This window comes from Flavobacterium sp. CFBP9031 (genome assembly GCF_034044945.1).
GTDB lineage: Bacteria > Bacteroidota > Bacteroidia > Flavobacteriales > Flavobacteriaceae > Flavobacterium.
The window spans coordinates 1-57,671 of the sequence record NZ_JAXCWF010000012.1 but is presented as its reverse complement, the minus strand read 5'-3'; the positions used below and the strand labels follow the sequence as shown (position 1 = coordinate 57,671).

Annotated in this window: 30 protein-coding genes and 1 rRNA gene (1 of these 31 running past the window's edge); 15 read left to right on the top strand and 16 right to left on the bottom strand. The window is 34.8% G+C overall.

Annotation, left to right across the window (positions count from 1 at the left end; translation table 11 throughout):
• The 12 genes from SOM12_RS18870 to SOM12_RS18815 form a co-directional block, all read left to right on the top strand.
• Positions 1-2,555: the 3' portion of a baseplate J/gp47 family protein gene (locus tag SOM12_RS18870; RefSeq protein WP_320494877.1), read on the top strand. It extends 1,132 nt beyond the left edge of the window; only the last 2,555 of its 3,687 coding nucleotides appear in the window; its start codon lies beyond the left edge, outside the window; it ends in the stop codon at positions 2,553-2,555.
• A gap of 10 nt (positions 2,556-2,565) precedes the next feature.
• Entirely contained in the window at positions 2,566-5,286 is a 2,721-nt protein-coding gene (locus SOM12_RS18865) for a hypothetical protein (RefSeq protein WP_320494876.1), read from the top strand.
• Positions 5,270-8,965, top strand: coding sequence for a contractile injection system tape measure protein (locus SOM12_RS18860; protein ID WP_320494875.1), 3,696 nt, complete (start codon positions 5,270-5,272; stop codon positions 8,963-8,965). The genes SOM12_RS18865 and SOM12_RS18860 overlap by 17 nt, the downstream gene beginning before the upstream one ends.
• 83 nt (positions 8,966-9,048) lie before the next feature.
• The gene (locus SOM12_RS18855; RefSeq protein ID WP_320494874.1) at positions 9,049-10,983 is read left to right on the top strand and encodes a hypothetical protein; all 1,935 of its coding nucleotides are present in this window, start codon (positions 9,049-9,051) and stop codon (positions 10,981-10,983) included.
• A 16-nt stretch (positions 10,984-10,999) separates the two neighbouring features.
• Positions 11,000-11,845 carry a hypothetical protein gene (locus SOM12_RS18850; RefSeq protein ID WP_320494873.1) on the top strand — a complete coding sequence of 282 codons (846 nt, stop codon included), beginning with the start codon at positions 11,000-11,002 and terminating at the stop codon, positions 11,843-11,845.
• Between the two features lie 67 nt (positions 11,846-11,912).
• Complete coding sequence (locus tag SOM12_RS18845) at positions 11,913-12,836, top strand: hypothetical protein (RefSeq protein ID WP_320494872.1); 924 nt, start codon at positions 11,913-11,915, stop codon at positions 12,834-12,836.
• Entirely contained in the window at positions 12,826-14,193 is a 1,368-nt protein-coding gene (locus tag SOM12_RS18840; protein WP_320494871.1) for an ATP-binding protein, read from the top strand. Before SOM12_RS18845 ends, SOM12_RS18840 begins: the two co-directional genes overlap by 11 nt.
• Positions 14,194-14,197: 4 nt before the next feature.
• The gene (locus SOM12_RS18835) at positions 14,198-14,755 is read left to right on the top strand and encodes a hypothetical protein (RefSeq protein ID WP_320494870.1); all 558 of its coding nucleotides are present in this window, start codon (positions 14,198-14,200) and stop codon (positions 14,753-14,755) included.
• A 70-nt stretch (positions 14,756-14,825) separates the two neighbouring features.
• Entirely contained in the window at positions 14,826-15,377 is a 552-nt protein-coding gene (locus SOM12_RS18830; protein ID WP_320494869.1) for an HNH endonuclease, read from the top strand.
• A gap of 46 nt (positions 15,378-15,423) precedes the next feature.
• Complete coding sequence (locus SOM12_RS18825; RefSeq protein ID WP_320494868.1) at positions 15,424-16,860, top strand: eCIS core domain-containing protein; 1,437 nt, start codon at positions 15,424-15,426, stop codon at positions 16,858-16,860.
• 39 nt (positions 16,861-16,899) lie between these two features.
• Positions 16,900-18,018 carry a hypothetical protein gene (locus tag SOM12_RS18820; protein ID WP_320494866.1) on the top strand — a complete coding sequence of 373 codons (1,119 nt, stop codon included), beginning with the start codon at positions 16,900-16,902 and terminating at the stop codon, positions 18,016-18,018.
• Between the two features lie 204 nt (positions 18,019-18,222).
• On the top strand, positions 18,223-18,681 hold the full coding sequence (locus SOM12_RS18815; protein ID WP_320495003.1) for an RNA methyltransferase: 459 nt from the start codon (positions 18,223-18,225) through the stop codon (positions 18,679-18,681).
• Positions 18,682-18,739: 58 nt separating this feature from the next.
• On the opposite strand, the gene katG is transcribed toward SOM12_RS18815, so the two are convergent.
• The 3 genes from katG to SOM12_RS18800 form a co-directional block, all read right to left on the bottom strand.
• Complete coding sequence (gene katG, locus SOM12_RS18810) at positions 18,740-21,013, bottom strand: catalase/peroxidase HPI (protein ID WP_320494864.1); 2,274 nt, start codon at positions 21,011-21,013, stop codon at positions 18,740-18,742.
• A 401-nt stretch (positions 21,014-21,414) separates the two neighbouring features.
• The gene (locus tag SOM12_RS18805) at positions 21,415-23,346 is read right to left on the bottom strand and encodes a glycoside hydrolase family 97 protein (RefSeq protein ID WP_320494863.1); all 1,932 of its coding nucleotides are present in this window, start codon (positions 23,344-23,346) and stop codon (positions 21,415-21,417) included.
• 33 nt (positions 23,347-23,379) lie between these two features.
• Entirely contained in the window at positions 23,380-24,402 is a 1,023-nt protein-coding gene (locus SOM12_RS18800; RefSeq protein WP_320494862.1) for an aldose epimerase family protein, read from the bottom strand.
• A gap of 125 nt (positions 24,403-24,527) precedes the next feature.
• Here SOM12_RS18800 and SOM12_RS18795 point away from each other — a divergent pair, with 125 nt between their 5' ends.
• The 3 genes from SOM12_RS18795 to SOM12_RS18785 all read left to right on the top strand — a co-directional run bounded on the left by SOM12_RS18795 (position 24,528) and on the right by SOM12_RS18785 (position 30,307).
• Positions 24,528-25,436 carry an AraC family transcriptional regulator gene (locus tag SOM12_RS18795; protein WP_320494861.1) on the top strand — a complete coding sequence of 303 codons (909 nt, stop codon included), beginning with the start codon at positions 24,528-24,530 and terminating at the stop codon, positions 25,434-25,436.
• 128 nt (positions 25,437-25,564) lie between these two features.
• Positions 25,565-26,974: a sugar porter family MFS transporter gene (locus SOM12_RS18790; protein WP_320494860.1), complete on the top strand. Its 1,410-nt coding sequence runs from the start codon at positions 25,565-25,567 to the stop codon at positions 26,972-26,974.
• A gap of 18 nt (positions 26,975-26,992) precedes the next feature.
• Positions 26,993-30,307 (top strand): DUF5107 domain-containing protein, encoded by a 3,315-nt coding sequence (locus SOM12_RS18785; RefSeq protein ID WP_320494859.1) that lies wholly within the window; start codon positions 26,993-26,995, stop codon positions 30,305-30,307.
• A gap of 469 nt (positions 30,308-30,776) precedes the next feature.
• Here the strand turns inward: SOM12_RS18785 and SOM12_RS18780 are convergent, their stop codons facing one another.
• The 13 genes from SOM12_RS18780 to rrf form a co-directional block, all read right to left on the bottom strand.
• Positions 30,777-33,044 (bottom strand): GH92 family glycosyl hydrolase, encoded by a 2,268-nt coding sequence (locus tag SOM12_RS18780; RefSeq protein WP_320494858.1) that lies wholly within the window; start codon positions 33,042-33,044, stop codon positions 30,777-30,779.
• 288 nt (positions 33,045-33,332) lie between these two features.
• Entirely contained in the window at positions 33,333-35,672 is a 2,340-nt protein-coding gene (locus tag SOM12_RS18775; protein WP_320494857.1) for a glycoside hydrolase family 95 protein, read from the bottom strand.
• A 115-nt stretch (positions 35,673-35,787) separates the two neighbouring features.
• Positions 35,788-38,733, bottom strand: coding sequence for a discoidin domain-containing protein (locus SOM12_RS18770; RefSeq protein ID WP_320494855.1), 2,946 nt, complete (start codon positions 38,731-38,733; stop codon positions 35,788-35,790).
• A gap of 198 nt (positions 38,734-38,931) precedes the next feature.
• Entirely contained in the window at positions 38,932-40,464 is a 1,533-nt protein-coding gene (locus SOM12_RS18765) for a RagB/SusD family nutrient uptake outer membrane protein (protein WP_095930148.1), read from the bottom strand.
• Between the two features lie 26 nt (positions 40,465-40,490).
• Positions 40,491-43,517: a SusC/RagA family TonB-linked outer membrane protein gene (locus SOM12_RS18760; protein ID WP_320494854.1), complete on the bottom strand. Its 3,027-nt coding sequence runs from the start codon at positions 43,515-43,517 to the stop codon at positions 40,491-40,493.
• 456 nt (positions 43,518-43,973) lie between these two features.
• The gene (locus SOM12_RS18755; RefSeq protein WP_320494853.1) at positions 43,974-45,566 is read right to left on the bottom strand and encodes a solute:sodium symporter family transporter; all 1,593 of its coding nucleotides are present in this window, start codon (positions 45,564-45,566) and stop codon (positions 43,974-43,976) included.
• A 3-nt stretch (positions 45,567-45,569) separates the two neighbouring features.
• Positions 45,570-46,586 (bottom strand): GntR family transcriptional regulator, encoded by a 1,017-nt coding sequence (locus SOM12_RS18750; protein ID WP_095930151.1) that lies wholly within the window; start codon positions 46,584-46,586, stop codon positions 45,570-45,572.
• Between the two features lie 70 nt (positions 46,587-46,656).
• Positions 46,657-48,861, bottom strand: coding sequence for an alpha-galactosidase (locus SOM12_RS18745; protein WP_320494851.1), 2,205 nt, complete (start codon positions 48,859-48,861; stop codon positions 46,657-46,659).
• An 11-nt stretch (positions 48,862-48,872) separates the two neighbouring features.
• A complete protein-coding gene (locus SOM12_RS18740) occupies positions 48,873-50,852 on the bottom strand; it encodes a sialate O-acetylesterase (protein ID WP_320494846.1) in 1,980 nt (659 codons plus the stop codon).
• Positions 50,853-50,863: 11 nt separating this feature from the next.
• A complete protein-coding gene (locus tag SOM12_RS18735; RefSeq protein WP_320494845.1) occupies positions 50,864-52,819 on the bottom strand; it encodes an alpha-galactosidase in 1,956 nt (651 codons plus the stop codon).
• A 444-nt stretch (positions 52,820-53,263) separates the two neighbouring features.
• Complete coding sequence (locus SOM12_RS18730) at positions 53,264-55,945, bottom strand: T9SS type A sorting domain-containing protein (protein ID WP_320494844.1); 2,682 nt, start codon at positions 55,943-55,945, stop codon at positions 53,264-53,266.
• Between the two features lie 274 nt (positions 55,946-56,219).
• On the bottom strand, positions 56,220-57,269 hold the full coding sequence (locus SOM12_RS18725) for a proline iminopeptidase-family hydrolase (RefSeq protein WP_320494843.1): 1,050 nt from the start codon (positions 57,267-57,269) through the stop codon (positions 56,220-56,222).
• A 324-nt stretch (positions 57,270-57,593) separates the two neighbouring features.
• Positions 57,594-57,671, bottom strand: a 5S ribosomal RNA gene (rrf, locus tag SOM12_RS18720); the annotation flags it as partial.

Sequence of the window (57,671 nt, the reverse complement as noted above, 5' to 3'; positions counted from 1 at the left end):
AAATTCAATTAGATCCAGAAAATAAAGCCATCAGTTGGGAGACTTTTGGCTCAGACGACGATTCTCTAAATCCGTCATTAATTGGAGTTGCATTTGCTTCGCCAATGCTATTATTGCGCGAAGGGACAAGAATCATAACAGTAACATTAGAATTTGCTTCTCAGATCGATTTAAAAATCCTCCAAGAAGCCAATTATTTTTTGAGCACACAAAAGAATTGGCTACAACTGAATTTAGCTCCTTCCAATTTTACAATCGATGCTACGAAACAAAACGCAATTGCAATTGCTATAATCCTTGATCCAAGTGTAGTAGCAATCGAGCCGTTTCTGGTTAATCCAGACGGATTAAAAAGCGATTGGCCTATGATGAAAGTGTTGTTTCAAAATGTTCCTAATCCGCAGGATCCTCCTAAAGTGACATCGATCACTATTGCCTTAAAAGTAGAAGGAGTCAAAACTTTTCAATTGTATAATGATTATGGGGAATTAAGCACGAAAAGTCCCTTCCCTCCTTTTGGACCAATTCCGTTGGTTAATGCCAACTTTATCATCGGAAATAATGAAATCTTGAGCAAACCTTTGGACAGTTTCACAATACAGATCGATTGGGATAAAAGACCTGCCAATTTTGAAATTTATTACAAAGAATATAATGATTATTTACATCCTCCAAAAAAAGGAGACAATTCGGTTGTAAAAGCGTATCGAATCGCTTTTCCTCGTAAACATCAAAATATTGCATTCGTTAAAGAATTCTCCAATGCCAATTTTATGGTATGCTTCAACATTATGCAAGACAAATCATGGCAAGGCATAAAAATGACTAAAATTTTGAGAACCAAAAATGACCAAGTTTTCATTCCAACTGATGAAGTTTCGCAACCGGTTAATTTATTCGACACTTTGCCCGTAGTTCCTCCTAATAATGTTCTTAGCACCTCTAACAGTGATTATATATATTCTAAACCTGTTTCGACTAAACCTGATGTAAAATTATGGCATCCCAATCCAAACATTCAAAAAGAGCCTTTAAAATATTCTGAAGAAAGCACATCAGGATTTATAAAAATGACTTTAAAAAGTCCACAATATGGTTTTGGTTCCGAATTGTATGCCAATGTTGTCGCTAGCATCGCCTTGCAAAACGGGTATAAAGTTGCACACAAACAAGATGATTTTATTCCTGCAGCCAATCTTCCATTTGTTCCAAAAATACAGACTTTTTCTGCTCAATATGATGCAAGCGTAACCTACAATCTTGATGGTACAGCGGGAGATTATCCGTTTCAATATTTTATTTATGCTCCATTTTCAAACTATACCGTTTTTGATAGTGAAACGGCAGACAAAACTGAAACGAATGTATTCAACACCGAAATCATTGGAAGTTCTGAAAGCGATGCAGTAAAAGGTTTTCCGCTTTATCCGTCTTTTGACCATAACGGAGCCTTATTTATAGAACTCGATAATTTGATTTGCAACAGCACTTTAAACCTCTATTTTGAATTGGCTAGAAATTCAACCGCGCTTACCGATCAAAATAAGATTATGTATTACTATTTAAGCGATTTGGGCTGGAAAAATATAAAACCATTATCGGATCAAACCAGCCAATTTAGATGTTCTGGAATTGTAGAAATTCCGATTCCTGCAGATTGCAATAACAATAGCAGTATAATGCCAGGAAACAAAAACTGGATTTCTATTGCGGCTGTTGGCAACCTTAAATCATTTTCTAAAACTACCTTTATGCAGACCAATGGTTTTATCGTGCAAAGAACTGGAACGACGTTTCTAACCGATACGCAAAGTCCGAAAATTGATGCCAATGTAATTACTAAACCAGAAATTAAGATTCCAGAAATAGGTACTATCATACAGCCTTTTGCTTCTTTTGGAGGAAAAGCTGCCGAAGACAAAATAGATCGAAATAAAAGAGTAAGCAATAGCATAAAAACCAAAAATAGAGCCAGCACAGCATCCGATTATTATACGCTCATTGCCGAAAAGTTTGATACGGTCTATTATTCAAAAGTAGTGACTGACGAAAGCAATAACATCACCAATGTTTATTTGGTAAAAAAAATAGCATCAGATAGCGATTCAAATGCCTTTACACCTTTGGTGACAAATGCTCTCGAAATTGAGGTGCAAAAGTTTTTAAGCGCCAATTCATCTCCATTTACCCAACTAAACGTTTCCAATTTTGATCTAGAATACGTTACCATTAACATCAATATTCAAGTAGATCCAAACTACCAGACCACCTTGGTAACAAAGAATGTAAATCTTGCTCTAAAAAAGTATTTATCGCCTTGGATTACGAACTGCCCTTCTGAAATAGAAATTGGCAAACCGCTTATAGATGCCAAAGTGAAAACATTTGTGCAAAATATAAAAGGAGTTCTTACGGTAGAGAAAGTAACTTTTTCGAGCTACAACATTGATCCGGTTACGGGCTTGCAAACTGTTTTAAAAAGCGAAGAGGAAAACTTAATGCCAAACGATTCGATGACACTTTTAGTTTCGGCACCCCATCATAATATTTCATAACCAAATAGAAATGGATACTAATAATCAAATAACAAAAATTCAGCTTCCGCCGCATCAGGACTTTAACTTCCTGAAAGACGAAGCTATTGATTATATCCAAAATCACATTGGCAATGAATGGACCAACTTTAACCCGAGCGATCCTGGAATGACAATTCTAGATCAGGTTTGTTATGCCATGACCGAATTAGGTTATTGTACCGATTTTTCGATTCCCGATATTTTAACCGATTCTACAGGAAAAATGGAAATTGAAAATCAGTTTTATATGCCTTATAAAATTCTGACTACGGCGCCATACACCATTAACGATTACAAAAAATACATTATAGACGGCATCGAAGAGGTTTACAATGTTGTAATCGCACCTTACAATCAGAATCTTTTGGCATTTAGCAGAGTGTATCAAATTTATCTTTATATCAATCCAGATATTACCGATGATATTAAATGCAATAACATTTGCAAGTCGGTTTATTACTACCTCAATCAGAGTCGAAATATTGGCGAACTTTTTAATATGCCAATTGCATTGCAACTGCAAAATTGCAAGATTGGCGGAAATATAGAACTTGAGAAAAGTGCAGATGAAAATGCTGTTTTATTAGAACTTCAAAATAAAATTCGCAATTATATTTTTCCGAAAATAGATCAGGCGAATTATGAGACGATGAAAGAAGACGGATATGATGCTGCTACAATATATGATGGCCCGTATCTTAAAAACGGTTGGATTTCTGACGATTCTTTATACGATAAAAAAGATACCATAAAAGCTATTGATTTAATTCCTGTAATGGAGTCTGTAACCGGTGTCATTTCGGTTTCGGGGATACAGCTTTATCAGAACACGAATAATGTTCAAGCATTGCAAGCAACACAAAGCCAATTATTTTTTGTTGATATTATAAATTCTTATAAAGAGAAAAAACTAACATTAAATTCTAATGGAAAACAAATAGTCGCAGATGTCTTTGATCCGTTGCAAATCAATATTGGCCAATATCAGGATAATGTAACGAGCTTAAACAACAAACCGACTATAAAATTGCCAAAAAGCAGTTTTAGAGACATCAATAGTTATTACTCCATTCAAAATACATTTCCGCAGCAATATGGCATTGGCGACGATAAAATCGAAGACGATTCTTTGCCCGTTCAAGTGGCACAATCGCGTCAGTTAAAAGGCTATTTGACTTTATTTGATCAGGTTTTGGCCAATCAGTTTTCGCAATTAGCCAATGTTCCCAAACTGTTTTCTTTCACCAATTCGGTATGCGGAGCGCCATCAGACAACGATGCTTTTTATGCACTAAAAGATACATACGAGAAAAAGCATTTGGAATATCCTGTTCCGTACAAAATGTTTTCTCCTAGCTATTTCTATCAATCTCTGTATAGTATTCCTCACATCAAACCTTTATTGAAAAATAATGCCATTTTTGAATACAGCAATGGAATTGAAACTAAAAAGGAACTGAAAGAAAAAAGCTGGCGAGAATATCAGCAAGATCCTTATAATGCCTACATCTTTGGAATGATGAAAATCATGGAAGAAGAAGATGTTAACTTCGAAAGACGAAACAAAATACTAGATCATTTGCTTGCCAGACACGGCGAATCGCCAAAAGTAATTGATGCTATCATTCATGATACTATCTATACCGGAAACAAGAAAAAAGATCAGATCATTATAAAGAGTTTGTATTTGCAGAATCTCGATTTATTATCCTACAACCGTTTTAAAGGTTATAATATTCTAACGGCTTCAAAAATTAATCAAACCGCAGAAGCTCATTTGCTAAACATTAAAAAGGAGCATTTTGAGCATATTAGCGAAAACACGTCAGATTTTGTTTTTCAATCTAATAAAATCAATAAAAAAGAAAAACTAAGCAAAACAGATTTCAATAATTTTTCTGGTTTAGAATTAAAACTGAATTTACTTTTCGGATTAAAAAACATATATACCAATTTTATTACAACACAATTTGAAGCTTCACAAACTTCTATCGAAGATCAATTGAACAGCAATAAAACCATACAAAAAGTATATTGGCTTAAAGAAAATAGAAAAGGTAGTTTTTTTATTGAAACCTCTATTCTCTTAAGTCAATTAAAATATAATCTTGAAATTGTAAAACAAAGTGATAATTCTTTTTACGAAATACAAAATACAGATTTCCAAACCATTGCCAATATAAATTATCTTTTAAATACGGAAAGTCAAACCGTTTTGGATTCTCAGTTTTTAAAAGGTCAGTTGGAATTTTCTAATGAAAAATATGCTTTTAGTACTGATAATTCTCAAACTGGAACATCTATAGATTATACCAAAAGTAAATTCTCTGATTATTCATTTCGTATTACCGTTTCTTCTGGAAACGGAACCATAACAATCAACGATGCACTTTTTAAGAAAAATGCGATTTTGCTATTTCCAGATTTTATTTCTGAATTGCAAACTCCTCAATTCGAAAGACGTTTAGAACAGTTTCTTGCGGTTAGTCTTCCAACAAATATACAATGTGAATATCTGTCTGTTCAGTTTCACGAACTTGAAAATTTTACATCGAATTACTATAGCTGGCATGACAGTTTACGCTTCAAAAATACACTAGATACACACTATACTGAAACAGAAGCAAGTTCAAATCCGGAGCAGTACGCTGTAAATTTAATTCATAGTCTAACCTCAATTTTAGAAGCAAAAAATGGAAGAAATAAATAGCCATATTGTATCGAGTCTAAAATGGGACACCACTTTTGACCAAAAGAAAGAAGGTTACAGACTTCAGGAGCGTTTAAGTGCTTGGAGCAAAATTTCGTTGCCTAGAGAAGTTACCTCTATTTTTGACGAATTATGCCCGCAGGAACAAAGCTGGAGAATTGAATTGCTTGAACTTGATCTTGGCGCCTGCGATTATGGTGATCTAGAGTTTGATCTTAGCCGAAAAATACAAAATCTATTAAGAGAGAAAATAGCCGAATTAATTCTGTATCAAAACAATCAGAAGCAAAACGGAATTGCGGTTTACAATAAAGAAAAATCAATTCTAGAAAATCTTACGGTCTTTTTGCTAGAAGGTTATTTACCATGGAATTATCAAAATAAAGAAGGTTCTGTCAACCAGATTATGGCAGAATTGCTTCAGAACAATCTCGCTGAGGTTATTGCGATTATTAAAAAAACGGGAATGTCTCATGAGGAAGTGAGAAAACGAATTGCATGGCAGTTTGACGAAAAAAACATCACTAAAATAATCGCCTCGCTCGAACCTAATAATAGTAGTTCTATTATTGAGTTTAGCGCAACGATGGTTAATATTCAGGTTAAAGAAACGATTATCCAAACGAGTACGGCAAGTTTCAAAAAGAATCTATGGTTCTTTATTCTGAACTTTTTGCTGCTCGAACGCGGAACGCTTTTTAATAAACTGGCTTTCATGAAAAGCAGTATTCTGCAAATGGCCAATCATTACAATATTGCTTATGCCGAACTTATTATTCTAATCGAAAATACGATTGTAAAACTCTCTGATAAAACATCGCAGAACAACGATTTTATTGCTTGTCTTAAAATACTAACGCAGGAATATGAAACCCAAAAAAGCGAGAATTATAAGCTTGAAACTGCTACAAATTATTGGAGTCTATTAGAGCAATTATTGAAAAATAAAGGCAATAGAAGATTTAAAGCCGACAAAGACAATTTAAACGAATTGATAATGGTATTGAATAGCGAGAATAAAACAAAATTTAATACGCTGCTTCAGCCCATTTTTAAAGATGAGAGTTTGCTTGTTTCGCTGCTTCCGGATTTAAATGAAACTTCGATAAAAATACTGTATTCAAAACTGGATACTACTCCATCGCAGCTTCATACAGAATCTATTATTTATCTAAACCAATTGAGCCAGACTTTTAAACTAAAAACAAACCGTAAGGCTTTATGGCAAATTGGAATTCTATTTCTCATCCAAAATAAAAATACAGACAATACTGCTTTTCTGCTATTTTGCATTAAAGAATTAAGCAAAAAAAATAATCTTAGCCATGAGCATTTATTGGCCCTGTTTACCAATGCTAAAATTCCTGCGGCGATAAAAAGCAATAATGCTGCGGTTATTTTTACGAATCTAAATGCTATCTATTGCAAAGAAATAAACCGTAATAATTCTAATTATCCTGCTGTTCATTTCAAAAATCTTGTAGCGAAACTAGAACTAGAATTGCAGAAAAACAGTACCAAAAGTATCTTTTTTATTGACTTACAAAGATCGCTGACTAGAACTATTTTATTGCATCCTAAAATTGCTTTTGAAGCCATGCTTTCATACGGAAATAAAGAGATTCTTAGGAAATTACTTCCGTTGGTTTTGAATCGAGAAATACTTCAATTATTGCTAAAAACAGCCAATTATAAAAAAACAAAACTTGTACAAACGATACAGGTTGTGTATGAGATTTTAAATGAAAAAGATCAATATGATTTTCCTGAAGAATTAATGACCGATGATTTATTGCTTCTTGGAATGCAGGAAATATTGTTTCATCCGGAGCATAACTCCTCTTTGTTTCTGGAAACTATTATTGTGCAGTTATCCAAAAAAGTGACCGAGACGAGACGCGATGATTATTTTCAGTTTATCGCAAAACTGATTCAGTCCAAACGAATTAAATCTTTTGGAGTGGCTATCAAAAAGACCTTTTTAAACCAGCTAAAAAACACAAAATCTATAGATCCCGTTGCGCTTGCCTTGCTCATTCAAAACACGTCAAAGCAAGATCAGCAGGAATTAGCGCAATTATTAAGTGCTAATTTTAATGATACAGGATTTGTTTTACTCCGAAAACAAGACAGAAAAGAAAGCGAAAACATATTGCTTTATTTCTTGACAAATGCAGTTGCGCTGAAAAAGAACTGGATTCAGAAAACGGCTTCTGTCCTAATTCGAAATGTAAAATCGGTTTCGGAAACTAAAATTAGCGCAACATTAAATGAACTTTTCTGGAACACGATTCTAAAATATTCTGCTTATAAAGGCAATGAAATTTTATTTAATAAACTGCTTCAGAAAGAACTCAAATTGTATTTAAAAAAGAATGTGACGAAGGAAAAAATACAGCTTCAAAACGAAACAAAATCTTTTAAATATGCCAATTCAGCACCAGATTTTATGCCTTTTTTAGAAAACAATGGCATTTCTGATTATATACTTTCTAATGAAACTGCAGAATCAATTAGCGCAGATTTGCTTTTTGAAATCGAGAGTTTATCTGAAAAAGAGAAATACAAATGGATTTCATCAATCCTTATAGAAAGGCAAGTTTCATCTGCTTTCAGCATTTCTAAAACCATTGAGATTAAAGACATTCTGAACGCCATTATGGTAAAAGAGCCAAAGATTTTCTTTAGAATAATAAAAAAAGAATTTATTCCTGAAGCTCAAATTGATTGGCTTTGCCGAAATATTAACTTTCATCATTTATGCAATGCGGTTAGTCAATTGGATAAAAACAAAGAATTGTCTTTACGGATTTTGGAAAAATTCAATCAAGTTTTGGGCAATGTTAAAATAAAAGGATTGGCTGCTAAAGAAATGCAGCATCTCTTATTGCGAAAGCTCTTAAAGGCTGTAACCAACGACAATTGGAGACTTATTGCAATAGACAAAATCTGGAATGAATTAATCTGGGAAGTTGTAACCAAAAAAGGAATCTCAAAAAAAAGCTTTTTGGCCGATATGAAAAAATATATCTATCAATTTCCTCCCGCTTTACAGCTCGGTTTCAAAGAAATTCTAAGAGCCGAAAAGCAAACCTCAACCGTCTTAAAACAAACTGAAATAATTTCGAAAATGGAACATAATAAAACTAAAGAAAACCCAAAAAACAGCCCTAAACAAGGAATTCCTGTTAGAAACGCAGGAATTGTACTCTTAAACGATTATATCGCGATGCTGTTTGAACGATTGAGCCTAACTTCTGAAAGAAAATTTATAAGCAACGAACATCAAGTTAGAGCTGTACAATACTTGCAATATCTAATTACAGGAATGCAGGAAACGGAAGAGGTTTATTTGCCGCTAAACAAAGTTTTGTGCGGTTTGCCTTTAGCCGATACTGTGCCTGATTTTATTGATATCACTGATCAGGAAAAACAATTGATAAAGGGTTTGATACAAGCGGCGATTTCGCATTGGCCAGAAATTGGAGATTGCTCCGTAGACGGTTTTCGCGGCAACTGGCTTGTACGCGACGGAATTCTGGTAGAACTAGAAGATAAATGGGAACTCACGGTAGAGAGAAGAGCTTATGATATATTGATTAACAGATCTCCTTTTGCTTTTTCGATTATGAAATACCATTGGATGGATAAGCCTTTGCATGTCATTTGGCCTTATTAAAAAAGTATTCTAAAAACCAATTATCCAAATAAGAACCTTGAATACAATATTGAAATATAAATTAATCAACTAAAAGAACTATTATGAACAGTTACAATGAAAATCTGCATTCTAGTGTATTGTCTTCATTAGAAAGTCAGGAAATGACCAAAAAACAATTGAGTTCACAATTGAGCACTTCAATGTTTACTCTTTATTATGCTGAAGGAGCTGAGATTGTTGCGCAGGAAAAACTCGATGCAACAGCAAAATTGTACAAAGAACAGCAACATATAAATAATGTTGTGGTTACGAATAAGAATATGGCAGACAACTTATTACTATCTGCCAATCAGCAAAAAACGTATGTAACACAAGCCGTTACCAATATGGCGGTTTGCGCGTCGAATATACAAATTGCTTCAAATTCTATTGTGCGTTTGGCTAGCGATATTGGAAGTATTTACAGTATTGTAAATGCTGCCGATTATGGAACTCAAATTTATCAGCAAACGCTTGAAGCTTATAATCTGATTAATAAAACAGCCTATAATGCAGAGCTTACTTCGCAATATGCTATGGAAGCTACAGCATCGATTTCTGAAGTTTCAACTTCTGTTGTGGCAGATGGAGCTAAGCTAACCAACTCTTCTGTCAATAATTTATTGCAGGTAACCACTTCAGATTTAACAGCAACTACCGCAGTACTAACCGTAGATAACGATACGAGAGCAAAAGCAAGTATTGCTACAAGAGCTGCAGAAGGAGCCATAAAATGTTGTGAGGTAGAATATAATGCTTCAAAGAAAGCCTATACGTATAACAACGAACAATTTAATCAGGCTTTGATTGTTGAGGTTCCTACAAATTTTGATCCTTCAGCAGGCAGTTTTACTGTTTCATTTGATGCTTACAAAAGTCCTTTTTCTCCCGAAGATAGAGATCCTGCAACGCAAAATAAAGGATTAGCAAATCCAGTTTTAAGCTACAATATCATTTTGGTAAAAGACAGTAAGAAATCATTCTTTAATGCTTCTACGGCAGAAGATTTGGTGGGCAATCCCGATCAATGCAAAAGTATTCCTGCGACGCAAAAACCAGATGATAAAGGAAAATACAGCACATCTATAGCTTATAAATCTTTGAGAGATGCAGATAATGAACCTCTAGTGCTTGGCGAAAATTATGTTGCTTTTCTTTTAATAATGTTTACTGAATCTTACAAGAAAGAAATCAATACGTTTGATGAATATCTATCTGCACCTTCTGAAATATTTTCGTTAGTCTATACTTTAAAAAGTGCGAAAGATATTGGCACTTCTAGAAAACATTCTGAAGATTTATCTAAAATTACTTTTAATGTTGAGAAAGAAGAATTAAAAGCAAGTGAAATTGATTACAGATGTTTCTTCTTGCCTTACACCGATAATCTTTCTACAAATGAGGATTTACAGACTTTGGAATCCAAAATTGAAACCATGGAGTTAGATGAGGAAATTAAAACTGTTGATGCTGAAGTTAAAGCGCTTACCGAAGAGATCGAGATCTTAAATAGTTCTGCTCAAACAAGTGCCGAAACAGCCAAAAACAGTAAAGATCCTGATCAAGACAAACAGAAAAATAATAGTCTGAAAAGTGCATTGGCTGATGCTAAAGAGAAATTACGCCTTGCAAAAGCGCAATTGACAGATTTGAACGCTAAACTGAAAGAAGTTAAAGACAAATCTCCTAAACCAGTTAAAAACACCAACGCCTTTTTCTTCAATTTAAATTTAGCAGAAAACATTCCGGCAGGAAACTTTACAAGTGCCAAACATAAAACAACTTCAAGTCCAGAATTTGAAGTGCATATTGATGGCACCACTACAGATAATTTTGGAAATCCGCTAATTGAAGATAAAAATTACATTCCTGTTATTTTGTCTTATTACAAAGGCAGTGAGATTTTAAAAACCAGATATAAAAACAGTCTTTCTGATTGGCAAAACACGCCGCCAATACCTTATTCTACAAAACCAAAATCTGAAATTATAAACTAATTAATACCTCAACTATATGGATACTATATCATTAACTCCGTTAAGACCAAGTTTACAGAAATACGGAATTACAGAAAAGAAAAAAGCCGAACTAGACTTGCTAAAAAATCAAGTAGTTAATGCAACAGCAATTGTACAGCAGCAACAGACAATTGTAAATTCGCTGAATGAAAAAGCAACCCGATATCAAGGTTATTTATTAGTTTCTGAAAGCAATCGTACGCATGCATTAAGCAACAAAAACTTGATCGATCAAGTTATTCAAAATGCTTACGACTTAGCTCTCAATTCAAGAGTTGCTTTTTCAAAAACAGCCTATGCAACAGAAGACTCAACAACAGTTAGCAAAAGCATCAGTGACTTGATTAGCAAATTAATTTATTCTGTAGAAATAATTAATAAACTGTCTATTCTAGTTATTCGCAAAAAAGCACTTAATCCGTTAATTTCTGATGATTTAATCGCAAGAATAAACAGCGCAGGTACAGACGCCAATAATGCGGTTGCTCTTACGCTAGTTGCCTTAAAATCTACATTGGCTGCAGAAGCTTCTGTTCTGGAATCTGAAGCGGCAATTACTTTAGAAAGTAAACAAGCAACAAAATTGTATCTGACTTTAACAGATGAAAAATCTTTAGACGCGCCTTTATCAGTACAGCCTTCAGACAAGACTTCTATAAGAGCCTTAATATACAATGCGTATAAAAACGCTCAGATTTCTTATGATAAAGCCAATACTGCAAATGACGAAACGGGAAGACAATTGAGCATTGCAACTGCCAATTTAAACAAAGCGCAAATCAAACTGCAATCGCTTCAATCTAGCTTAGCTGCGGCAACTGCTGCTGCTTATGCCTCTTAAGATCAATTAAATTGTCCACTGTTTGCTTACTGCATTCAGTGGACTTTAATCAATAATTTTTAAGGTTATGGATCATACTAATAAGAATTTTTACAGGCATTTTTATCTCAAAACTGGAGGATTTCTACCTACCAAACCGTTAAATAAAAGTCTTTTTCCTGGCGATTATTTTCAGATTAAAAACGGCGAAATTATTCTTCTTGGAAACATTTATCGCAATGGCATTATATCGCGTCACGATGCTGATATAAGCGGAGTAATTGCCTTAAATGATGCCAATTGGAATTTTAGTGATGGTATCTCAAAACCTTATTCAGGACGATCACACGCACATGGTTCTATTGAAGGCAATTTTGAATTTAGCAAACAAATATTGGCTTTTACTAATAAAGGAAGCTTCATTTTTAAAGCCGAAGAACCTGAATCTGTAAAAATTAATAATTGGAATGAAATCCAGCAGCAATTAATTATAAAGCTCACACAAACCTTATATTCATTTAGGGAACTTTATGTGGTAACAGAAAGTACAACTGCAAAAAATACAACTCTGGCCATAGCTGGCGAAGCAAATGCCGAACTAGAATTGGCTTGTGAGGCTGAAAATTTTGGATTATCTGATATTTTCGGACATGAAAATACTAAAACCATTCAGTCTAAAGATATCGAATATTACCACCGAGAAACCAAAAGAAAACCTGCTTATTTCAAAGCCAAAAAATTGGTCGTGCAAGACGAAAAATTGTCTTATTTCATTACCGATTTTATTGCCAAAGAGAACAATACAAGCGAATGGGCAGATTCTTTTTTTGATTCGAGTTTTCATAATGATGTTGATTATAACACACAAATGATCATGCAAAATGCACAAGGTTTTTATTTGGATATGCTGCAATGCAATGAGCTGAATCCTAATACGGCTTTGCTTTATTTTAAATGGGCTGACGCAAATCTGGACGATGTAGAAAAATTATTTGGAGTTTATGGAAACTAATCCCAATATTGTCTCTTTGTATAATGAAATGGATTGGTTGCAAAAGGTAATCGATCAGGTTATTTGCAGTTATCTGCTTCAGGATGGACATGAAAACCGCTGGCAGGATATTCCGCTACCAGAAACTGATGCAGAAACTGAAAATAGTGCTTATTATAAAAAAATAGGAGAATGGGATTTGAGTCTTTACGAACGACTTTGTCTTGCCTTAATTCTCGCACCTCAGATTAAACCCGAAGTTCTGGATATTTTCTTTAGTAAAAATGCGATGTACGATCGCGGATTTACTGAATTTGGCGGAGTTATCAATAAAAATCATAGCGGTTTTTTGCCTACAGGTCAAACCTTATCTTTTTTAATTACCGCTGTAAATCCTGAATTAAGAATAGAAGTGCTTCAAATTCTGAATACTACAAATATACTTTCAAAAGAACAGGTTTTGGTTTTAGAAAATAACGAATCTAATGTTCCTATTTTGAATCAAGTCCTTTCGATTAATGAGCGTTGGCTGAACTTTTTTATTACAGGAACTTTACCCAAATTGGAACACAGTATTTCGTTTCCTGCACAACAAATTTCGACCAAATTAAACTGGGACGATTTGGTTCTAGAAGAACATGTCATGAATCAAGTTATGGAGATTAACGCTTGGCTAAATCATGGTGATACTCTTATGACAGAATGGGGTTTGGAGAATAAAATAAAACCTGGATATCGAACCCTTTTTTACGGACCTCCAGGCACTGGTAAAACGCTTACTGCAACTTTACTTGGAAAAAGTACCAACAGAGAAGTTTTTAGGGTTGATCTTTCTATGATTGTTTCTAAATATATTGGTGAAACAGAAAAAAATCTGTCTAAAATATTTGATGTTGCACAACACAAGGACTGGATTTTATTTTTTGACGAAGCCGATGCGCTTTTCGGAAAAAGGACAAATGCTTCTTCTTCAAACGATCGGCACGCCAATCAGCAAACGGGATATTTACTGCAAAGAATTGAAGATTTTCCAGGAGTGGTTATTCTAGCATCCAATTTAAAAGAAAATATGGATGAAGCTTTCTCCAGAAGATTTCAATCCATGATTCATTTTACGATGCCAACCGCAGAGGAAAGGATTCTTTTATGGGAAAAAGCATTTTCAGGAAGATGCAAACTTAGTCCAGATATTGATATAGAAAGCATTGCCGAAGAGTATGAACTTGCTGGTGGAGCAATTATTAATGTATTGCGATTTTGTGCTTTAGCAGCCATTCAGAAAAATGAAACTGTTGTCAATCAGCACGATTTATTGGAAGGGATTAGACGTGAATTTAAAAAAGAGAACAAAACACTTGTGGTTACTCAAATGAATTGACGTTATGAAAAAGAATGAAAACATAAAAAAAGTTGCCATTGCCGCGCCTCAATTACACCGTCATAAAGTGAAACTTAAAATTGGAAACTGGAAAAAACATTTTGATTTCAACTATGTGAATACCATAATTGCATTGGCTTTGAATGATTTCCACGACAAGATTTTCTTTTATATTAACGGATATCTTATTACAAGCCAAAATCTTTATTTGGTTGTACAAACTACCGAAAAAAGTGTAGAAGAAATGGTTACTAAAATTGAAAATCAGATCGTTAACTTATTAAAAACGAATCCTCAAAAACTAAAAGAAAACCGTGGCGAGGTTTCTATTATAGCTGATGACGAAAATCTTTTCTACGCCGCGAGAAAACCTTTATTTAAAATTTATCCTTTAGAAAATGATCATCTGATAAAACTGATTACCGGAGAAAAAGTGGAACTACCCTATTTTGATCGAGATTTAGAGCATTTAAAAAATAGGATTCACAATCATCCTTTTTGTTCGGCGATTAATTATTTAGGGGGTGTTGGCCCAGTTGAAGTTACGCCTTTTCGAGGTTAGAAATTTTGCTTTTTTGCGAAAGATTATAAAGGCTATTTAATAGAAAGCATAAACGTATAAAAAAAGAATCATGAATACTTATAGCAAAGTTTCGACAGAAAATGATTTTCAGGATGCAGCAAGCCATCTGACAAATAGCAGCAGTACCAAAAATACTTATCAGCTAATTGATAATCGCGTTTCAACTTCAACTTTAAGAAATAATAATATTCCAGTTAGACAATTAAAATCTAATCAGGCTATTGCTAATTTCAATTCTAATACAGTACAGCTAATAAAATTTGACAAAAAGCAAAGAGCAAAAAAATTAGCTGCAAATAAAAAGAAAAATGACGGATTTCATACTTGTGATTACTGCGGATTTCAGCATTCACAGGTACATTATGCAACATTTCAAGGCAGAAGAATGGGCGATGGACAGTTTCACATTGATCATATACAACCCGCTTCAAAAGGAGGAAGAAACAACATGAGAAATGGCAGGGTATTTTGTGGAACCTGTAATACTTCTCGAGGAAACCGAGCACATGTTGGTGCAACTGGTTTTAAAAAATATCATGCTCTGCATAGAAAAACACTTCCAAAAAACTATATGCGCAGACCAAGTAAAAAAAGAAAATAAAGCATTTAGATCTAAAAATAACTAATAATATTTAAAATTAGTTCTTATGGAATATTCAACTGATAAAACAAAAATGCAATTTGCTGCAAATAGCTCCGACGAAAAAATTGTTCAAAATAAGACAAGAGAACTTACGGACAATCGCCCTGTTTCTGTTTTACAAAGAAAAGCAAACAATACCGGTTTGCCTGAAAATTTAAAATCAGGAATAGAAAACCTTTCTGGTCATTCTATGGATGATGTAAAAGTTCATTATAACTCAGACAAACCGGAACAGCTTAATGCGCACGCTTATGCGCAAGGAGCAGATATTCATATCGCGTCAGGGCAAGAAAAACATTTGCTACATGAAGCTTGGCATGTTGTACAGCAAAAACAAGGGCGCGTAAAACCTACTTTACAAATGAAAGGCAAGGTAAATGTAAATGATGATGAAGGTTTGGAAAATGAAGCTGATGTTATGGGGGCAAAGGCTTTACAGATGAAATCGAAAGAATACGAAAATAGGCTTATTACCCATACTAGACCTATAGTTCAGCTAAAAAGAAAGAAACGTAATAATCAACAGGCTAACGAAATTAAAAATTGGAATGACCCAACTATTCGAAATAAAAAAATAGCAGAAAAACAAGCAAAAGCTAATACATCTGGTAAGGGGCAGTTGGCACTTGTACCTAACGGAAGTCACGAATTTAATCAAGTTAAAGGAAAAATAGAAAAAAACGTTAGAACTAAACCTTATAAAACAGATGCATTTCATGAAACTCAGCCACTTATGAAAGGTATTATGGGAGCAAATGGTTTTTTGGGAAAACTATGGGCGGGCAAAAGTGCCATATTAGGTGGTGGAGGCGGAAGATCTTTTACAATAGAGGTTCAACAAGTATTTAGAATTATCAACCCAAACGTTAGAAAAACTGCATTTCAAAACGCAAAATTTAATGGACTGCATAAACCCGGAAAGACTTCAAGAGAATTATATGCAGGACATGGAGATGCTGTTACCAATTTAGTAGTTGGTGGTGGTTACAGGCCAGACATAGGTGCACATGATTCCCAGAAAGGATATGGTGCGCTTGGAAGAGGTTCCTATTTTAGCGACCAAGCAGCAAAAGCTGCTACTTATGGTGGTCTTGATCCAATACAAGGAGGCGTCCTAATTGTCAGTGATGTCATAGAGGGGAATCAAAAAATGGTAAAAGATGGATCCAATGAAAGACATAAAACACATAATTCAATGGTAAAAAGAGAAACCGTACCTGGGAACAATCAAATTACTGTACCTGTGGGGTACGAAAACGAGGATAATGTCAATGAAAGCAAATATGATTCTATAAGAGGACAAAAAACATATGAATCTGGAAGTGGTTCTTATGGAGCAGTTTATTATCGAAATAACTTTGATTCTAATGAAATATTAATACGAAATGCAGACCAAATTTTACCAAAATATAAGGTGCATTATACAGTAACATTTCAATAAATATGAATAATATCAATTTTAACCGTTAAAACTACAAAAATGAACAACTTTTCAAAAATTGCAAATGCTTCGGCATTATTTCCTATGCGAGGAAGTGCTTATGTCCCAGCGCCATCAGATGACGCGTTAAATCCTCCTGACAAGTATTTTGACACCGATTTTACCAATTCTACATTTCCTCTTATATGGGGAAAAGCAAATGGCGGTCGCGGCGATCTTTTTAATTTTGCTAATGACCTCAAAGTGAATTTTTTGCATCTCTACGATTGGAATGTGCCTCCATTTCCTGACCAAGAACCAGGACCATATAAGAGATCACATATGTCTTTTTTAAATGAATGTGCGGCTAATAACATTAAGGTTTTTGTTCCTATTTCTAATTTTTTCATGGAAAAGTTACATAAAGGGAAAGAAGATGTAACTCCCGATATTAAAGCAATGGTAACTGAAATTTACAATGCTGGAACTACTCCTCATACAGCTGCCGGAATATGGGGAATTGGTAATGAATTTGATCTTGCTGGAGGTTTTTCTGTAACTGATGTTGCCAAAATGATTCAGATTCTTGTCAATATTGAAACCAGTATGGGAATTCCTGCATCGAATTTACTGCCAATTACTTCGCCAGTTTCATTTGCTGACCCTACAAATAAAGATATACCTGGACTTATTGCTATTCAAAATCTTCATGCTGCGCTTCAAGCCATAGGTTTAGAGAATGTTTGGAACACTAGGTTCATTGCCTCAACAAATCCGCAGAATAATGGTGCCTACATAAAAAACTATATCGATAATACATTTCCATCTTATTTTCCTACTATTCCTTTTTTCTTCGCAGAAATGGGCACTCCTATCAAACAAGATCCGAATTGGCCTGTAAAAACTGAACAGAATCAGGCAGAATGGGTTCTTTCTCAAATACAAAATTCACATCCGCGAGGTAACTTTTTAGGCGCTTGTGTATTTCAATTTCTAAATCAAACTACCCTTAAAGAGGGATCTGAATCTACTTTTGGAATGACAAAACCGTCAGGATCTTTTACAATGGGAAATATTCCTGGCAACTATATTCCTGGAGGCGGACAATCTTACAGAATTGATAATTTAACCCAAAAACCAATGTATCAAAGTGTAAAAATGGGTTTTTCAGCGTTTTAATATATTATTTGAATGTTACAATTTAGAATAAATCAGAGAGCAGTTTTTCAACTTAATAAGACAAAACTGCTCAATGATTTAAAACTTCAACACAGTATTTCAGTCACACGTAATTAATTACATTTATGAAAATTACAGTAGTAAAAGTTTTTTTACTTGACCAAAAAAATTGATTTATCTACATTCACTTTGTACTTTTGCGGTATGAATGATAATTTTATAAATGAATACTTTGGTATCGGAATCCAAAATGGTAAAACACCAGAAAACTTAGGTGTTTTATGGCGATCGGCTCAAAACTTGGGCGCTACTTTTATATTTACCATCGGAAATCGATATGCCAAACAAGCTTGTGATACACACGATGCGGTAAAAGCAATTCCATATTTTCATTACGATACTTTTGAAGCTTTTTTTGAAAACTTACCAAAAGGAGCACGATTGGTTGGTGTTGAACTATCTGAAAAAGCCTCGGATTTAGAAACTTTTGAACATCCAAGGCGTTGCGTTTATATATTGGGTGCAGAAGATCATGGCTTATCTAAAAAAGTAATGGAAAAATGCCATCATTTAGTGAAATTCAAATCAGAAAAAAGTTTGAATGTCGCCGTTGCTGGAACTATTGTTATGTATGATCGAAATTTGTCTAAACCACGTTCTTAAAAACATATAAAAAAAGACGCCGTAATTGGCGTCTTTTTCTTTTTGCTATAAGCGAGTATTATTTTCTTAAATCAAATCTGTCTAGATTCATTACTTTAGTCCATACGGCAATAAAATCGTTTACAAATTTTTCGTGAGCATCACCAGCTGCATAAACTTCTGCAATTGCTCTTAATTCTGAATTTGATCCAAAAACAAGATCTGCACGTGTTCCTATCCATTTAGGCTGTCCAGTACTTCTGTCATTTCCAGTATAAAGTTCTTTGTCATTTGAAACAGACTTCCATTCTGTATTCATGTTCAATAAGTTTACAAAGAAATCATTTGTTAGCTGGCCAGGTCTCGTTGTAAAAACACCATTTTTACTTCCGTCTGCATTAATATCCAGAACACGAAGTCCACCTAAAAGAACCGTTAATTCTGGCGCAGTTAGAGTTAGCAAATTCGCTTTATCTATAAGAAGTTCTTCTGTTAAAACAGTCGATTTTGTTTTTCTATAATTTCTAAAACCATCAGATTTTGGTTCTAAATATCCAAACGATTCAACATCTGTCTGTTCTGCAGATGCATCCATACGTCCAGGTGAAAAAGGTACTTTCGCAGATGCTCCTGCATCTTTAGCTGCTTTTTCTACAGCTGCAGATCCTCCTAAAACGATTAAATCGGCCAATGAAACTTTTTTATCTCCATTTGCAGCATTAAATTCTTTTTGAATACCTTCTAATTTATCTAAAACAACCTTAAGTGCAGCTGGATTATTTATTTCCCAATCTTTCTGTGGTGCAAGTCTTATGCGTCCACCGTTTGCGCCTCCACGCTTATCTGATCCTCTAAAAGTAGAAGCTGAAGCCCAAGCTGTAGCAACCAATTGAGACACGCTTAATCCTGAATTTAATACTTTCTCTTTAAGCTGTTCTATATCTTGGTCATTTATTAAAGTATGATTTACTTCTGGAATAGGATCCTGCCAAAGCAGTTCTTCTGTAGGCACTTCAGATCCAAGATAAAGAGCACGAGGTCCCATATCACGATGCGTCAATTTAAACCATGCACGAGCAAAAGCATCTGCAAACTCATCTGGATTTTCTAGAAAACGACGTGATATTTTCTCATAAGCAGGATCTAATCTTAAAGATAAATCTGTAGTCAGCATCGTTGGCAAGTGTTTTTTATTAGCATCAAAAGCATCTGGAATAATTGCTTCCGCATTTTTTGCTACCCATTGATGTGCTCCTGCCGGACTTTTTGAAAGTTCCCATTCAAAACCAAATAAATTCTCAAAAAAGTTATTGCTCCATTGTGTTGGTGTTTTTGTCCAAGTAACTTCAAGTCCGCTTGTAATAGCATCTCCTCCTTTTCCAGAACCAAAACTATTTTGCCATCCTAAGCCTTGCAGTTCCAGACCAGCTGCTTCTGGTTCAGCTCCCACATGATCTGATGAGGCAGCACCGTGCGTTTTACCAAAAGTGTGTCCACCCGCTATTAAGGCAACAGTTTCTTCATCATTCATTGCCATACGGCCGAAAGTGTCTCTAATATCTCTAGCTGCCGCAATAGGATCCGGATTTCCATCTGGCCCTTCAGGATTTACATATATAAGCCCCATTTGCACTGCTGCAAGCGGTTTTTCAAGATTTCTGCTATGGATATTTCCGTCGGCATTATCATCAGATGATACCACTCCATGATCTTTTGGAACACCTTCAGAACCGTCTTTATAACGTTCGTCACCACCTAACCATGTCGTTTCAGAACCCCAATAAACAGATTCGTCTGCTTCCCAAACATCGGCACGTCCTCCTGCAAAACCAAATGTTTTAAAGCCCATTGATTCTAAAGCCACATTTCCTGTTAAGATCAGCAAATCTGCCCATGAAATCTTTTGTCCATATTTTTGTTTTATGGGCCAAAGCAATCTTCTTGCTTTATCAAGACTTACGTTGTCTGGCCAACTGTTAAGAGGCGCAAATCGCTGTTGTCCTGCTCCTGCTCCGCCTCGCCCGTCATGCACTCTATAAGTACCTGCACTATGCCAAGCCATTCTTATGAAAAGGCCTCCATAATGACCAAAATCTGCAGGCCACCAATCTTGTGAATCAGTCATAAGAGCATGCAAATCTTTCTTTAATGCCTCAATGTCGAGACTTTTAAAAGCTTCTGCGTAATTAAAATCCTTATCTAACGGATTTGATAACAACGAATTCTGTCTCAGGATATTTACCTTTAACTGTTTGGGCCACCAGTCAAGATTTTTAGTTCCCGATGCTGCCTGCTTATCAATGCTCCCATTATGAAAAGGGCATTTGCTGATGTCATTTGATTGATTGTCCATAGTTGAAAAATTTTATTTTTGACTAAATTACAAACTAATGAAAAAGAAAATTCTGACTGTGAATCATAAATAATTCTTAGAGAATAGACAAAATCTATACAGAATTATTTTAATGATTCTAATTCCTTATAACACTTCTTATTATAAAAAAACATTGTTTTTGAAAGACACAATACTTTTATAATTTTAAATTTTGCTTCTATAAATTTAGCAAAAAGAATCTTTTTATCGTCATAAACATTTAAATTGCTTCTCTGTAATATCTATATTTCTTGCTATTTTCAATTTCTGTTGCTTATTAAAGTGAGAGATAAGCTTTCCACTTTCTGTTAAAAACCATTCAATAAAAAAGGTGTTTAAAAATTTAAACACCTTTTTATACCTCAACTTAACATTAACTCTTACTTTATAAACTCAATAATAAAACCTCCTTTAGGAGCAATATTATATTGCCAGTTAGCGGTTAATGGAAAAGTTTCAACTTTAAAATCCATTAATGGATCTTTACCTTCAGTAATGATTTTGAATTTCGAATAGCCTTTTCCATATTTAGCCAAATCAATTGAAACGGGCAAAGATGAGTTCGTTCCGTTTATTCCAATAATATAAGAAAGGTTATCTTTTTTACGAGACAACACAATTGATTTGCCTGGATCTGCTACAATAGCCTCGGTTTTGTCCCAAGTTGCGGGCATTTCTTTTATTAAAGTCTTAAGTTCATTTGGCAATGAATTAAAAACTTCTTCAGAATCTGCAAAATGAATAATTCCTGATGTGTAAATCATGGCCATTGCTAGTTCATGAACTGAAGTATTTACACGTTTATATTTTCTAAAAGTCAAAGCAAACGGCGTATAATCTGCTGGACCAGCTACGTTTCTTGTAAAAGGCAAAACTGTATTTTGTTCTGCTGCTTTTTCTGGAAATCTCGGTTCGTAGAAATAACTTTCTGTTCCTAAAATAGCTTCTGCTGTTACAAAATTGGGCCATGTTCTGTGCCAACCTCTCGGAACTGTTGTTCCATGTAAGTTCACTAACAAATGTTCTTTTGCTGCATCTTCAAAAACGCCTTGTAAAGCTGCCATAACTTCTTGTCTGTCCGAACACCAAAAGTCTATTTTGACACCTTTTATTCCCATTTCTGCCAATTCTTTAAATCTTTTTTTTCTTTTTACTGGATCAAAGTATTCTTCTGAAAATCCCCAAACTAATGGCTGCACTCCTTTAGACAATGCATAATCAACAATTTTACCTTCTTTGTTGGCTTTTTCCCATCCTGCATCAAAAAGTGTGTATTTGAAACCAAATAAAGCCGAAACATCCGTGAATTTATTATACATTTCTGGAGTAAAATCTTCGGGATGCGACCACCATGACCAAGCTGCTTTTCCAGATTGAATCCAAGAAACGTCTTTTATTTTAGATGCCGGAGCCAAATCGGTAATCATAGTAGATAATAAAATATCGCCCGCTTTATCTCCAATCATAATAACTCTCCAAGGCATTGTCCAAGGCTCAGCAGACTCAGGATAAGCATTTCCTTTATCAGGCAAAGGCAACGTAAATTTTTCGTCATTTTTAGCAAAAGCAATTCTATAAACTCCGTCTTTAGAATCTGGATCTAAATGACAGCCTGGAAAAGAACCATCTGTTCCTGATTCTGCAATTAAAACCCAATTTTTAGCATCATTTACATTAAAAAGTGCTGGCATACACCAGCCAATAGATTCGCCTCTTGCGCCATTTATTGGATCTCCGGGTTTTACATTCACATAAAAATCTTCATAACCTGGAGTATAATCTCCTGCTTTGTTATACGGCTGGAGCCATCCTTTTGCTTTTTGATCAATATGAAATCCTGTCAATTCGTTCTTTAGCACTCTGTTTTGTTTTTCCTGCTCTGTAAACTTATATCTAAAAGCAACTCCTTCTTGGCCTGCAATTAAATCTATTGTCATTAAAGCGCCTTTGCTATTCTTGAATGTGATGCTTTTGCTTTTAAAAACATGATCTGCGACTTTATTATTCGCAACTTTAAGCTCATATTTTTCACGTTTTTCTTCAATTGATGAAACTTTCACAACTGATAATCCTGTTGTAAAATCGTTGTTTTCAAAATTTAATCCGAGAGGAGAATCCAAAATTATCGCTTGGTCTTTGCGGGTAACCTTATAAGACAATTTCCCATATTGACTTAAAGACAGCTCAATCTTATTTAGATTGTCCTTAGACTTAAGAGAAAGCTCTTCGTTTTGTGCTACACAACTTGTCAGCATCAAAAATACGGCGGGTATCAGCACGCTTAAAGATCGGTTAAAAAACATTTTTTTCATTTATATAATTATTAGAGGTGATAGTTCTTTTTGTTATTGGATTACATCAAAAGCATAAATAATAGTTTCGCTATAAACTTGCCCAGATTGGAATATCGTATTCGGAAAATGTTCATGATTCGGACTGTCAGGATAATATTGGCATTCTAAACAGAGTCCATCAAATGAACTGTATAGTTTATCATGTACCCCGATAATATCACTGTTTAAATAATCTCCCGTGTATAATTGCACTCCTGGATAAGAGGTGTAAACACGCATTATTCTTCCCGATTTTTCATCATACAATTCACAAACAGAATTTTCATTTTTAGCGTTTCTATCAAAAATATAATAGAGATTAAGTCCGCTATTTTGCATTACATCTTTTAGTTTGTCTTTCAAAAACAAATACTCATCGGCAAGCAAAATTTTTCCTGTCGGAATATAATCGGCTGTGCTTTCTAGAATTTTAGATCCCTGAACGGTAAGCAGATGATGATGTATTTTTTCTTTACAGGCAGATAAATTAAAATAAGAATGATTGGTAAAATTTAATGGCGTTGCTGCATCGGCTTCTGCCAAAAAATCAATTTTGAGTTCGTTTTGATCCGTCCATTTATAGCTCACTTTCATCTTCAAATTTCCAGGAAAACCACCTTCTCCATTTTTACTTTTAAGAATAAAAATTACGGCATCTTCTTCTACAACAAAATCAAACACTTTGTTATTAACCCCAGCCGAACCGCTATGATTATTGTTTTTACCATCGTTTTTATCGAGATGATATGTTTTATTTTCGATAGAAAATGCCGCATTCTGAATTCTATTTGCAAAACGGCCAACAGTCGCTCCTATGTAAGATTGATCTTTTATGTATCCTTCTAAAGTTGGAAATCCTAAAACTATATTTTCTTTATTTCCTTCGGTATCTGGCACCACTATGGATTTTACTATGGCACCATAATTAAGAAGTTCGACATAATTGCCATGACTATTTGTGATCTGAAATTTGAAAATTTCTTTTCCGTCATGCCAGCCAAAAGACTCACAAACAATATTATTGAGAGGGTTCATATAGTTTTATAAAAATATTAAAATTGGTAATGTTAGTATAGAATTTCAAATTTAGGTTTGATTATTGTTCTCAAAATGGACATTTTTTGCGAAAGCATGGATTAAATTACGATATTTGAAAAATCATGAAAAATGTAGCACAAAAAGAAAAGATAAAAGTCAAAGAAGGTTTTTTAGGACAGCGAATGATTGTAATTCCAAAAAACATCCTTTCGATTATTAAAAAGAATCCACTGATAGCCGGTTTGTATTTTACCGATATTGGTGTTTTTCCAAATGCAAGCCATCACTCCATGAAACGAAAACATGGAAGCAAGCAATACATTTTAATTTATTGCTATAAAGGAGAAGGCATTATTAGCAAAGAAAATAAAACGATAACACTCAAAGCCAATACCTTTTATATAATACCTCCTGAAGTGGCACATGATTATTATGCCTTAAAACAAAATCCGTGGAGTATCTACTGGATTCATTTTACGGGAATGCAAGCACCTTTTCTTTATGATAAATTCATTGCCGAACATCCTGAAACTGCACCTCAACTATCACTCGAAGAAAGACGTATTGAACTTTTTGAAAACATTCTGGATGTTATGGAAGACGGTTACAGCGCCAGTAATCTCGAATTTGCCAATCTTTCGTTATGGCAATTATTAAATACCTTTTTGTATGAAAAATTCTTCATTCAAAAGAACCGAAAATTTTCAGAGGATAATACTATTGAGTCGGCTATTGACTATATGAAAAAACGTCTTGATCTTTCCTTAAAAATTAATGATGTTGCCGCTTATTTTAACTATTCTCCGTCTCATTTTTTTACCTTATTTAAGAAACAGACAGGGTATTCTCCTATACACTATTTCAATTATTTAAAAATGCAGAAAGCTTGTCAATATCTCAGTTTCACAACTATGAGCATCAAAGAAATCAGTTTTAATTTAGGGTTCAATGACCCTTTATATTTCTCTCGTTTGTTCAAAAAAATCATGAGTACTTCACCTATACAATATCGCACCGAATACAAGCAGTAACGCAATTGTTTTCGTATTTAAGCATTCAATAGCAAAAAATCAGATTATAATCCATCTATTCAAAAAAAATATCCATAAATCAAAGGTTCCGATTCCGCTAATTTTACAAAAGCTATTAAAACCTTTTTATGAAAAATTACAATTATACCTTTTTACTATCAATTAGTCTAGTTGCGGCATTGGGTGGATTACTCTTTGGTTACGACTGGGTTGTAATCGGTGGTGCAAAACCATTTTACGAACTTTATTTTGGCATTACAGATTCTCCGGCTTTACAAGGCTGGGCCATGAGTAGCGCCCTTGTTGGCTGTGTTGGAGGAGCCGCCTTTGCAGGAAAACTGGCAGACAGTTATGGTAGACGACCTATTCTAATCGTTGCCGCCGTATTATTCTCCTTATGTGCTCTTGGAACGGGAGCATCTGAAACTTTTACTGTATTTATTATCTGGCGTATTATTGGAGGAATCGGAATCGGGATTGCTTCTACAATTTCCCCTTTATATATTGCCGAAATTGCGCCTCAGGAAACCCGAGGATTATTTGTTTCCATCAATCAATTAACCGTGGTTATTGGAATTCTTGCCGCACAGATCACCAATATGCTAATTACAGATGTTATTCCGCCAGATTATTCTCATGCAGAAATTTTGGCTTCTTGGAATGGTCAAACGGGCTGGCGATGGATGTTTTGGGCAGGATTTTTCCCAGCGGTTCTTTTCTTTATATTAATGTTTTTAATTCCCGAAAGCCCTAGATATCTAGCGAAAAAAGGAAATCACGATAAAGCCGAAAATATTTTATCTAAAATTGGAGGATTGTCATACGGAAAAGAAGCAATTACAACTATCAAAGAGACTTTTACAGAAGAAACAGAAAAAACCGATTTGAGAATGTTGTTTGATAAAAAAGCGATGCCTATTCTCTTAATCGGAATTGTATTGGCTGCTTTCCAGCAATGGTGCGGTATTAATATCATTTTTAATTATGCTCAAGAAATCTTTGTTTCGGCAGGCTATAGTATCAATGATTTGTTCATGAATATCGTAATTACAGGAAGTATTAACCTTGTTTTTACATTGGTTGCTATGGGAACGGTAGACAAAGTTGGACGTAAAAAACTGATGCTTTTTGGTTCAGCAGCACTTGCTATAATCTATGCTTTATTGGGTTATTTTTATTATACCAATGTTACTGGTTTCCCTTTATTATTACTGGTATTATTAGCCATTGCTATTTATGCCATGTCTCTTGCTCCTATTACTTGGGTTATTTTATCTGAAATTTTCCCTAACCGAATCAGAGGCGTTGCAATGTCTGTTGCCACATTTGCACTCTGGATTGCATCTGCACTTTTAGTACAAACATTTCCAATGTTTAACGAATACTTAGGCACATCTGGAACTTTCTGGATCTACGGAATTATCTGTGCTTTAGGATTCTTGTTTGTACTCAAAAAGCTTCCTGAAACCAAAAACAAAAGTCTCGAAGAGATTGAAAAACTAATGGTTTCTGATAAAGAATCAAAGAATATTCAATAATTTAAATTTCATTACATCATGCAAAAAGTAAATGTTTGGAAGGAAAAAATTATCCTGCCAACTTATGAGGTGGGCAAACCTGAAAAAAATCCTGTATTTATTGAGAAAAGAGTGTATCAAGGAAGTAACGGATCTGTATATCCTTATCCAGTTATTGAAAAAATCGCTGACGAGAAAACCGATAAAGAATATCTGGCTGTATACCTTGAAAATGAATTTGTTAAAATAATGATTCTTCCAGAACTTGGCGGACGTGTTCATATGGCGTATGATAAAACTAAAAATCGCCATTTTGTGTATTACAATCAGGTGGTAAAACCAGCTTTGGTTGGACTTACAGGCCCTTGGATATCGGGTGGAATCGAATTCAACTGGCCACAGCACCACAGACCAACTACTTTTGATCCTGTTGATTTTACTATAGAAGAACATGAAGATGGCAGTGCAACTGTTTGGTGCAGTGAGGTAGAACGTATGTTTAGAACCAAAGGTATGGCTGGTTTTAGATTATATCCTGATAAAGCGTATCTTGAAATTAAAGCACAATTATACAACAGAACATCGTTTCCACAGACATTTTTATGGTGGGCGAATCCTGCTGTAAAGGTAAATGATGATTATCAGTCGGTTTTTCCGCCAGATGTAAATGCTGTTTTTGATCACGGTAAACGTGACGTTTCGTCTTTTCCAATTGCAAAAGGAACCTATTACAAAGTAGATTATTCGCCAGGAACTGATATTTCTCGCTACAAAAATATTCCCGTTCCAACTTCTTATATGACGATTGCTTCCAAATATAATTTTGTGGGCGGATACGAAAATGATTCAAAAGGCGGATTATTGCACGTAGCCAATCATCATGTTTCGCCAGGAAAAAAACAATGGACTTGGGGACACGGCGATTTCGGACGTGCTTGGGATCGTAATCTTACCGACGAAGATGGCCCTTATATCGAATTGATGTGTGGTGTTTATACCGATAATCAGCCCGATTTTACTTGGATTATGCCGGGTGAGCAAAAGGAATTTACACAATATTTTATGCCTTATCGTGATTTGGGAGTTGTAAAAAATGCGACCAAAAATGCGATGGTTAATTTAGAGAACATCGGCGATAAACTGGTTATTAAAGCGTATACGACAGGAGTTTATCCAAAAACAACAGTTACTTTAAAAAACAATGACGTTGTTTTATTTCAAAAACAGTACGATGCTTCTCCATACAATTCATTTGAAGAAACCATCGATTTTAATCATAACGCTTCTTTAGAAGGTTTATCGATTTCTGTAACCGATGCAGATGATAAAGTTTTAGTTGATTGGGTTTACGAAGCACAAAATGAAGATGAAATTCCTGAAGCTGCAAAACCTGCACTTGCTCCAGAAGACATCGAAAATAACGAACAATTATTCCTGACGGCTCAGCATTTAGAGCAATACAGACACGCCACTTACAGTCCGATTCCGTATTATGAAGAAGCTTTAAAACGTGATTCTGGCGATGTTCGTTCCAATAATGCAATGGGATTATGGCTCATGAGAAGAGCTAAATTTACTGAAGCTGAACCCTATTTTAGAGCAGCCATAAAAACATTGACGCAGCGAAATCCGAACCCGTATGATGGTGAAGCTTATTTTAATCTAGGATTATGTCTAAAATATCAGAACAAAAACAAAGAAGCTTACGATGCTTTTTACAAATCGACTTGGAATGCCGCTTGGCAAAATCAAGGTTATTTTTATGTAGCACAGCTTGATGCTTTAAATGGTGATTTTGAATTGGCTCTAGAACACATTCAAAAAGCCATTTCTAAAAATACCGAAGATCATAAAGCACTGCATTTGCAAGTAGCTTTTCTTAGAAAATTAAATCAAAAAGAAAAAGCGCTTCAGCTTGCAGACCTTTATTTACAAAACGACTCATTTAATTTTGGGTTATTGTATGAAAAGTATCTTTTAAGTACTGATAAAAAAGAGCTAGCCTATCTAAATGCATTAATCCGAAACAATATTCATACTTATATTGAATATGCTTTAGATTACAATGCGGCTGGTTTGTATGAAGAAGCTGCAGGTTTACTAAATGAATGCCTTAAAGATGAAAACACCTATCCGATGGCGTGGTATTTTGCAGGTTCATTTTATGAAAAATTAAATGATTTCGATCAAGCCGAAAAATGTTTCAAAATGGCTTCTCAGGCAAAACCAGATTATTGTTTTCCAAATCAGATTGAAGCTGCTTTAGTGCTTTCTCAAGTAATTCAAAAACAAACTAATGACGCGAAAGCTTTGTATTATTTAGGAAACTTCTGGTACGCGTCGAAATTTTATGATGAAGCTGTTTCCTGCTGGGAAAAATCGGTTGCTATTGATGATACTTTCCCTACTGTGGATCGTAACTTGTCATTGGCTTATTACAATAAATTAAATGATGAACAAAAAGCACTGGCTAATTTAGAGAAAGCATTTTCTTTAGATGTAGAAGATTCTAGAATCTTAATGGAATTAGATCAGTTGTACAAACGCTTGAACAGAGATTTGGTTTTTAGATTGGCTTTCTTAGAAAGACATTTAGAATTGGTTATTCAAAGAGATGATGTGTATTTAGAAAGAGTCGCTTTATACAATTTACTAGGAAAACATGATAAAGCCTTAACATTATTACAAAATAGAATTTTTCATCCTTGGGAAGGCGGAGAAGGAAAAGTAAGCGGACAATATCTGATTTCTTTGACTGAAATTGCCAAACAGGAAATTGCACAAGGAAACCATGATAAAGCTATAGCATTTTTGGAACAGGCACAAATTTATCCTGATAATTTAGGTGAAGGAAAACTGCCAGGCGCACAGGAAAATGATATTCATTACTGGCTTGGAGTTGCTTATGAAAAGAAAAATAATTTGGAAGAAGCTCAAAACTGGTGGCAGAAAGCAACGCAAGGTCTAGAAGAACCTACAGCGGCAATTTTCTATAACGACCAACAGCCAGATAAAATTTTCTATCAGGGATTAGCTTTCTTAAGATTGAACAATATTTCAGAAGCCAATAAACGTTTTGAAAAGTTCGTTGCTTACGCCGAAAAACATGTAAACGATCATGTTACGATTGATTATTTTGCAGTTTCACTTCCGGATCTTATGATTTGGGAAGATGATCTCGACAAACGAAACAAAATTCACTGCTTATACATGAAAGGATTAGGTCTTCTAGGTCTTGATAAAAAAGCCGAAGCTGAAAAGACTTTTAATCTTGTTCTGTCTGAAGAGAAAAGCCATTCAGGCGTGACGATACATCTTTCATTATTAAAAAATGAGGAATCGGTTTCAGTTTAAGTTAGTATTTTAAATAGGAACTAAAGATTAGCTTCGGAGAAGCGAAATAGTTATAGTAATTGTATTTATTATTGAGGACAAAGCTCCAGCGGAGCGACATCTTTTTAGATTGCTTGCATATTTCGCTCCTCTGGAGCTCTTTTGTAGGTACGTGATTGAATTTCTATAAATATTTTGCCCCGCTGTGGCTTATTTATATGCAGAAATAAAAAATAAATGGCCGTGCAAAAAGAATTGACAGCCTTTTGTTTTTTATAATTGAATTGTGTTCCTGCAAGGTTAAAAAAACTGTTGAATCTTCTAAAATGAAAAGGTTTGATCAATTTAATCATCAAACCTTCTTTTAGACAATCTTGTAATTCCGAGGAACGAGGAATCGCACTAGTAATTCCGCAACGATTTGTCTTTTCTTTGTCGAGTCACTTGTGTGATTCCTCGTTACTCGGAATAACAAACTAAATCAATTATTTTAATGAATCGGTTTGTCGTCTCGTTTTACTCCCCAATCTTTATTTGATTTTGATCCCATTACAAATTCCAAAACACCACCATTATCAATATCAGATTGGTGAATAAAAGTCTTTGTATACGTTTTACCATTTAATTTGGCACTTTGAATATAAATGTTTTCATCTGAAACATTTTTAGCAGTAACCTTAAAAGTCTTTCCGTTTTTCAACTCAATAGAAGCTTCTTTCAATAGCGGAGAACCTATAATATAAGTACTGCTTGCTGGGTTAACAGGATAAAATCCCATGGCGCTAAAAATATACCAAGCCGAAAGTTCGCCGCAATCATCATTACCCGAATAGCCTGAAGAAGTTGTATTGTACATTTTCTTTAGTATTTCTGCAGTGTATTTTTGAGTTTTCCAAGGCTGACCTGCATAATTGTATAAATAAGCAATATGATGACTTGGCTCGTTTCCGTGTGCATATTGGCCAATAAAACCCGAAGCATTATCATTTACTTCTTCTGGTTTATCTTCTAGCGTGAAAAAAGTATCTAGTTTTTTGGTAAAGGCATTATCACCTCCAACCAAATTTACAAGTCCTTTTACGTCTTGAGGAACATACCAAAAGTACTGCCAGCCATTTCCTTCTGTAAACGGATAACCACCGTTGGCTCCATACTTCAGCGGATCAAAAGGACCTATCCAATTGCCTTTATCATCTTTTGCCCTGAAAAAACTTATTTCTTTATCGTACAGATTTTTATAAAACTGAGAACGTTTTGTAAAATGATTGTAATCATCGATTTTAACGAGTTTCTTTGCCAATTCAGCCACACACCAATCGTCATAAGCCATTTCTAAAGTCAAAGAAACCGACTGTGATTTAAAATTTTCTGGAATGTATCCGTACTTTTCCCAAATGCCAAATGGCGATCCAGGATGTTCTCGTAACGATGAATTCTTTACGGCTTCAAAGGCTTCTTCGGCATCGATTCCTGGGATTTTTTTCAGCACAGCATCAACAATAACAGGAATAGCATGATTGCCAATCATACAGTAATTTTCCTGTCCCCATAATTGCCAAATTGGTAAATAGCCAAAAACTTTGTAATACGCCAACATACTATTTACAAAATCAGCAGTTCGTTCAGGCTGAATCAAAGTATATAAGGGATGTGCGCCACGATACGTATCCCATAAAGAAAATGTCGTATAATAAGGCTTGGATGAATTTCTAACTGCAAAATCGGCTGCCGGATAATCTCCGCTCACATCTGATAATGTGTTCGGCTGAATGAATGTATGGTACAAAGCGGTATAAAAAATCTGTTTTTGTTCTTCTGTCCCATCAATTTTTATCTTGCTTAATTCTTTTTCCCAAACGGCATCAGCATTGTTTATTGTTCCGTCAAAATCCCAAGCTGGAATTTCAGTTTGTACATTCAAACGTGCATTTTCGATACTTGTGGCAGAAATTCCCACTTTTACCAAAACTTCCTGCTGTTTTGACGTATCAAAATCTAATATTGCCCTAATTGCATTGCCATTAACCACTTTTGCATTATCATAAACATTACCACCATCTGTAATATGATTGCGAATTATTGGCTGTGAAAATTCGGCATGAAAATATACTTTTCGCATAGGCGCCCAACCCGTAATAATTCGAAATCCTTCAATAGTATGATCATTAGGGAAAGATAATTGAGAAGCAATAATTCGGGTATTCCAATCCGATTTTTTCATCGAATGATCTAAGTCAATGATGATATGGGATTCTTTATTTTTAGGGAAACTGTATTTGTGAAAACCAGCATGAGTTGTTGCTGTTAATTCGGCTTTTATTTGATAATCTAAAAGCTCTACGCTGTAATAACCCGGTTTTGCAGATTCTTTGTCATGAGAAAATTTTGATTGATAGGCGTTCTGTCCCACTTCTTCTTTTACAATAGCACCGCTAAAAGGCATTAGCATAACATCAAATAATTCGGCTACTCCGGTTCCGCTTAAATGTGTGTGGCTAAAACCTGCAATAGTGGTATCGTTATAATTATAACCACAAGCAACGCTCCAATCTGGTGTGTTTCGGGTGTCTGGACTTAGCTGTACCATTCCAAACGGAACTGTCGCTCCAGGATAATTATTCCCTGAAAGCGGCGAACCGTGTGCTGCGCCTGTTCCAATAAACGGATTTACATGTGAAGTGATTTTTTCTTTGGTTTGTGCTCCAAGAATTATGGAACTTAATATAGCACCACAAAGTATTATTTTATTGAGATTCATTTTGTAAAGATTTTGAAATATGAATTCTTTTTTTTTTTGAATTGTCCCCAACTTTTACTGGAGGTTAATCAAATTAGATTCAAATAAGGCTTTAGCCAAAACACTACGATTTTGGCTAAAGCCCTTTGTTTAATAGACTTTTATAAACCTCCAGTAAAAGCTGGAGGCAATTCAATTACTGTTTTAGTCCTGCAAGGTTTTCAAAACCTTGTAGGTGTTATATTTAGAAATGAGATAAAAAATTAAACCTACAAGGTTTAAAAAACCTTGCAGGATTACTACTCCAACTTATAATTTAGATGAAGTAATTTCTTTTAATTCCCCATTTACTTTGATCTTCACTTTACTAGGAGCTGGAGATTTTATTTCGTACTGAATTACTTTTCCATCTTTCCATTTGATGTTTATAGTAAAATTTCCTTCTGCTTTAATCCCTTTTACTTCGCCTTCTTTTAACCAAGCATCCGGCATTGCAGGCAATAATTCGATAAATCCTGCATGGCTCTGTATGAGCATTTCTCCAATTGCTGCTGTAGCTCCAAAATTTCCATCAATTTGAAAAGGCGGACCAGCAGAAAGCAAATTCGGATAAACTCCTCCACCTGCTCCGTAATTAATATTGGTAGCTAATGTTGGTCTCAAAATGGTTTTTAATAATTTATAAGCTCTATTTCCGTCTTTTAATCGAGACCAAAACAACATTTTATAAGCAATTGACCAACTTGGACCATCATCTCCTCTAACCTCTAAAGTTTTCTTTGCAGCTTCTGCCAAGTCAGGAGTGCTTTCAGGAGTTATTAAAGAGGCTGGATATAATCCGTATAAATGAGAAATGTGACGATGTTGTGCATCTGGTTCTTTATAAGGTTTTAACCATTCCTGAATTCTACCGTCTGGACTAATAACTCCCGGTGGTGGCAATAATTTTAATCTTTGTTCAAGATCATTGCTCAAATCTTTATCGATTCCCAATTTTTGAGATGCCGTTATTACATCATTAAATAATTCACGAACAATTTGATTGTCAATTGTTGGTCCCATACACACATGAGCATCTTGTCCATTGGGCAGGAAAAATGAATTTTCAGGAGAGACTGAAGGTGAAGTTACCAACCAGCCTGTTTCTGGATCTTTTACCAGCATGCTATTATAAAACTGAGCAGCTCCTTTTATAATTGGATAGATTTCTGCTAAATAATCCTTATCGTTTGTATACAAATAATGATTCCATAAATTGTTGCATAACCAGCCTGAACCTGCTTTTGCAATTCCCCATGAAGCACTTTCGCCTGGTTCTGTAAATCCCCAAACATTTGTAATTACATGTGCCACCCATCCATCAGCATTGTAATAGGCTTTTGCTGTTTTTTCTCCATAAGGAACCATCCCTTTTACCAAATTTTTTAAAGGAAGATTCAATTCAGATAAATTTCCTGTTTCTAATGCCCAGTGATTCATCTGAACATTTACATCCAGATGATAATCGCCATTCCATGGGGTTTGAACCTGGTGCGCCCATAATCCCTGTAAATTTGGAGGTAGTAATCCGACTCTCGTGCTGCTGATGCTTAAGTAACGGCCATATTGGTAAAACAAAACTGGAAGTTGGGTATCTGAATCAGGTTCTTTTAAAAACGCATCCAAACGTTCGTTTGTTGGTCGTGTTTTTTGAACTGGCTTTCCAAAATTTAAAGCCACACGATTAAACAATTTCTGATAGTTTTGAATGTGCGTTTTCTTCTGATCATCATATTTTTTCTGCATTGCGGCATCTAGAATTTTATCTACAGAAGACTCAAAACTTTTATCTTTAAAATCTGTTCCTGCCGAAATATACAAAATCACTTCAGTTGCATTTTTTACTGCCATCAAGTTATTAGAAAACAAAACATTACCATCTTTTACATGAGCTTTAACTTTAGCTTTGTATTTCATTCCTTTTCCGTCAATTCCGTTGTTGACTTGTCCTGTCATTACAAGAGAATTGTCATTTCCGATTTCGGTTTTAAAATGTTCTGGTCGGTCTAACTGAACTGTAAAGTTCAATTTTCCCTTTTTGCTTGAAGTCAATTTTACAAAAAGAACATCATCTCCAAAACCTGCAAAATATTCTCGTTTATAAGTTACACCGTCAATTGTAAATTGAGTAGACGCAAGCGCCGTTTGAATATTTAAGTTTCTATTGTAATTTATAGCCTTTGATTTGGTTTTATAGTCAAATTTCAAAGTCATATCTCCCAAAACTTGATAACATCCAAATTGCACATTTGCTCCATCCCCGCTTCCTGAGCCTGGGCCAGTACAAACAAAATTTTCATTGATTAATTTCTCGGCATCACTGTTTTTATTTGCCAATAATAATTCTCGTATCTGTGGTAGAAAAGAAAATGCTTTATAATTATTGGCATCCTGTGGAGATCCACTCCATAAGGTAATATCGTTTAAAACTAATTTTTCGGTTTCAATTCCGCCATCAGGCATAATTCCTAAACGTCCATTTCCTAATGGAAGCGTTTGTTCCCATTGAGAAGCTGGTTTTGTGTACCATAATTCCAAGGAATTACTTTGCGAATAGCCTAAGAAAGGTAATAGTACAAAAAGTAATGCTTTGTATTTCTTGATGTTCATATTGTTATTTTTATAGCCACTGATTAAAGGGATTGGAATAATTTTCTATCTGTGGTAAATTTATTTAATCGATTTGCGATGTGTATTAAATCTGGTTTACATTGAGAATAATTTGTTATTTATTATAAGGAATCGCCTTTACAACTGGCTTTTCTCCATTTTTTAAAAGTGCTTCATCAAATTCGATTGTCACTTCTTTGCTTTCTCCTTTTAGTAAAGTGAAATAACTGTCGCTTACAATTGCCGGTAATATTTGAGTTCCCGATTTCTCATCTAAGGCCTGAATCTGAATTCCAAAAGCTATTCCCGACTGACTTGAAACTTTAGATTTTATAATGTATTTTCCGTTTTGTTTTATGACTTTACTGGAAACATTTACGTTTGCTTTTGGCAGTTTATTTATTGCTGTAAAATCTTTCATATTGGTGCCTCTCCAGTAAAAATTCTCACTGATTAATTTATCTGAAGCATCTTTTAATTTTAATCGAATAAAATGCACTGGACTTAAATCGGAAGTATCAACATTGGTTTCTGCTCCGAAAATTTTGAAATCGTATAGAGAATATCCCCAACCAGAACCACGTTTTATTCCTAACATTCTAACATAACGCCCTTTTGTTTCATCAAATGAAATAGTTTGAAGTCCTTGTTTTCCATCTTTAATCACGCTTGCATCTGTCCAGTTTTTAGCGTCGTCACTGATTTGGATTTTGTATTCTTTACCATAAGCATTTTCCCAATTTAAAACGACACGATTGATAATAAAATCTTTTTCAAGATCTACATAAATCCACTCATTATCTGTCGAATTACTTGCCCATCGCGTGTTTGAATCTCCGTCTGCAACATCTCTGGTATTTCCTCCATCGGTAGAGGATGCGGTAACATTTTTTTGAAAAGCCAAATCTTTCTGATTAGCGTAAAACGGAATCACAAAACTTTCTACTGCTGTATTAGAATAAGAATCTACCATCGCATTTTGTTTGTACTTCGCTACCGGTTTTCCATCTAAATTATAAATAACAGCCTCGGCTTTCAAGTTTTTAAAATCGGTTCCTGTTGTGTTGATTACTTTAACCGAATTATCTACAGGACTCCATTGAATGTGCATAGGCTCACAAGCCGATTTTACACCCCAATACGCTCCTGTTAAATCATAATAATAATCGTAAGTCTGCCAAACCATACTTGGATAGGAAGACTGACTCATCCAGATCATAATTCCAGAAGCATCTTCCCACATATGATCCAGCCATCCTTCATACATAGCTTTGTTGGTTTCTATATTTAATAGCTGTGCTTTTGTAGCATATTCTTCCAGATTATTTGGCTTTCCGTAACGTTCTGTTATACTTTTATCATAATAATCGGGAGTTGCATTAAAGGCTTTTTGTCCAAAGAAATGTTTGTCCCACATGTCGTTTCTTGGCCACCAGTCTTTTTCTGGAATAAACTTTTTAAAGCTTTCGATATTAGGAAAAACTGCTGTACCAATTTCAGATCTTAATCCCCAGCTTGGACCATCGCCAGTTCCTGCATAAGGTTCTGGGTATTTTGTAAAATAAAACCTCGGATCTTTATTGCCCCAAAGTCCGCTACCGCTTAAATTTCCTGTGTTGGAACATGGCTGGTAATAACGGTCGTTGTTGTCAAAAGTTTTGATGTTTTCAGCAATCCATCCGTTGAGCGGAGGCTGCGGAAGACCTTCATTATTACCACACCAAATTGCAATACTGGCGTGATTTCTAACGCGTTTTATTTTCTCAATTACATTGTTATTAAAAACATGAATGTCTAATGGCAGATTCGGATTGGCATTGAGCCAAAAATCATCCCAAACCATAATACCATATTTATCGCAGGCTTCGTAAAACTCTTCGTCTGTAGTTGAGCCTAGCCAGTTGCGAATAATATTGTAATTCATTTCTTTGTGAAGTTTGACCTTCAAATCGTATTCTTCACCTCTACAGCGAAGCATATACTCGCTCATTCCCCAGTTTCCTCCTTTTAAGAAAACACGTTTTCCGTTTATAGCAATATGCAAAACACCACCTTCTGTATCGTAAGTATATTTTTTTATTCCGAAAGTTATCTTTTGACTATCTGAAACTACATTTCCAATTTTGAAAGTAAACTGACAAGTATATAAATTAGGATCTCCATAACCATTTGGCCACCATAATTTAGGATTCTGGATAGAAAGTTCAGGAAACTGTTCTTTGGTCAGTTTTACATTTGTAATTCCGTCAGCATCCAGATTTATTTTTTTAGAAAAAGTGATATTTCCTGGCATTATTACACCCGTTAGAACTCCTTCCTGATTTTGCGAAGATGAGTTTTTAAGTTCTACTTTTACTTCCAAATCTGCGCGTGCATTGGTTGGCAGATTGGTATGAATCCAAGGATCTGCAATGGTGACTTTGTCTGTGTTTGTCAAAAAAACATCGTCAGTAATTCCAGAATTTAATCCTGGAACATAAGGCATCCAGTCCCAGCCGGCGCTTGAAATATAAGTTGGGCTTCCGAAGTTATTTAATGGCTGTTTCGGAATGCTTACTAAAATATTTAAGACATTTTTTGCTTTACGGTTTACAAGCTTTGTAATATCAAATTTACCGCGCTGCATCATTCCGCTTAAAACAGCTATTTTTTTTCCGTTAAGGTAAATTTCTCCTTCACGATTTATTCCTTCAAAGTTAAGCCAGATAATTTCTTTGGTAAAATTTTCTGGAATAGTAAATTCCGAACGGTACCAAAAACTGCGATCGTATTTTGATTTATCGACCTGATAAATATTGTCGCCAAAATTGGGATCTTTCTCTAATCCGCTTACGACATAAGAATTAAAAATTGTACCGGGAACTACTGCTTTTACCCAGTCGGCATCGGCATAATTAGGAGTAAACATTTTAAGGCTGTCTTTTCCTATTTCTGCTTGCGGTTTGAGTTTCCAAACAATATCAGTAGAGTTTAGGCTTACTTTATTCTGAGAATAAAAATTAAATGATATGGCATTTAAAACAAATAAATAGATATAAACCTGATAGGTATAGAATTTCATATTGTTATTTGAATGATTAAAAAATGTTGAATTATAAGAAATAAGAATGCCATTTTGGAATAAGCTTTTTTCGAACAGAAGAACTCAGTACTGTTACTACCTATACCCAAAATGGCATTACAAATCAAAACTGTGGCATTAACCGAACCACATGAACCAAAAAAATAAAAAATTACATTAAAGTTTCTTCAAAAAACATTAATAACCAGGATTCTGATTTTCTGGACCAATCTCATCATTAAGCTTGATCTCTCCAATAGGAATAGGATAAAGGTTATGAAATGCTGCAATGGTACCGTTTTGTTTTGCCCATTTGTTGCGAGAACCTACTAATTCTACCAGTTTTCCTGTACGAATAAGATCCATTCTTCTCCAGCCTTCAAAAGCTAATTCGCGCATACGTTCATCCAGAATCTGATCTCTAAACTGCGTTTGAGAAAGTCCGCTCCAAGCCATTCCTGCTGGCAATGTTCCTCCAAAAGCTCTTGTACGAACCTGATTCACATAACTTTCAGCTTCTGTTGTGCTTCCTAATTCATTTAAACATTCTGCGTAGTTAAGCAATACATCTGAGTATCTGATATAAGCTTTATTTTTACCTGAATTCCAGAATGATTGTTTCCCTTCTACACGAATATCTTCATATTTTTTAATGTGTGGATCCAACTCATCGCCTCCAAACCCAGCAGGAAGCGTAGGTTTAACTCCTTTATAAGTAAAATCGTAACGAATACTTGCGTCTTTACGTACATCTCCTGGTTCCCAAATTCCTCCATCTGTCTTATCTTTATAACAATATTGAGTAGGAAGTATAAGATCATAACCTCCAAAATAAGCATATTGGTTTATGTTTGCTAAAACTCTTGAACCTGTCTGCCATTGTATCTGGTTGTTGTCTGGCCAGTTATTATTATACTGCCATTCGTACAAAGATTCTGAAGAATTAGCATGATCTGGACTAAAAACGTCTGCGTAATTAGGCAATAAACTGTACTTTCCAGATTTAATAACTTCTTCAAACCATTGTTTTGCTTTATTATAATCACGGTATCCTGATGCTTCTGGAGCATATAGATATACTTTTCCTAAAAGTGCCTGAGCTACTCCTTTTGCAGGAAATGCAGGATTGCTTTGTGTTACAGGAAGTTTTTCTACTGCTCTTTCTAAATCGGCAACTATATAAGAATAAACCAATGGCAAAGGTTGGCGTTTTAGCCCATATTCTGCCGATTTTGCTTTATCATTAATCGGTATTTCTCCCCAATATTGTGTAAGCTCAAACATTAACGTTGCTCTTAAAAAACTGGCTTCACCCATTAAAAGATCACGTTTTGCGCTATCGTCTTCAGTATTTGTTCCTAATGCTCTAATAGATTGTGCCGCTACTTCAATTACCGGCCATCTGTCATTCCATAATTGTCCAATTGCTTGATTCTCCTGACTTAGAAACCCATTGTACAAATCAAGTCCCGCCTGGTTTGCATCTCCAGTTACCTGCAAAGCTCCTTGTTGTGCTTCGTCTGTACCAAGAGAAGTATAAAGCCCCGCACGGTCTTTTTGCATATTTCTCCAATTGGTTATAGCTCCCAAAAGAACTGGTTCTATTTTACCTAAACTACCGTAAGCCTGTTCAGCAGTAAGTGAACTTTTAGGCTCTTGATCTAAAAAATCTGAAGAACAGGAAGCTGATAATATTGTTAGGGCCATAAAGGCTATAATTTTTGCTTTCATAAAAATAATTTTTATAATTAATTTGATTAAAGAGATACATTTAATCCTAGAACTACCATTCTAGATAAAGGATAAGAATCTCCTCCTTCAGGGTCATAACCTTTATATTTAGTTATAATAAATAGATTAGATCCCGTTACATAAAACCTGCAATTTTTAAGAAAAACACTTTCTGCAACTTTGTCCTGTAATGTATACGATAATGTAAGTGCATTTAATCTTAGGAAAGAAGCATCTTGTATTGCCTTATCTGTTTCTCCTAAAGTATATCTTCCTCCTCCATAATAAGCTCTTGGTATATCTGTATTCGTGTTAGTTGGAGTCCAACGATCCAAAAGATCTGTATGTGCTGCACTCATTCCTCCTGAGTTCATATAGCTTTCATAGGTACCACTTGGTCTCTTACCTCCTATTGAATATGCAAATACTGCATTTAATCCAAAACCTTTATAATTAAGATCTGTAGAAAAACCACCATAATAATCAGGATTCAAATCTCCAACCACATATCTGTCTTGATCGTTTATTACGCCATCTCCATTACGGTCTTTAATTTTAATATCTCCTGCCTGAACAGTTCGGCTACCATAATTTACTCCACTAAGATCCTCACCTTGTTGTGCTATACCATCATATTGAAATACATAAACTGTGTTTACTGATTTTCCTAAGAAAAAGTTCCCGGTACGTTGGATTTCATTGTTACTATAACCGCCTAATTTGTATATCTCTGTGGCATCTCCATAAAGTTTTGTAACCTTATTTTTTGCCGATGATATATTGGCAGAAACATTCCATTTAAAATCTTTGTTTTTAATAATGTCTCCGCTAAGTTCTAATTCAAACCCCTCATTTGTTGTAGAGCCAATATTATCCAACTTATATTTATATCCTGATGAAACTGGCATATTACGCAGCATCAAAAGATCATCATTATTTATATGAAAATAATTAGCACTTGCAGTCAATCTGTTTTGGAAGAAACCAGCATCTAGTCCAATATTAAACTGTTTTTGTTTTTCCCATTTCAAATCAAAATTATCGATATAATTATCAGACACATAAGTTCCAGAATTATTACTCACTTGCGCATTATATAATGCAAAGTATCTGTAAGGATCTACATTCTGATTTCCTACCATACCATAACCTACACGAAACTTAAGCTGACTTAGTTTTTCAAATCCTGAAAGGAAATTTTCTTTAACAATATCCCAGCTTCCTGCTATAGAAGGAAAGGTTCCCCATTTGTTATTAGGACCAAATTTAGAAGAACCATCTCTTCTTATTGTACCGGTAATATTATACTTCCCATCAAAAGTATAGTTAGCTCTTGCAAAATACGATTGGTTTGTATAATCTGTAAACTTCGAGTCTAACTGGGTATTTTCCTTTTGATATGCTCCTGATAATGCCATATAGGTCAAATCATCACTAACAAATCCGCGGGCTCTAACCTCTGTAGTATTAGCTGAATTACTCAATACAGAAAATCCTCCCATTACACTTACGTCATGCTTTTCAGCAAAAACTTTACTATAACTTACAGTATTATCCCACTGATAATTTAATTGTGAATATCTATAATGATGCGCTTCCCCATCCATAGAATTTCTAAGTGATTGTCCTGTATAACTTGGCACATAATCAAAATTTGCTTGATCAGTAATATCTACAGATAAATTTGTTCTGATATCAAGTCCCTTTACTGGTTTTGCACTTAAAAAATTACTACTTGTAAGTCTATTTCGTGCACTTGAATTTATAATATCAAGACTTACTATCGGATTGTAAAGATTTTGGTCAAATACTTCACCATATCTCAAATAAGTAGATTTTGGGTCTATAGGCAATAACGGGTTTGCTCCCAATGCCACACCAAAGGCACTTTCTTCCTGATAATTAGTCTCACTTCTAGAAAAAGTAGTATTGGTACCAAACTGCAACCATGATTTTAAATCTTGCGTAAGGTTAATTTTCCCATTATATCTTTTAAAATCAGAGTTTTTAAGAAGTCCCTTTTGATCAACATAATTAAAACTTACGAAATAAGTTCCTTTTTCTCCTCCTCCGCTAAAACTTAAATTATGATTGGTTTGAAAACCTGAACGTGTTACCTGATCTAACCAATTGTAACTTTTACCCGTTCTGTAAGACTCCAATTCATAAGGCGCAAATACAGTAGAACCATCTGATTTAATTTGATTAATGTAAGCTGCACGATCGGCTCCAGGATTCTCATCCATATAGCGATTTGCATAAGCATCAACTCTTAGATCAAATAACTGCTGGCCATTCATTAACGGAAGAGTTCTTGCAAATTCAGATACTCCTGTCCATGTATCATACTGTATTTTTGCTTCCCCAGATCTTGAACCTTTTTTAGTTGTAATTACGATTACTCCATTTGCGGCTCTTGAACCGTATAATGCCGTAGCAGAAGCATCTTTAAGCACTTCCATACTCGCAACATCATCTGGATTAATGTTTTCAAAATTGCCATCGGTAACCAAACCATCGATTACAAATATTGGATTACCGCCAAAGTTTAGCGAATTATTCCCTCTAATTCTTATTGTTCCTGTTTGACCTGGCACAGCATTTTGTTGTACATATACACCCGAGGCACGTCCTTGCAGTGCCTGCACTACGTTTGGCGTAGGAACTTCTCTAAGCTTGTCACCAGAAACACTGCTTACAGCTCCCGTTAAATCTCCTTTTTTTATTGAAGCTCCAACTATCACAACTTCATTCAGTTCCTGAGTGCTTGGAATCAAGGAAATATTAATTTCAGATTTATTTGCAGCTGCAGTCTTCGAATCAAATCCTATAAAACTAAATTCTAGTGTGGAGCCAGATTTTACGTTTAATAATTTGTAACTACCATCAATGTCTGTTACTGTAGAATTCTGAGTACCTTTTACCAGAATGGTTGCTCCAGGCAAAGGTAAATTTAGATTATCTGTAACTTTACCGGTTATGGTTTGGGAGTAAAGTGTACCGGCACACAGCATAACTACTAAGAAGCATAAGTATCTTATTGCAATTCTCATAATAATTTGGTTTTTAGTTAATAAATTAGAGAGTTAGTTTTTTTATTTGTTTATTGAGCATATAGGAGAAAACGAATTGACTTATACTATACTATACTACAACATTACAAACATACAAATATTTTTATTACATCCAAATTTATGTTTAAGAATTTGCTATTTTTTTCTGTGATTTATTTCGTCTTTATTACTAATACATACTAATAAAAACGAAAAAGAGAATAAACAATGTTTTAATTTAAAGAAATATCAGACAAAACAAGAAGAGGATTTTGCTTAAAACAAGGAAAATCGTATGAATCCGACACTTTGTAGCATAATTATAATTTCTCAAAAAAAAAGGAAAATTTTACTCCTCTATTGAAACAAAAAAGACGCACAAAAGTGCGTCTACTTCAAAAGACTTTAAATCTTAGTATCTCAGAATCTTAGCAACTCAGCAACTTATATTCTAAACTAAGCTACACCCCACTTTGAAAACAATATAAAGATACTCACCATACCAATTAATAAAAGGGCAAAATACCAGTATCGGTTTTTCCAAGGAGTCAATTCCACAGATTCTAGTTTAATTTCAGCATAACTATACGTAGGATAAAATCTTGAGACTAGCAACATGCACACAGAAGTAAGAACAAAAAGCATGGCCAACATATGCAGATAATGCAATTGAATATCCAGAACGTAGTTACAAATGATATAGCTCAGAATAAAAAACATCATTCCGATTTTTGCCGCTTGAGGCGGCACTTTTTTAAATACAAAACCAACTAAAATAATAGTGAAAATGGGCACGCAAAACATACCTCCCAATTGCTGTAAATAGGTATAAAAACCTGCTTTACTAAATATTATAAATGGAGCTGAAAACATCGCTAAGGCCGAGACAATAATTTCAAACTTTCTTCCTGTATACACCAGATGTTTTTCGGTCACTTCTTTATTTCTTTTCCCCAACCATGGTTTGTACAGATTTAAAACAAACAATGTACTACTGCTATTAAGTCCTGCATTAAAGGTACTAATCGCTGCTCCAAGAACAACTGCAGATGTTAATCCAATCATAACTCCTGGTAATGTGTCTCTTACAACAAGCGGAAAGACTTCTGCTGTATTTTCAAGTTTATCATAAAGATGCACTCCAACTAATCCAGGAATATTAATAATAAAAGGACAAAGTAACTTTCCTAGACAAGCTAGCCCCATACCTTTCTGGCTGTGTGACAAACTTTTAGCCGAAAGTGCTTGCTGTACAATAAACTGCTCCATTCCCCAATAATACAGGTTCATAATAAACATTCCTGTAAAAATGGTACTTAAAGGAATCTCGTCGTGTGGTCCTCCAATAGCGTTTAAATGTTCTTTGTGTTGTGAAAGTAAAATATGAAGACCTTCGAACCAGTCTCCATTTCCTAAAAATTTGAAACCAAAATAAGGAAAAGCGATTCCAATAGTCAACAATCCGATGCTTAAAACGGTATCGCTAATTGATATCGCACGCAGACCGCCTAAAACAGAATAAGCACAGCCTGTAAGTCCGATTACCCAAACCATAAACCAAATGTTTTGCCAATAGGTTAATTGTAAAGGCTCTAGAAAATTAAACATGCCAGTAAGAGCAACCGCGCCACCATATAAAACGGCTGGAAGTAAATTGACAACGTAACTGCACAAAAAGATAATCGAAACCAATCTTTTAGTAGAATGATCGTAACGCTTTCCAAGATAATCTGGAATAGTCATGGCTCCAGTACGGAAATAAATTGGAAGGAAAAATTCAGCAACCAAAAGCATGGCTAGCACAGAACTTACGCCCCATGCTATCACGCTCATATTATTGGTATAAATGGATTCGTTCTCGCCTATAAACTGATTGGCACTAATATTACTTAGCAGTAAGGCTCCTCCAACAATGAAAAAATTATTGTTACGGTCGGCAAAAAAAAGTCCTTCTGTTGTCTGTACCTTTTTCTTTCGAGTTTTTATGGCCGAAATAACGGCAACCAAACCTGTTATTAGTAAAAAACTAACAATGGATAAAACATTCATAAATTACAACGAATTTCTATCTATAAGAACTGTTGGAATAATCTCCTGCGTTTTTTTTCTGTTTAAAACAAAATCGGCTGCTCTTTTTCCCATTTCTGCGAAATCTGTAGAAAATGTGGTCACACCATCAAAAATGATCTCTTTTACGATATCATCATTGTGTGAGATAAAACCAATGTCTTTACCAATTTTTAAACCTTTAATTTTGGAGTCTTTTAGCATTTCCCAAAGTTCAAGATTATGAATAGTAAAATAGACTTTCCCTTTTTCAAGAGAACCCGCTGTATATTCTTCTTTTATAACTCCTTTGATATCATAATCTTTCATGAATCGCTTAAAGGAATTTAGAATTTCATTAGGTTCTGCAGAAGATGGTTTAAAGAAGAAAATCAACTCATCGTATTTTTTAATTTTATCTTTAAGCTGCACAAAAGCATTGTAAGACGAATCTCCAAACTCTTGTGCAACATAATTGTAATCTTCATCTGTTTCTATAAAACGGTCTACCAACAACACTCTATTGGTTGGCAATTGTTTTAAGATATCAGGTGTTTTTTTATTAGGAATCGGAGCTATAACAAACATTCCGTATTTTCCTTTTATACTCTGAACAATGTTTTCGAATGTGACAAAATTATTGTGATGGAAGAAAATATCCAATTGCACATTCTTTCCAAGACCTTTTCTAAAATTCTCATAAAACGTTTCCTGAAAAATATCAAATGCAAAAATCAATAATGCCACTTTCAATTCCTGTTTGACATCATTGGTGGCAACAAAGTAACCCAATCTATTTTTGGATTCGATAATTCCTCTGTGTACGAGTTCTTTGTATGCTTTGGCAATAGTTTCTCTCGCAAAACCCAATTCGCTTATAAAAGTGTTAACAGATGGAAGTAAATCGCCTTTTGTGACAACCTTTTCATCAATGGCATTAATTATTCCCTGAACCAATTGCTCATGTTTAGATAAAGAATTTATAGATTCTAGATTTTTGATCTGTTGAATAATTTGCTTCATAAAACGTTTTAATAGGTATTTATTTAGAAAATATAGTATTACAAATATATACTAATGTTTATAATTTATTTTAGGCCTTAGTAATTTTTAAAACAACACTGCTGTTTGATGCTGTAACATTCGGATTAATTCCAACCTGCATTAAGAAATCGCCCGAATAAACAGCTGTTTCTACCACTGGTTTTTTATCTGGATATACGTTAATCTCCTCTATTTTATAATTTTGACCTGCTTGCAATCCTTTTAATTTTATTGGAAGATGTGTTCCAGCCTCATATCTAGAATTAACAGAATAGCTAAAAACCACTCCTTCATTTCCATTTTTATTGACAAACATTACAGAAGCCGCATCATTACCCCACGGATTTTGCAAACGATACTGATCTCCCTGCCAAATTGTATTGCTCAACTCGTTATAGTTTTTTATTGCTTTCTGTGTAAAAGCCAAATCTTTCTCATTTAGATCTTTTACTACAATATCAAAACCTAATCTTCCCATCATGGCAACATCTGTACGATATTTTAAAGGCTGTTTACCCCAATCTGTAACGTGTGCCGCAATAGTTAATGCTGGATAAAAATACGAGTATTCATATTGCATATATACACGCTCTAAAGGATCTGTGTTATCACTTGGCCAAAATTCTGTAAAGTATTTCAAAGCTCCATAATCAACTCTTCCTCCTCCACCAGAGCAAAGCATCATTGGTACCGTTGGATATTTTGCACGAATACGTTCTAATACTTTATAAAGCCCAGTTACATAATCGGTGTAAAAGTTGTTTTGTTTGTCTTTTAAATAATTAGAATATGCATTGTAAATTACGGCATTACAATCCCATTTAATATAAGCCAATTCTGGGTTTTCAGTAAAAAGATTATCCACAACTCCATAAACAAAATCTTGAACTTTCGGATTAGATAAATCTAAAACCAACTGATTACGGAAATAATGTTCTGTTCTTCCTGGCTGTTTTACAATCCATTCTGGATGTTTTTTGTACAAATCACTCGCTGGACTTACCATCTCTGGCTCAATCCAGATTCCGAATTTTACCTGGTTGTCTTTGGCTGTTTTTACTAAAGCCCCAATACCGTTTGGCAATTTCTTTTTATTCACATCCCAATCTCCTAAAGCCGCATCGTCATTGTTACGCGGATATGTATTTCCAAACCATCCGTCATCTAACAAGAACATATCTACACCCAATTTTTTACTATCGGCAATTAGGACTTTCAATTTATCTTCATCAAAACTAAAATAGGTTGCTTCCCAGTTGTTTAATAATGTCAAACGATCTCCTTTTCCGTCTAAGATTTTATAATTTCTAGACCAGTCGTGCAGGTTACGGCTTGCATGCCCTTTTCCTTTAGCTGATAAAGTGTACCAAAATTTAGGTGTTGTAAAAACTTCGCTTTTAGCCAGTTTATAAGCTGCTGCCGCATTGTTGATTCCAGAAATAACTCTAAGGTTATTTAGTGGATCTAATTCTAAATCGGTTCTAAAATTTCCTGACCATTCTAGACCTGCAAATAAAACTTTTCCTTCGTCTTCTGATGCTGGTTTATCTAAAGAAACCATAAATACCGACGGCTGAAATAAATTGGTACGTGAGCCTAATTTAGTATCTAAAGTTTTGATTCCGTGAGTAAGTTTAGCTTCCTCAGATTGCATTTCTTTTGCCCATTCTCCATGATATTGGTTTAGCCAGAAACTATTATATCCTTTTAAATACAAATTAGCCGAAGCGTATTTGTTTAAAGTAATACTTCCTTTTTCGTTATGCTGAATAGTTGACCATTGTTCGATAACATCTGTATCGTAATACGCTTGAATAAACAAATGAACTTCAACAGGATAAACAGGATCTTTTAATGTAATTTCCGTCTGAGAAACTCCTGTAGTCACGGTATTGCTTTTGTGGCTTACATACAACAAATCTAACGAAGTGTTTCCGTCAGCATGGGTTACAGCAATGGCTGGTTCCAATAAATTTTTAGATCCAGAAGCGGTATAAGCAGCATTGTAAATACCTGAATAATCGGTTCCCTGACGAAACTGACCTTGTATTTTGGCATAATCTGAATCGTTTGCCAATTTTTCTCCTAAATAAATAGTGCTTACTTCTTTTCCTGAATTTACCTGTAAAACCAATGCATTAGATTTTGTTTTTACAGCAATGATCTGTTGTGCTGTTACTGAACTGCAATAACTCGTGAGAATAAAAAATGCTATCGCAAAAGACTGCCTTAAATTGATACTTTGTTTTTTCATTTTATTATGTGTTATTTTTTTACTTTTTCTTCTTGTGTAATTCCTTTCCAAACATCTGTTCTAAATGACGATGCAGGAAGACCTGATGCATTGGTCAAATTTCCATTTGGATTATCTGCCCAATTGTATCGAACCGCTGCAGGACTCGGAACGTTCTGCGCATATACTACCACTTTTCCTTTTACTATTTTAGCATCTGCCCAATAAAATTTCTGGTCTGATCCTGCAATAGAAAATCCTTTCAGCACACCTTCTTTAGCTTTAATATCCGTATTAAAATTAAAATCTAGTACAACCGTGTTGTTTTCAATTTTATAAGATTTATAAATTGGTCCCGAATACTCGATTTTCATATTATACACTTTTGCCAAAGCAATATTAGCAAGACGGCCACCTACATCTTGTTTGTTTTTTGGATGGATATCTTCTCCATTTCCAATATCGGTTGTAACGGCCATTCCTGTATTGGGTAATTTCAAAGTCAAAAATTGCGCTTCTCTTAATTCGGCCCAATCAGAATCTCCCGGCTGTTCTTTCTGCTGCTTGTAATTGGCTAACTGCACAAAGAAAAAAGGAAGATTTTTGTCTTTAAATTTTTCCCGCCAATCATTTATCAAAAGCGGAAATAATTTTTGATATTGAAACGCTCTTTCTGCATTACTTTCTCCCTGATACCAGATTACTCCTTTTATTTTATAATCCAATAAAGGAACAATCATCGCATTGTATATGGCGCTTGGTCGGTTTTGTCCTTGCGCGAGATACGGTTTTGCAGGCAAATCTTTACTGTTTGCGCCAATACTGTATTTCCAGTCTCCAACTAATGAAATAGTTTCTTTTTCTGATTTTAAAGCGATATTTTCTTCCCCGTAAATTCCTCCATTCCCTGCGCCATCAAATACTCTTATCGCAATTACATTTTCTCCCTTTTTTAAATATTGGGCTGGAATAGTATAATGGCGTTCTACATTATAACCTTTGGTTTCTCCAATATAATTTCCGTTAACCCAAATTATATCGTCATCATCAGCAAAATAACTCAGAGTGAAATCTTTACTAGTATCTGAAATAGTAACTTTTTTTCTAAACCAAACTATTCCGTCAAAATTCCCTAATCCGTTGCTGTCAAAGAAAGAAGGCACTTTCATTATTTTCCATGAACTATCATCAACTTTAAACGTTGCCCAAACTGCTTTTCCATCTTCAAATCCTTTATCTGCATTAGTAAGATGTTTTTCCCAAACCGCAAGCTCTTCATTATATTTCTGTTGCAAAGCTTGTCTGCTTGTTTCAGATTTCATAGCTTCAATTTCGGTATCAAAATCATGAATGGTGCTTAACGCTCCAGAACTTGTCCAAGCTTCTACAAGAGTTCCTCCCCAAGAAGAATGAATCAACCCTATCGGAATCTTTTTTTCTTCGTAAATCTTTCTGGCAAAAAAATAAGCCGTTGCACTAAAATCAGCAATAGTTTTAGGGTTGCAGACATTCCATCCGTCGTGCTGTACTTTTAGTCTGTTTAATGGTAAAGTGCTTTCAACATGTTCGGCTTGCAATAATCGTATTTGTGGATAATCAGCATTTGCGATTTCTTCTTTGTAATTATTGATTTTCCCCCAACCTTCCAAAGGCATTTCCATATTACTTTGTCCTGAACAAAGCCAAACTTCTCCAATTAAAACATTTTGCAGCGTTTTTAAATCTCCGTCATTTATTGCAATAGTATAAGGCCCACCATAAACCGGAGTTTTTAAAACTACATTCCACTTACCGTTTACCACATTGGCTTTGTAAGTCTTTCTATCCCACGAAGTTGTAACTGATACTGATTGTTTATCGCTTTCTCCCCAAAACGGAACAGCACTTTTTTGTTGCAACACCATATTATCTGTGAAGAAAGATGGAAGTGAAACTGCCGCGTTTATTACGTTTGATGAAAGAATGAATAAGGTAAATGCTAAAGCCGTTTTCTCAAAAAAATATTTTTTCATAAGTCTGCCAATTAACGTTTTACGACTTTAAACAATCCAGCATCTTTTGCACCAAGATTTAAATCTATGGTGTTATTTTTTACTTCGACAGTTTCGGCAGTAAAAAGATTTTGCAATTTGTAATTGCCATTCTTAACTCCTAATCTTTCTAATGGAAGTGCATAATTTTTAGCCGTTGCACCATAATTTAAAACTGCCACATACCAATCGTTTCCTATTTTTTGTTCGAAAACTTCAGTGGTTAGTTTTCCTGTATTTCCTTCTACGGGACGGAAAGCTACTCCATTTGAAACAATTTTAAGCAATTCCTGATTCTGAAGCCATTCTTTAGCACGCTTGCTCCAGATTCCGTCTTTGCTGTAATCGTCTCCCGTGATTAATGTTCCTGTAATTACAGACGAAATTAATCTTGCACGATTTTCGCCCTCTGTGACATCAGCAAAAACAACATGATCTGCATCAATATAATCATACGAATAGGTCTGCCACCAGCCGTAGTTGACACTATTCAAAGTATATTGAGTCTGTTCGATGGTTTTCCATGCATCGCATGCAATACGGCGAATATGAGCATAACGTGCTGTGGCCATATTAGGAGAAATTGCAGCATAAATTAGCATTTGTCCATCTAGCGCTTTTACTAAATGTTCCATTCCTATTTTATAAGCCTCCATTCCTGTAGCCACATTTTTATCATAAAATGAAGTCGATTCTGCTGCAGCATGACCTAAGAAGTCAATTTTTATCATTTTAAAACCGCATGCTTTCAGCTTATTAATAACGTAATCAACACGTTTCAGCGTACCAGGATGTGTTGGATCAATTGCGCGTGCGCCATCAAAATCAAAATACGTATTTCCGGTTTTTGTCCACATTTCGCCAAAAGTATAATCGCTTCCCTCTGCTTTACGGTTTGGTCCATCTTTCCATCCCCAATCTGTAAAAGGCGCCCAATATACTCCCGGTTCTAATCCTTTATTTTTACAGTAATCTGCGAATTCTTTTACTTTACTAAAGTCTCCTGTAAAACCACCTTTGACCATATTATCCCAAAAAGAGTCAAGATCAATATAAGCAGTATTTCCCACTCGAAATTGCGGAACTTCATTCGAAAAAAAATCTACAACTTTAGTCGTGTTTTCGTAATTAATTTTTTCCATCAAAACGCCCCAACTGTTCCATCCAACTGGAGTTGGCTTGTTCCATTCAAAAACATACGGTTTTTCTACAATGCGATTGGTTTTGGCATATTCTTCCATTCCATTTCTCCAATCTGAATAAAAACCAACAAAAAATTTTGGCGACAATACTTTATTGCCTTTTACCAAACCATGTGCAATACTGTCTCGTGTAATTTCTTTTTCGGAAAAACCAGACCAAGCTGAAAATAAAGGCTCTTTATCTCTATTAATTGATTTTACAGCACTTTTCCAAACAGTATGTTCCAAAGAACCAACTATAAAACCATTTCTAGAGACATTATTGAATACTATTCCAACTTCTGCACTTGTATTGTTTGAAATTGTATCCAATTTTTTAGAATTATAACTAATCCAAGCATCATTGTCATAAGGAACAAAAACTGTATGAAGGTTTTCTATTTTATCAAAAGTAATTTTTCCTAAATCTAGCGGTGCAATGTAATTGGTTTCTATTTGTTGTTTGTTGGCTAGAATTTCAATTTGAGTTATAAAATAAGATTGATTATTGTACGTGAAGAAATTTTGAACTAGGGTTGGATTATTTTTATCGGTATACGTAAAAACATATTTTGTTCCTTTTCCTAAATTATCAGTGAAAGTTTCTTTTGATAAAACAGCTTCTGCATAATCATTAAGAGAAATTGTTTTACCATTAACAACAATAGAAGCTTTGGCTCCAGAAAAAATCTTTTTCCCAAACTGATTTACCTCAATTGTTTTTTGTTTAGCATCATAGGCAATAATGCCATTTTTGCCAAAAGTCATTTTGATCGTTTTTTGTCCCTGTGTAGAATGACTAAAAAAAAGTATCATTATAACAGGCAAAAACAGTTTTTTTACTAAAAAATAGTGTGGTTTCATTAAATCTATTTTTGGTTATTATACTATTCTATACTACAATGATACGAATTAAAATTAATCCCGCAAGAACAATGCAGAAATTAGTGGTTACTTTTTTCTCTTATTGAAATTCAAAAATCTGTATATCAACAAATTAAACACTTAAAAAAGAGTCATATTTTTTCCACTTAAAATAGTCATTTTGACAATATTTATAGGGTAATCTCAAAAAACCAACTAAAAATATGTCTCTCAAAAAAGAATATAATTCAAAAATTATTGTTTTGATATTCTAAAGTAATCAAATAAAAAATCCCGATTCTCACCTAAAGTGAAAATCGGGATTTTTAAAAACTTCTATAAATCTATTTAATTCTTAACAAACTTAAAATGTTGAACAGGATACTCAGTTGCTTTTACTTTTACCATATAAACACCTTTTGAAAGTCCGTTTACTGGTATTTCTGAGCTAATCGTGCCTTCAGTAGCCATAGAGGTTTTCCAAACTTCTTTTCCAGTTATATCATATACTGAAATTGCGGCAGGACCACTAATTACCTGATCGAACTTAATTCTAAAACTGCTAGATACTGGATTAGGAAAAACATAATTAGTAGAAGCTGTAGGCCAATTATAACTTGGAGCACTTAATGTTCCTGAGCTGTAAATAGCATAAATAGCCGCATCTGCTTGTGGCAATTGAACGCTTAATATACTTTGAGCTGTAGTTGTGGCTCCCGAATAAAGTTCTTTAACTGTATAATTTCCAGATCCAAGGCCAAGACGACTTAAACTGATATTATTTGTTGTTGAAGTATTTCCGTAGTTAAAAACAGCTACATAAGTAACATCGTTGTGTGTTGCAGAAAAAATATTGGCTGCATTATAACCTGTATTTCCATCAGCAGGAAGGAAATGCATTTCGTTACGAGCAACATCCATCACATCGATATTTTGCAAAAGATTCTGTGCAGTTGTTTTCCATTGACCAGCAACAGAAAAATCATCGCCAGCAATTACCGTTCCTGTGACTACGCTGCTTAATAATCTCGCACGATTTTGTCCGATTGAAGCATTCCCAAAAACAACGTGATCTGCATCTATATAATCGTAGATTTGATTTTGCCACCAGCCGTAAGTTGTACTATTTAAAGTATAATCTGTTTCATTTATGTTTGTGTAAGCATCGCAAGCTATACGTCTTACATGCGCAAAAGGGCCAGTTGCCAGATTAGGAGATATTGCAGCTTGAACCAACATTGTTCCTCCTATTTCATCAATTAAATATTTCATTCCTTCTTGATACGCTTCCATACCTGTATGAAGCTGATTATTTGCAAAACCATCAGCTTCAATACTCGCATGTGTTAAAAAGTCAATTTTTATCATTTCGAATCCTGCGGTTTTAAAACGATTTATAAAATAATGAATTCTCGCCTTAGTACCTGGACTTGTTGGATCCATTGCATAAGCTCCATCTAATTCTAAAGGATTTCCGTTAACCATAGTCCAACATTGATTATAATTATATGAACTGCCTTCAACCTGACGATTGTATTTTCCCCAATCTACAAAAGGAGCCCAATAGATTCCAGCCTTATAACCTTTACTTTTTGCATACGTAACAAATTGTGCCAGTTCAGCATCGCTCATATTATCCCAATACGAATCAAGATCAATAAATAAAGTATTATCTTCTGTTTTGAATGCAGGACAATCATTATGAAAAAAATCAACAACTGCTTTTGCTTTCGTTAAGTTAATATTGGTCTGCATAGCTCCCCAGCTGTTCCATCCCATTGGTTTTGGCGCTGTCCAGTCAAAAATATACTTAGGTTGCATTGCGGCATTCGCTTGTGCAAATTCTTCGAATCCTGTTCTCCAATCGTCTGTAGCATTGATCATTACTTTTGGAGAAGGACAGCTTGTTTGGCCTACGTTTACCCAGCCATGACCTCTCGCATCTCTGGTCACATCTTGTTTTGTCCAACCCGCAACAACCGAAACATAAGCTGATGAAGAACCGCCTCCGCTTACTGTAACTCCCGTTTTCCATTTTGTATGTTCCAAAGAACCTATTACTAAACCTTTACGATTGGTATTATTATAAATATTAGTTACTTCTGATGCTGTAAAGTCAGCTGAATTTAAAGTATAAGCATTGTATCGAATCCAGGCATCATTATCATAAGGGACAAATACGGCTCTAGTATCTCCCGTTCCAAAATTTGGTGTTACCTGATTACTCGTTAAAGGAGACATTTTATAACAGTTTGATCCATTTCCTGTCAAGACCACTTGTATAGCCAAATAATTTTTATTTGTATAAGTATAAAAAATTTGCTGCATGCCTAAAGTATAATTTCCACTTAAGCTAAAAATGTGTTTAGTTCCTGCTCCTACATTATCTGTAAATGATTCTGAACTATAAACAGCCGAAGCAAAATTATTACTCACATATTGCTGATCACTGTTTGCATAAGCAGACGCATTACTAATTACAGTCGCACCATTAAACTTTATACTATATGTTTTATTCGTTAAATTATAAACAATACTATTGTTATTCCCGAAAGCGATGGTTTGGTTAGTTCCTGCCGCCAAAGGTGTTAAAATAAATTTATCTAGATTAGGAGCCCATAAATTGGTATTATCCCAAAGCAAAGTGGTTGTTCCGCTGTTCAAATAGACACTTATATTTTTAGAAGCTGCTGTACTCCATCCTCCGCTTGGCTCACAAGGAATTGCAATGGCTGTGGCTGAACCTGCAGTTAGCCGAATCGTACGAGGATCTCCTGTACAATAAAACAATTGCAAATTGTACCAGCCTGTTGCTGCGACAGTAACATTTACTGAGACACTGCCAGTTCCTCCTAAATTACCTACTATTTTTCCCGAACAGGAATCGCAGTTTTGGATATCGGCATTTCCTGTACGGCTACCATTTTCAAATTCATAACTCTGACCCCAGCTGCAAATCGTTAATAAAAACAGCATTGAAGTCAGCAAGCTTTTAGCTGATACTTTTTCTTTTGTAATTTTTTCTTGCATAGTTATTATTATTAGTTAGTAAGATTTAGCACAATACTATACTGTACTATACTACAATAATAATAAAAATATTAATACTATTAAAAGCCAATCGCTTTAATTATTTTATAGAGAGCAAATTAGAACTTTCTAAATCAGAAATACCGCTTTATCAAAATTAAAAAAGAGAGGAGGTTTCAGAAAAAAAAGCAGTAATTAAACTATAACTAAAACAAAGCACTATAAAAAGAAAAAGCTCCCAAATATGAGAGCTTTCAATTCTATAGTCAATGTATTATTTAATGGTCGTATTATCTGTATCTTTAATAAACTTAATCAAACCTTTCATGTAAACATCCTGATCATCGTACATGCTCATATGACTTCCGTTAGGACAATACAAATAGGTGCCATTTTTCACTTGAGAAGCAATCCATTTCATATGATTAGGATCCATGGTATCATATTCTGCCCCTATCGACAATGTTGGCACGACAAGTTTTGGAAGCTTTTTTTTAATATCCCACTTCTCAAGTTTTCCCGACAATCCAAATTCACTTGGCCCCTGCATAGTCACATACAAAGACTGATTTATTTTACTAAATGATCTGTTTACAGGTTCTGGCCACTTATCAGCATCTAAACGCAGAATGTGTTTAGTATAAAAATTAGGAAGTAATAACTGCATGTATTCCGGATTTTCAAAATCTTTATTTTTCTCTATTTCCCTAATCCTCGCCAAAACTTTAGGATCCATCTGCTTTGCTAACACTGTATCCGCATATTTATCATAGTCAATAGCGCTCATCATCATATTTGAAATAATAAGTCCTTTAAGATTTTGTTGATACTTCAATGCATACTGCGAAGCTAAAATCCCACCCCATGAATGACCTAATAAATAAAAATTACTCTTATCTAAACCAAGAGCTATACGCACCTGTTCCACTTCTTCCACATAACGATCCAAATCCCAAAATACTGGATCATTTGGATTATCAGAGTTGCCTGTTCCTAACTGGTCGTAATAAATAAACTCTATCCCTTCCTGAGGCAAAAAGCTTTCCATACACTCAAAATATTCGTGGGTCGCTCCTGGTCCTCCATTTAAAAGTAATAGCTTCATTTTTGGATTATTACCTACACGCTTAGTCCAGACCTTAAACTTCCCCTTCGGGGTACTAATTTCAATCATCTTTACCCCTCCTGTCTTTATACCTGTAGATCCATCTTTCAAATAAGAACTTAAATCCGAATTTTCTTCTTTAGCAGTATTTTTATCACTACATGCCGAGAAAAACAGCATACTTACAATTGACAAAAAGATATTAGTATAGACATTCATAGGTTCGTTTGATTTAAATTAATAGCATCTCGTTTTGTAGTTCTAATATACTAAATTTCATTAATCATCAATTCAATAATTAGTATAGAAAGAGAACTAATAACAGAAAAGTTTCTAATGCCAATGGCGTTTCCCTCTGGGCCGTGCTGTCCGCTGTATCTTTTGCGGATGGATGTTTAGGGGAAAAAGAAGCCCTTCGTGCCCCGCAAAAGGATGCCGCTCCCATCACTAACGCACCTATCTATTTATAAGCAGCCATGGGGAAGTTTTCCAAAACATATAAAAAACAGAAAACCCCATCCGATTTGGATAGGGTTTTCAAAAGAAAGGCGACGACATACTCTCCCACAAAACTGCAGTACCATCTGCGCAGGCGGGCTTAACTTCTCTGTTCGGGATGGG

Coding starts and splice junctions, on each gene's coding strand:
- SOM12_RS18770 (WP_320494855.1), bottom strand. CDS start 38,733: ATGAAATTCTATACCTATCAGGTTTATATCTATTTATTTGTTTTAAAT.
- SOM12_RS18765 (WP_095930148.1), bottom strand. CDS start 40,464: ATGAAAGCAAAAATTATAGCCTTTATGGCCCTAACAATATTATCAGCT.
- SOM12_RS18735 (WP_320494845.1), bottom strand. CDS start 52,819: ATGACTTTTGGCAAAAATGGCATTATTGCCTATGATGCTAAACAAAAA.
- SOM12_RS18805 (WP_320494863.1), bottom strand. CDS start 23,346: ATGAAAAAAATGTTTTTTAACCGATCTTTAAGCGTGCTGATACCCGCC.
- SOM12_RS18845 (WP_320494872.1), top strand. CDS start 11,913: ATGGATCATACTAATAAGAATTTTTACAGGCATTTTTATCTCAAAACT.
- SOM12_RS18840 (WP_320494871.1), top strand. CDS start 12,826: ATGGAAACTAATCCCAATATTGTCTCTTTGTATAATGAAATGGATTGG.
- SOM12_RS18740 (WP_320494846.1), bottom strand. CDS start 50,852: ATGAAAAAATATTTTTTTGAGAAAACGGCTTTAGCATTTACCTTATTC.
- SOM12_RS18800 (WP_320494862.1), bottom strand. CDS start 24,402: ATGAACCCTCTCAATAATATTGTTTGTGAGTCTTTTGGCTGGCATGAC.
- SOM12_RS18755 (WP_320494853.1), bottom strand. CDS start 45,566: ATGAATGTTTTATCCATTGTTAGTTTTTTACTAATAACAGGTTTGGTT.
- SOM12_RS18780 (WP_320494858.1), bottom strand. CDS start 33,044: ATGAATCTCAATAAAATAATACTTTGTGGTGCTATATTAAGTTCCATA.
- SOM12_RS18745 (WP_320494851.1), bottom strand. CDS start 48,861: ATGAAAAAACAAAGTATCAATTTAAGGCAGTCTTTTGCGATAGCATTT.
- SOM12_RS18820 (WP_320494866.1), top strand. CDS start 16,900: ATGAACAACTTTTCAAAAATTGCAAATGCTTCGGCATTATTTCCTATG.
- SOM12_RS18830 (WP_320494869.1), top strand. CDS start 14,826: ATGAATACTTATAGCAAAGTTTCGACAGAAAATGATTTTCAGGATGCA.
- SOM12_RS18730 (WP_320494844.1), bottom strand. CDS start 55,945: ATGCAAGAAAAAATTACAAAAGAAAAAGTATCAGCTAAAAGCTTGCTG.
- SOM12_RS18775 (WP_320494857.1), bottom strand. CDS start 35,672: ATGAACATCAAGAAATACAAAGCATTACTTTTTGTACTATTACCTTTC.
- SOM12_RS18760 (WP_320494854.1), bottom strand. CDS start 43,517: ATGAGAATTGCAATAAGATACTTATGCTTCTTAGTAGTTATGCTGTGT.
- SOM12_RS18825 (WP_320494868.1), top strand. CDS start 15,424: ATGGAATATTCAACTGATAAAACAAAAATGCAATTTGCTGCAAATAGC.
- SOM12_RS18795 (WP_320494861.1), top strand. CDS start 24,528: ATGAAAAATGTAGCACAAAAAGAAAAGATAAAAGTCAAAGAAGGTTTT.
- SOM12_RS18790 (WP_320494860.1), top strand. CDS start 25,565: ATGAAAAATTACAATTATACCTTTTTACTATCAATTAGTCTAGTTGCG.
- katG (WP_320494864.1), bottom strand. CDS start 21,013: ATGGACAATCAATCAAATGACATCAGCAAATGCCCTTTTCATAATGGG.
- SOM12_RS18815 (WP_320495003.1), top strand. CDS start 18,223: ATGAATGATAATTTTATAAATGAATACTTTGGTATCGGAATCCAAAAT.
- SOM12_RS18785 (WP_320494859.1), top strand. CDS start 26,993: ATGCAAAAAGTAAATGTTTGGAAGGAAAAAATTATCCTGCCAACTTAT.
- SOM12_RS18850 (WP_320494873.1), top strand. CDS start 11,000: ATGGATACTATATCATTAACTCCGTTAAGACCAAGTTTACAGAAATAC.
- SOM12_RS18835 (WP_320494870.1), top strand. CDS start 14,198: ATGAAAAAGAATGAAAACATAAAAAAAGTTGCCATTGCCGCGCCTCAA.
- SOM12_RS18855 (WP_320494874.1), top strand. CDS start 9,049: ATGAACAGTTACAATGAAAATCTGCATTCTAGTGTATTGTCTTCATTA.
- SOM12_RS18725 (WP_320494843.1), bottom strand. CDS start 57,269: ATGAATGTCTATACTAATATCTTTTTGTCAATTGTAAGTATGCTGTTT.
- SOM12_RS18865 (WP_320494876.1), top strand. CDS start 2,566: ATGGATACTAATAATCAAATAACAAAAATTCAGCTTCCGCCGCATCAG.
- SOM12_RS18750 (WP_095930151.1), bottom strand. CDS start 46,586: ATGAAGCAAATTATTCAACAGATCAAAAATCTAGAATCTATAAATTCT.
- SOM12_RS18860 (WP_320494875.1), top strand. CDS start 5,270: ATGGAAGAAATAAATAGCCATATTGTATCGAGTCTAAAATGGGACACC.